The 56,883-nt window shown below is 31.4% G+C and carries 60 protein-coding genes, 1 tRNA gene and 1 pseudogene (2 of these 62 running past the window's edge); 37 read left to right on the forward strand and 25 right to left on the reverse strand.

Features of this window, described 5'->3' with window-relative positions; genetic code table 11:
• A protein-coding gene (locus ACKGJI_RS00310) for a YdcF family protein (protein ID WP_458701670.1) crosses the window boundary here: on the reverse strand, positions 1 to 584 show its 5' portion. The gene continues 169 nt to the left of window position 1, outside the view; only the first 584 of its 753 coding nucleotides appear in the window; the start codon lies at positions 582 to 584; its stop codon lies off the left edge, out of view.
• Positions 584 to 1,579 carry a phosphoribosylformylglycinamidine cyclo-ligase gene (gene purM / locus ACKGJI_RS00315; protein WP_458700580.1) on the reverse strand — a complete coding sequence of 332 codons (996 nt, stop codon included), beginning with the start codon at positions 1,577 to 1,579 and terminating at the stop codon, positions 584 to 586. The genes ACKGJI_RS00310 and purM overlap by 1 nt, the downstream gene beginning before the upstream one ends.
• Before the next feature lie 81 nt (positions 1,580 to 1,660).
• Here purM and coaE point away from each other — a divergent pair, with 81 nt between their 5' ends.
• From coaE to ACKGJI_RS00330, 3 genes are read left to right on the forward strand one after another with little or no spacing between them, the layout of a single operon-like run.
• Positions 1,661 to 2,263 (forward strand): dephospho-CoA kinase, encoded by a 603-nt coding sequence (gene coaE, locus ACKGJI_RS00320; RefSeq protein WP_458700581.1) that lies wholly within the window; start codon positions 1,661 to 1,663, stop codon positions 2,261 to 2,263.
• Positions 2,244 to 2,981 (forward strand): diaminopimelate epimerase, encoded by a 738-nt coding sequence (gene dapF, locus ACKGJI_RS00325; protein ID WP_458700582.1) that lies wholly within the window; start codon positions 2,244 to 2,246, stop codon positions 2,979 to 2,981. Before coaE ends, dapF begins: the two co-directional genes overlap by 20 nt.
• Complete coding sequence (locus ACKGJI_RS00330; protein WP_458700583.1) at positions 2,965 to 3,687, forward strand: glucosaminidase domain-containing protein; 723 nt, start codon at positions 2,965 to 2,967, stop codon at positions 3,685 to 3,687. The genes dapF and ACKGJI_RS00330 overlap by 17 nt, the downstream gene beginning before the upstream one ends.
• Before the next feature lie 2 nt (positions 3,688 to 3,689).
• Here the strand turns inward: ACKGJI_RS00330 and prfA are convergent, their stop codons facing one another.
• The gene (gene prfA, locus ACKGJI_RS00335; protein ID WP_458700584.1) at positions 3,690 to 4,757 is read right to left on the reverse strand and encodes a peptide chain release factor 1; all 1,068 of its coding nucleotides are present in this window, start codon (positions 4,755 to 4,757) and stop codon (positions 3,690 to 3,692) included.
• A 37-nt stretch (positions 4,758 to 4,794) separates the two neighbouring features.
• A complete protein-coding gene (rpsT, locus tag ACKGJI_RS00340; protein ID WP_458700585.1) occupies positions 4,795 to 5,061 on the reverse strand; it encodes a 30S ribosomal protein S20 in 267 nt (88 codons plus the stop codon).
• 152 nt (positions 5,062 to 5,213) lie between these two features.
• Between rpsT and glmM the strand changes: the two genes are divergently transcribed.
• Both glmM and lspA read left to right on the forward strand, forming a co-directional pair.
• A complete protein-coding gene (glmM, locus tag ACKGJI_RS00345) occupies positions 5,214 to 6,557 on the forward strand; it encodes a phosphoglucosamine mutase (protein ID WP_458700586.1) in 1,344 nt (447 codons plus the stop codon).
• On the forward strand, positions 6,550 to 6,999 hold the full coding sequence (gene lspA, locus ACKGJI_RS00350) for a signal peptidase II (RefSeq protein ID WP_458700587.1): 450 nt from the start codon (positions 6,550 to 6,552) through the stop codon (positions 6,997 to 6,999). The genes glmM and lspA overlap by 8 nt, the downstream gene beginning before the upstream one ends.
• A 10-nt stretch (positions 7,000 to 7,009) precedes the next feature.
• On the opposite strand, the gene ACKGJI_RS00355 is transcribed toward lspA, so the two are convergent.
• The 3 genes and pseudogenes from ACKGJI_RS00355 to ACKGJI_RS00365 all read right to left on the reverse strand — a co-directional run.
• Positions 7,010 to 8,962 (reverse strand): methyl-accepting chemotaxis protein, encoded by a 1,953-nt coding sequence (locus ACKGJI_RS00355; RefSeq protein ID WP_458700588.1) that lies wholly within the window; start codon positions 8,960 to 8,962, stop codon positions 7,010 to 7,012.
• Positions 8,963 to 9,048: 86 nt separating this feature from the next.
• Entirely contained in the window at positions 9,049 to 9,477 is a 429-nt protein-coding gene (locus ACKGJI_RS00360; protein WP_458701671.1) for a CZB domain-containing protein, read from the reverse strand.
• A pseudogene (locus ACKGJI_RS00365) lies at positions 9,460 to 9,723 on the reverse strand (methyl-accepting chemotaxis protein); the annotation flags it as partial. The gene ACKGJI_RS00360 and the pseudogene ACKGJI_RS00365, both read right to left, overlap by 18 nt.
• Before the next feature lie 602 nt (positions 9,724 to 10,325).
• Here ACKGJI_RS00365 and ACKGJI_RS00370 point away from each other — a divergent pair.
• The 5 genes from ACKGJI_RS00370 to rplT all read left to right on the forward strand — a co-directional run bounded on the left by ACKGJI_RS00370 (position 10,326) and on the right by rplT (position 13,585).
• A tRNA-Val gene (locus ACKGJI_RS00370) sits at positions 10,326 to 10,401 on the forward strand.
• A gap of 49 nt (positions 10,402 to 10,450) precedes the next feature.
• A complete protein-coding gene (thrS, locus tag ACKGJI_RS00375) occupies positions 10,451 to 12,268 on the forward strand; it encodes a threonine--tRNA ligase (RefSeq protein WP_458700589.1) in 1,818 nt (605 codons plus the stop codon).
• The gene (gene infC, locus ACKGJI_RS00380; RefSeq protein WP_458700590.1) at positions 12,265 to 12,783 is read left to right on the forward strand and encodes a translation initiation factor IF-3; all 519 of its coding nucleotides are present in this window, start codon (positions 12,265 to 12,267) and stop codon (positions 12,781 to 12,783) included. The genes thrS and infC overlap by 4 nt, the downstream gene beginning before the upstream one ends.
• 157 nt (positions 12,784 to 12,940) lie before the next feature.
• Complete coding sequence (gene rpmI / locus ACKGJI_RS00385; RefSeq protein WP_458700591.1) at positions 12,941 to 13,135, forward strand: 50S ribosomal protein L35; 195 nt, start codon at positions 12,941 to 12,943, stop codon at positions 13,133 to 13,135.
• A gap of 99 nt (positions 13,136 to 13,234) precedes the next feature.
• The gene (gene rplT / locus ACKGJI_RS00390) at positions 13,235 to 13,585 is read left to right on the forward strand and encodes a 50S ribosomal protein L20 (RefSeq protein ID WP_458700592.1); all 351 of its coding nucleotides are present in this window, start codon (positions 13,235 to 13,237) and stop codon (positions 13,583 to 13,585) included.
• A 42-nt stretch (positions 13,586 to 13,627) separates the two neighbouring features.
• Here the strand turns inward: rplT and lpdA are convergent, their stop codons facing one another.
• On the reverse strand, positions 13,628 to 14,968 hold the full coding sequence (gene lpdA, locus ACKGJI_RS00395) for a dihydrolipoyl dehydrogenase (RefSeq protein WP_458700593.1): 1,341 nt from the start codon (positions 14,966 to 14,968) through the stop codon (positions 13,628 to 13,630).
• Complete coding sequence (lipA, locus tag ACKGJI_RS00400) at positions 14,961 to 15,830, reverse strand: lipoyl synthase (RefSeq protein ID WP_458700594.1); 870 nt, start codon at positions 15,828 to 15,830, stop codon at positions 14,961 to 14,963. The genes lpdA and lipA overlap by 8 nt, the downstream gene beginning before the upstream one ends.
• A 124-nt stretch (positions 15,831 to 15,954) precedes the next feature.
• Between lipA and ACKGJI_RS00405 the strand changes: the two genes are divergently transcribed.
• Positions 15,955 to 16,215, forward strand: a complete 261-nt coding sequence (locus ACKGJI_RS00405) for a hypothetical protein (protein WP_458700595.1) — start codon at positions 15,955 to 15,957, stop codon at positions 16,213 to 16,215.
• On the opposite strand, the gene ACKGJI_RS00410 is transcribed toward ACKGJI_RS00405, so the two are convergent.
• From ACKGJI_RS00410 to ACKGJI_RS00440, 7 genes are all read right to left on the reverse strand, one after another.
• Complete coding sequence (locus ACKGJI_RS00410; RefSeq protein WP_458700596.1) at positions 16,190 to 16,825, reverse strand: lipoate--protein ligase family protein; 636 nt, start codon at positions 16,823 to 16,825, stop codon at positions 16,190 to 16,192. The two genes, ACKGJI_RS00405 and ACKGJI_RS00410, sit on opposite strands and share 26 nt — an antisense overlap.
• 5 nt (positions 16,826 to 16,830) lie before the next feature.
• Positions 16,831 to 18,279 (reverse strand): aminomethyl-transferring glycine dehydrogenase subunit GcvPB, encoded by a 1,449-nt coding sequence (gene gcvPB / locus ACKGJI_RS00415; protein WP_458700597.1) that lies wholly within the window; start codon positions 18,277 to 18,279, stop codon positions 16,831 to 16,833.
• Positions 18,276 to 19,607: an aminomethyl-transferring glycine dehydrogenase subunit GcvPA gene (gene gcvPA, locus ACKGJI_RS00420; RefSeq protein ID WP_458700598.1), complete on the reverse strand. Its 1,332-nt coding sequence runs from the start codon at positions 19,605 to 19,607 to the stop codon at positions 18,276 to 18,278. Before gcvPA ends, gcvPB begins: the two co-directional genes overlap by 4 nt.
• Entirely contained in the window at positions 19,607 to 19,975 is a 369-nt protein-coding gene (gene gcvH / locus ACKGJI_RS00425) for a glycine cleavage system protein GcvH (protein WP_458700599.1), read from the reverse strand. Before gcvH ends, gcvPA begins: the two co-directional genes overlap by 1 nt.
• Positions 19,975 to 21,051 (reverse strand): glycine cleavage system aminomethyltransferase GcvT, encoded by a 1,077-nt coding sequence (gene gcvT, locus ACKGJI_RS00430; RefSeq protein ID WP_458700600.1) that lies wholly within the window; start codon positions 21,049 to 21,051, stop codon positions 19,975 to 19,977. The genes gcvH and gcvT overlap by 1 nt, the downstream gene beginning before the upstream one ends.
• Before the next feature lie 139 nt (positions 21,052 to 21,190).
• Positions 21,191 to 22,573 carry a cytochrome c oxidase accessory protein CcoG gene (ccoG, locus tag ACKGJI_RS00435; protein WP_458700601.1) on the reverse strand — a complete coding sequence of 461 codons (1,383 nt, stop codon included), beginning with the start codon at positions 22,571 to 22,573 and terminating at the stop codon, positions 21,191 to 21,193.
• A gap of 3 nt (positions 22,574 to 22,576) precedes the next feature.
• A complete protein-coding gene (locus tag ACKGJI_RS00440; protein ID WP_458700602.1) occupies positions 22,577 to 23,245 on the reverse strand; it encodes a recombinase family protein in 669 nt (222 codons plus the stop codon).
• Positions 23,246 to 23,456: 211 nt separating this feature from the next.
• Here ACKGJI_RS00440 and rpsU point away from each other — a divergent pair, with 211 nt between their 5' ends.
• The 5 genes from rpsU to ACKGJI_RS00465 all read left to right on the forward strand — a co-directional run bounded on the left by rpsU (position 23,457) and on the right by ACKGJI_RS00465 (position 26,844).
• The gene (gene rpsU / locus ACKGJI_RS00445; protein ID WP_458700603.1) at positions 23,457 to 23,669 is read left to right on the forward strand and encodes a 30S ribosomal protein S21; all 213 of its coding nucleotides are present in this window, start codon (positions 23,457 to 23,459) and stop codon (positions 23,667 to 23,669) included.
• A 112-nt stretch (positions 23,670 to 23,781) separates the two neighbouring features.
• Positions 23,782 to 24,441: an integrase gene (locus tag ACKGJI_RS00450; protein WP_458700604.1), complete on the forward strand. Its 660-nt coding sequence runs from the start codon at positions 23,782 to 23,784 to the stop codon at positions 24,439 to 24,441.
• Positions 24,442 to 24,443: 2 nt separating this feature from the next.
• On the forward strand, positions 24,444 to 25,052 hold the full coding sequence (locus ACKGJI_RS00455) for a UPF0323 family lipoprotein (RefSeq protein ID WP_458700605.1): 609 nt from the start codon (positions 24,444 to 24,446) through the stop codon (positions 25,050 to 25,052).
• Positions 25,053 to 26,231 carry a glutathionylspermidine synthase family protein gene (locus ACKGJI_RS00460; protein ID WP_458700606.1) on the forward strand — a complete coding sequence of 393 codons (1,179 nt, stop codon included), beginning with the start codon at positions 25,053 to 25,055 and terminating at the stop codon, positions 26,229 to 26,231.
• Positions 26,232 to 26,379: 148 nt separating this feature from the next.
• Positions 26,380 to 26,844 (forward strand): DUF302 domain-containing protein, encoded by a 465-nt coding sequence (locus ACKGJI_RS00465; protein WP_458700607.1) that lies wholly within the window; start codon positions 26,380 to 26,382, stop codon positions 26,842 to 26,844.
• A gap of 88 nt (positions 26,845 to 26,932) precedes the next feature.
• Here the strand turns inward: ACKGJI_RS00465 and ACKGJI_RS00470 are convergent, their stop codons facing one another.
• Together ACKGJI_RS00470 and ACKGJI_RS00475 are read right to left on the reverse strand one after the other, a co-directional pair.
• Positions 26,933 to 27,373 carry a hypothetical protein gene (locus ACKGJI_RS00470; RefSeq protein ID WP_458700608.1) on the reverse strand — a complete coding sequence of 147 codons (441 nt, stop codon included), beginning with the start codon at positions 27,371 to 27,373 and terminating at the stop codon, positions 26,933 to 26,935.
• A gap of 57 nt (positions 27,374 to 27,430) precedes the next feature.
• The gene (locus tag ACKGJI_RS00475) at positions 27,431 to 28,078 is read right to left on the reverse strand and encodes a DUF2959 domain-containing protein (protein WP_458700609.1); all 648 of its coding nucleotides are present in this window, start codon (positions 28,076 to 28,078) and stop codon (positions 27,431 to 27,433) included.
• 82 nt (positions 28,079 to 28,160) lie between these two features.
• Here ACKGJI_RS00475 and ACKGJI_RS00480 point away from each other — a divergent pair, with 82 nt between their 5' ends.
• The gene (locus ACKGJI_RS00480; RefSeq protein ID WP_458700610.1) at positions 28,161 to 29,090 is read left to right on the forward strand and encodes a D-2-hydroxyacid dehydrogenase; all 930 of its coding nucleotides are present in this window, start codon (positions 28,161 to 28,163) and stop codon (positions 29,088 to 29,090) included.
• A gap of 113 nt (positions 29,091 to 29,203) precedes the next feature.
• Complete coding sequence (locus tag ACKGJI_RS00485; RefSeq protein WP_458700611.1) at positions 29,204 to 32,005, forward strand: bifunctional diguanylate cyclase/phosphodiesterase; 2,802 nt, start codon at positions 29,204 to 29,206, stop codon at positions 32,003 to 32,005.
• Positions 32,006 to 32,123: 118 nt separating this feature from the next.
• Here the strand turns inward: ACKGJI_RS00485 and ACKGJI_RS00490 are convergent, their stop codons facing one another.
• The gene (locus ACKGJI_RS00490) at positions 32,124 to 33,257 is read right to left on the reverse strand and encodes an OmpA family protein (RefSeq protein WP_458700612.1); all 1,134 of its coding nucleotides are present in this window, start codon (positions 33,255 to 33,257) and stop codon (positions 32,124 to 32,126) included.
• Position 33,258: 1 nt separating this feature from the next.
• Positions 33,259 to 34,509: a MotA/TolQ/ExbB proton channel family protein gene (locus ACKGJI_RS00495; protein WP_458700614.1), complete on the reverse strand. Its 1,251-nt coding sequence runs from the start codon at positions 34,507 to 34,509 to the stop codon at positions 33,259 to 33,261.
• Positions 34,510 to 34,643: 134 nt separating this feature from the next.
• Between ACKGJI_RS00495 and ACKGJI_RS00500 the strand changes: the two genes are divergently transcribed.
• The 13 genes from ACKGJI_RS00500 (at position 34,644) to ACKGJI_RS00560 (ending at position 45,226) form a co-directional block, all read left to right on the forward strand.
• Positions 34,644 to 35,141: a YajQ family cyclic di-GMP-binding protein gene (locus ACKGJI_RS00500; RefSeq protein WP_458700615.1), complete on the forward strand. Its 498-nt coding sequence runs from the start codon at positions 34,644 to 34,646 to the stop codon at positions 35,139 to 35,141.
• Positions 35,142 to 35,467: 326 nt separating this feature from the next.
• Complete coding sequence (locus tag ACKGJI_RS00505) at positions 35,468 to 36,070, forward strand: MarC family protein (protein WP_458700616.1); 603 nt, start codon at positions 35,468 to 35,470, stop codon at positions 36,068 to 36,070.
• A gap of 275 nt (positions 36,071 to 36,345) precedes the next feature.
• Complete coding sequence (gene soxC / locus ACKGJI_RS00510) at positions 36,346 to 37,701, forward strand: sulfite dehydrogenase (protein ID WP_458701672.1); 1,356 nt, start codon at positions 36,346 to 36,348, stop codon at positions 37,699 to 37,701.
• Complete coding sequence (locus ACKGJI_RS00515) at positions 37,694 to 38,785, forward strand: c-type cytochrome (RefSeq protein ID WP_458700617.1); 1,092 nt, start codon at positions 37,694 to 37,696, stop codon at positions 38,783 to 38,785. The genes soxC and ACKGJI_RS00515 overlap by 8 nt, the downstream gene beginning before the upstream one ends.
• Positions 38,786 to 38,796: 11 nt before the next feature.
• Positions 38,797 to 39,171 (forward strand): sulfur oxidation c-type cytochrome SoxX, encoded by a 375-nt coding sequence (gene soxX, locus ACKGJI_RS00520; RefSeq protein WP_458700618.1) that lies wholly within the window; start codon positions 38,797 to 38,799, stop codon positions 39,169 to 39,171.
• Positions 39,172 to 39,181: 10 nt separating this feature from the next.
• Positions 39,182 to 39,628: a thiosulfate oxidation carrier protein SoxY gene (soxY, locus tag ACKGJI_RS00525; RefSeq protein WP_458700619.1), complete on the forward strand. Its 447-nt coding sequence runs from the start codon at positions 39,182 to 39,184 to the stop codon at positions 39,626 to 39,628.
• 48 nt (positions 39,629 to 39,676) lie between these two features.
• Positions 39,677 to 39,973 (forward strand): thiosulfate oxidation carrier complex protein SoxZ, encoded by a 297-nt coding sequence (soxZ, locus tag ACKGJI_RS00530; RefSeq protein WP_458700620.1) that lies wholly within the window; start codon positions 39,677 to 39,679, stop codon positions 39,971 to 39,973.
• A 26-nt stretch (positions 39,974 to 39,999) separates the two neighbouring features.
• On the forward strand, positions 40,000 to 40,908 hold the full coding sequence (gene soxA / locus ACKGJI_RS00535; RefSeq protein ID WP_458700621.1) for a sulfur oxidation c-type cytochrome SoxA: 909 nt from the start codon (positions 40,000 to 40,002) through the stop codon (positions 40,906 to 40,908).
• A 9-nt stretch (positions 40,909 to 40,917) separates the two neighbouring features.
• On the forward strand, positions 40,918 to 41,247 hold the full coding sequence (locus ACKGJI_RS00540; RefSeq protein WP_458700622.1) for a hypothetical protein: 330 nt from the start codon (positions 40,918 to 40,920) through the stop codon (positions 41,245 to 41,247).
• A gap of 16 nt (positions 41,248 to 41,263) precedes the next feature.
• The gene (soxB, locus tag ACKGJI_RS00545) at positions 41,264 to 43,042 is read left to right on the forward strand and encodes a thiosulfohydrolase SoxB (protein WP_458700623.1); all 1,779 of its coding nucleotides are present in this window, start codon (positions 41,264 to 41,266) and stop codon (positions 43,040 to 43,042) included.
• 47 nt (positions 43,043 to 43,089) lie between these two features.
• Positions 43,090 to 44,001, forward strand: coding sequence for an MBL fold metallo-hydrolase (locus tag ACKGJI_RS00550; protein ID WP_458700624.1), 912 nt, complete (start codon positions 43,090 to 43,092; stop codon positions 43,999 to 44,001).
• 12 nt (positions 44,002 to 44,013) lie between these two features.
• Positions 44,014 to 44,454 (forward strand): DsrE family protein, encoded by a 441-nt coding sequence (locus ACKGJI_RS00555; protein WP_458700625.1) that lies wholly within the window; start codon positions 44,014 to 44,016, stop codon positions 44,452 to 44,454.
• A complete protein-coding gene (locus ACKGJI_RS00560) occupies positions 44,438 to 45,226 on the forward strand; it encodes a thioredoxin fold domain-containing protein (protein ID WP_458700626.1) in 789 nt (262 codons plus the stop codon). The genes ACKGJI_RS00555 and ACKGJI_RS00560 overlap by 17 nt, the downstream gene beginning before the upstream one ends.
• Here the strand turns inward: ACKGJI_RS00560 and ACKGJI_RS00565 are convergent, their stop codons facing one another.
• The 5 genes from ACKGJI_RS00565 to folE form a co-directional block, all read right to left on the reverse strand.
• Positions 45,227 to 47,119 (reverse strand): AMP-dependent synthetase/ligase, encoded by a 1,893-nt coding sequence (locus ACKGJI_RS00565; protein ID WP_458700627.1) that lies wholly within the window; start codon positions 47,117 to 47,119, stop codon positions 45,227 to 45,229.
• A gap of 92 nt (positions 47,120 to 47,211) precedes the next feature.
• Positions 47,212 to 48,204, reverse strand: a complete 993-nt coding sequence (locus ACKGJI_RS00570; protein ID WP_458700628.1) for an iron-sulfur cluster assembly scaffold protein — start codon at positions 48,202 to 48,204, stop codon at positions 47,212 to 47,214.
• A 9-nt stretch (positions 48,205 to 48,213) separates the two neighbouring features.
• A complete protein-coding gene (locus tag ACKGJI_RS00575; protein ID WP_458700629.1) occupies positions 48,214 to 49,404 on the reverse strand; it encodes a NifS family cysteine desulfurase in 1,191 nt (396 codons plus the stop codon).
• 95 nt (positions 49,405 to 49,499) lie between these two features.
• A complete protein-coding gene (gene fliI / locus ACKGJI_RS00580) occupies positions 49,500 to 50,807 on the reverse strand; it encodes a flagellar protein export ATPase FliI (protein ID WP_458700630.1) in 1,308 nt (435 codons plus the stop codon).
• Complete coding sequence (gene folE, locus ACKGJI_RS00585) at positions 50,807 to 51,382, reverse strand: GTP cyclohydrolase I FolE (RefSeq protein ID WP_458700631.1); 576 nt, start codon at positions 51,380 to 51,382, stop codon at positions 50,807 to 50,809. The genes fliI and folE overlap by 1 nt, the downstream gene beginning before the upstream one ends.
• Positions 51,383 to 51,515: 133 nt before the next feature.
• Between folE and tig the strand changes: the two genes are divergently transcribed.
• The 6 genes in view from tig to ACKGJI_RS00615 are tightly spaced (at most 21 nt apart) and all read left to right on the forward strand, a layout consistent with a single transcriptional unit that may run on beyond the window.
• Entirely contained in the window at positions 51,516 to 52,811 is a 1,296-nt protein-coding gene (tig, locus tag ACKGJI_RS00590; protein WP_458700632.1) for a trigger factor, read from the forward strand.
• 3 nt (positions 52,812 to 52,814) lie between these two features.
• Entirely contained in the window at positions 52,815 to 53,402 is a 588-nt protein-coding gene (clpP, locus tag ACKGJI_RS00595; protein WP_458700634.1) for an ATP-dependent Clp endopeptidase proteolytic subunit ClpP, read from the forward strand.
• A gap of 21 nt (positions 53,403 to 53,423) precedes the next feature.
• Entirely contained in the window at positions 53,424 to 54,503 is a 1,080-nt protein-coding gene (locus tag ACKGJI_RS00600) for a GGDEF domain-containing protein (protein WP_458701673.1), read from the forward strand.
• A 1-nt stretch (position 54,504) separates the two neighbouring features.
• A complete protein-coding gene (gene def, locus ACKGJI_RS00605) occupies positions 54,505 to 55,020 on the forward strand; it encodes a peptide deformylase (protein WP_458700635.1) in 516 nt (171 codons plus the stop codon).
• A gap of 1 nt (position 55,021) precedes the next feature.
• Positions 55,022 to 56,521, forward strand: a complete 1,500-nt coding sequence (locus ACKGJI_RS00610; protein WP_458700636.1) for a YifB family Mg chelatase-like AAA ATPase — start codon at positions 55,022 to 55,024, stop codon at positions 56,519 to 56,521.
• On the forward strand, positions 56,521 to 56,883 hold the 5' end (the start) of the coding sequence (locus tag ACKGJI_RS00615; protein ID WP_458700637.1) for an NAD(P)H-hydrate dehydratase. It continues 1,032 nt past the right edge of the window; 363 of the gene's 1,395 nt are visible here — the first part of the coding sequence; it begins with the start codon at positions 56,521 to 56,523; its stop codon lies off the right edge, out of view. The genes ACKGJI_RS00610 and ACKGJI_RS00615 overlap by 1 nt, the downstream gene beginning before the upstream one ends.

Here is a 56,883-nt window from a genome sequence, read left to right on the forward strand (position 1 = left end):
TATAATTTTATTGAACGACTCATATGATAAGCTGAGGTAACAAGAAAAATTTTTGGCTTTTTGATACCTAGTTTGTTAAAAATTTCTTTTGAATATTTTGCATTTTGGTATGTATCTAAACTTTTTGCTTCTTTGTTTAAAAGAGTGGTTTTTACTCCAAATCCCTCTTCTGTCTCTTTTAAAACATCATAAAAAGCATCAGCTTCGCTATAAGATTTATCAAGACCTCCTCCACTAAAAAGTATGGGAAGTTTATATTTATTTGCCAACGAAATACCCCAAATAGCTCTTTTAAAAGCATCTTCTCTTAAAGGAGTATTTGGAACACTTTTTAAGTGCCCTCCTCCTAGGATGACTACTGCATCAGCCTTTTGTTTTATATTTTTTATTTTATAAAAAGGCTTCTCAAGAGGCAAAAGCAAAAAATCGGCAACATATGAATTAGAGAGCGCATAAAACAAAATAGCGCTCAAAAATAGTGTTTTTTTGAATTTCTTAGCATATACTGAGGCTAAGAAAAGAAGAATTATAAAAATACCAGGAGGTAAAATAAGAAAGGTAAATAGCTTTGAGATTATATACATCAAAGCATAATAGCCTTTTTATCGCCCTCTTTTAACTCTCCAATAACATATCCATCAGAGTTTTTCAGTACATAATCTACATTTTCTTGACTTGCTACTAAAACCATACCTACACCCATATTGAATGTTCTATACATTTCATCTTCAGCTACTCGTGTACTCATGATATCAAAAATAGGAAGAGTTTTAATCTTTTCTTTATATACTATTGCTTGCAGGTTTTCAGGAAGTACTCTTGGTAGGTTTTCAACTATCCCACCTCCTGTTATGTGAGCTAATGCGTTTATCTTGTTTTTTAGCTTTTTAAAAGTTTTAACATAGATTTTTGTTGGCTCAAGTAACATATCAATCAGTGGTACTCCATCAATCAAATCATCAAATTTATAGCCAAGTTTTTCAAAAAATAGTTTTCTAACCAATGAAAAACCATTTGAATGAATTCCAGAACTTGGAAGCGCTACTAAAACATCTCCTGCTTTTACATGTACAAGTCTATTCATTTCTTCGTACTCTGCAATTCCTACTGCAAAGCCAGCTAAATCAAAATCATCTTTTGCATACATCCCAGGCATTTCAGCAGTCTCACCTCCGATGAGTGAGCATTCAGACTGTATACAACCCTCAGCAATTCCTTTTACAACATCAGTTGAAGCGTCTATATCAAGTTTCGCTGTAGCATAATAATCTAAGAAGAAGAGTGGTTCTCCAAAGTTACAAATTAGGTCATTTACACACATTGCAACTAAATCGATTCCAACTGTATCAAACTTTTTAGAATCAATTGCAAGCTTTAGTTTTGTACCAACTCCATCAGTAGCACCTAACATTACAGGTCGTTTGTATCCGCTAGGAAGTTCATATGCTCCTGCAAAAGAGCCAATCCCCCCTACTACATTTTGACTAAAAGTAGATTTTACTATTGGTTTAATATTTTCTACAAACTGATTCCCTGCATCTATATCAACGCCTGCATCTTTGTAACTAACTGTACTCATTTGAATAGCCCTTAAGTGTTTTTAATTCATTTTAACAAATATATGTTAAAATCACTATAAAATGTGAGGTACAATCAAATCATGTTACAGTACGGATATGCTCTTACAGGCTCGATTGCTACGGGTAAAAGCACAGTTTGTAAGATTTTAAAAGAAAATGATTTTTATGTTATTGATGCTGATTTAATAGCAAGAGATGAACTTGAATCTTCTAAAGATGAGCTAAGAAAAATTTATGGAGATGAGATATTTGTTGAAGGCGCAATAGATAGAAAAAAGTTAGCTAGTATTATTTTTAAAAGTGAAGAAGAGAGAGAAAAATTAAATTCACTAATTCACCCTAAAATAAGAGCTAGTATTAACGAATTAGCCCAAAAGCAAGAAAAGTTAAAAAAGCCATATATTATTGATATTCCTCTATTTTTTGAAAGTGGGGAGTATGAATGTAAAATGGTTGTAGTTGTTTATACTCCAAAAGAGATACAGCTAAAGAGGTTGATGAAAAGAGAAAATATAAATGAAGAAGAAGCTAAAAGAAGAATAACTTCTCAACTAGATATTGAATATAAAAAAGAAAAAGCCGATTATGTGATAGATAATTCTAAAGGTCCAAGTGAGCTTAAAGAAGAGACTCAAAAGTTTATAAATTTTTTAAAGGTACAAGATGCAAGTAACAAAGTATAATGCAAGTGGAAATGATTTTGTAATTTTTCATACATTCAAACGAGATGATTATAGTTTATTGGCAAAAGAGTTGTGTCATAGGCAAAATGGAGTAGGTGCTGATGGATTAGTCGTTTTAATTCCTCATAATGAGTACGATTTTGAATGGTTATTTTACAACTCTGATGGAAGTGATGCCGCAATGTGTGGAAATGCAAGTAGAGCTGTTGCTCACTACGCTTATACTAACAAACTTGCTAATAAAGATGTGAGATTTTTAACAAAAGCTGGTGTAATCTCAGCAAGTGTTGAAGAAGATATTGTTGAGAGTGAACTAACAAAAGTAAAAAAGTTATCTAATAAGTTTGAAGAAGAGGGCAGAGTATGGTACTTTTATGATACCGGCGTTCCTCATTTAGTAACTATAGTAGATAGTCTAGATGAATACTCAAAAGAGTTAGCCTCAAAAATGAGATATAAGCATAATGCAAATGTTAATTTTGTATTATATAAGGACAATGCTTTACTTGTAAGAACTTATGAGCGTGGTGTAGAAGATGAAACAGGGGCCTGTGGAACTGGTATGGCAGCATGCTTTTATGCTTTACATGTAGAGAAAATCATTGGGGATAAAATTAGAGTTTATCCAACAAGTAAAGAAGAATTATACTTAAAAATAGTAGGGGGAAGGCTATTTTTTAAAGGTAAGGTGAAAAAAGTTTTTGAAACAGTTATCTAAATTAATCGCTGGAGTTAGTTTTTTTGCTACGGTTACTTTTGGCATGGGCTTTCCTGATAGCTATTATGCTATAAAAGATTCGAAAGAGCAAAAAAAAGAATTTATAAATATCATGAAGCCTATGATAGATAAGGCAAATCAAGATATTCTAAAAGAAAGAGCATTTGTGAAAAGCTTTTTTGGGAAGGCTCTAAATTCATCTTTTAGGCATATGGATTCTAAAGACTTAAAAAAATTATTAAAACTTTCAAAAAAATACAGAATAACAAGTTTGTTTGATGAGGAGAGTTATTTAAAACGTATTGATATCGTTCCAGATTCGCTAGCTATCACTCAAGCAGCTATTGAGAGTGGCTGGGGAAAGAGTAGATTTGTTAGAATTGCAAATAATATTTTTGGTCATTGGACATGGGGAGAAGTTGGAATAATCCCTGAAAATAGAGAAGAGGGCAAAACTCATAAGATAAGAATTTTTAGAACCCTGCAAGATTCAGTAAATGCATATGTTTTAAATCTAAACAGACATTTTGCTTATCAAGCATTTAGAGATTTAAGATATAAAAAAAGATTAGAAGGAAAAATTTTAACCGGTTTAGAAGCTGCAACAACTATGATAAACTATTCTGAGTTAAGAGAAAAATATGTAAAAATGCTTCAAAAAATGATGACTGATTATAGACTGTTGTATTATGATAATGCGAAGTAGGACTAAAGTCCTGCTTCACTCATTGCAACTGATTGGTAGTGTGTGATTAGAGGGTCTATGATTTCATCAAGTAAACCGCCCTCCATGATTGCATCTAGTCTATAAAGTGTTAAGTTGATTCTGTGATCGCTAATGCGATTTTGTGGGTAGTTATAAGTTCTGATTCTTCCACTTCTATCACCTGAGCCCACTTGTTCTTTTCTCTCAAGTGATAGTTTTTCATTTTGCTCTTTTTGTTGGATTTCAAAAAGACGAGCTTTTAGTATCTTCATCGCAGCATCTTTGTTTTTGTGCTGACTTTTTCCATCTTGATTTGTTACAACTAGCCCTGTTGGTAAGTGAGTAATCCTTACAGCACTATCTGTGGTGTTAACGGATTGCCCACCATTACCACTTGAGCGCATAACATCTATTTTTAAATCATTTGGATTTATATTTACTTCTACATCATCAACTTCAGGCATAACTGCAACTGTTACAGCTGAAGTGTGTACTCTTCCTTGAGATTCTGTTTTTGGAACTCTTTGCACTCTGTGAGTTCCACCTTCATACTTGAGTCTTGAATATGCTCCACTACCCTTGATGATGGCTATCATCTCTTTGTAACCGTCTAAAACACCTTCGCTTGAACTTACAATTTCTACTTTCCAACCTCTATTTTCTGCATATCTAACATACGCTTTAAAAAGGTCAGCCACAAACAGTGCAGCTTCATCTCCACCAGTTCCAGCTCTTATTTCTAAGAAGATATTTTTATCATCATTTGGATCTTTTGGGAGTAAAAGTATTTTTATCTCTTCTTCTAGCTGCTCTTTTAGAGGCTCTAGCTCTTTTAACTCTTCTTTTGCAAGTTCACCTAGTTCATCATCTTCTAAAAGAATTTTATTTTCTTCAATGCTGTCAATAGTTGAGATATATTCTAGTGCTTTTTCTTTGATTGGATCTAAGTTTGACTGCTCTTTTGATAACTCAGTCATCTTAGCAATATCATTTGCAATATCAGGTGCACTTAAGAGTTTTGATAGCTCTTCGTATCTGTCTAAAAATGGTTGTAGTTTTTGTTTTAACATGAATGTATTTTAGGATAAGTAAGGGGAGACTGCGTAATTACGCAGCCACAGAGTTAACTAGCTTAGCTAGTCTACTAATACGACGAGCAGCAGTATTTTTCTTCAAAATACCTTTTGTCGCGTATGAATGAAAACTCTTATTTGCATCCTTTAAAGCAGCAACTGCAGCTTCCTTATCACCTGCTTCTACTGCAACTCTAACAGCTTTAGTCAGATTTTTAATTCTTGTTCTATAAAATCTGTTTCTTTCTGTTCTTACTTTTGTTTGTCTAGCTCTTTTTTCTGCTGATTTATGGTTAGCCATTGCTAAGCCTTTCGTTTTAAAATTTAGGCATTGATTATACAGAAGAAAATATTAAAAAAACCTTATTTTAAGGATAATTTTATAAATATTTTCTACATGTAGAAGCAAATTTGTGTTATAATCACAAAAAATAAGATATTTGAGGAATTTTTATGGGAAAATTATTTGGAACTGATGGAGTAAGAGGGAAGGCTGGAAAAAAACTTACAGCGATGGTTGCTATGCGTTTAGCAATGGCAGCTGGTATTTATTTTCGCAAAAATTCAATAAACAACAAGATAATAGTAGGAAAAGATACAAGAAGAAGTGGATATATGATAGAAAATGCAATAGTATCAGGTTTAACTGCAATTGGATATGATGTAAGACAAATCGGTCCTATGCCAACACCTGCTATTGCTTTTTTAACTGAAGATATGAGATGTGATGCTGGAATCATGATAAGTGCGTCACATAATCCTTATTTTGACAATGGTATCAAGTTTTTTGACGCAAAAGGAAATAAACTAGATGAAGAGGCTGAGGCTAAAATAGAAGAAATTTATCATAATGATGAACTTATTATGAAAAACCAAAAAGAGGAGTTTGGCATCGGAAGGTCAAAAAGGATTGATGATGTTATTGGAAGATATATAGTTCATATCAAAAATTCTTTTCCTAAAAACTTGACTCTTCATGGGGTAAGAGTTGTTTTAGATGTTGCAAATGGTGCAGCTTATAAGGTAGCTCCAGCTGTTTTTAGTGAACTTGGTGCTGATGTAATTTTGATGAATGATGATCCAAATGGAAGCAATATAAACCTTAATTGTGGTGCTTTGCATCCCCAAGCTTTAGGAGAAGAGGTTAGAAAGCTAAGAGCAGATATAGGTTTTGCTTTTGATGGGGATGCTGATAGATTAGTTGTAGTAGATGAAAATGGTGATGTTGTTCATGGAGATAAACTTTTAGGAGCATTGGCAACCTATTTAAAAGAAGCAGGAGCTTTGAAGAAAAACTCATGCGTTGCTACTGTGATGAGTAATCAAGCTTTAGAGGATTATTTGAATCTGCATGAGATAGAACTCCATAGATGTAATGTTGGAGATAAATATGTTTTAGAAACTTTCAATCAAAAAGATTTGAATTTTGGTGGAGAGCAAAGTGGACATATTATATTAAATGATTTTGCAAAAACTGGTGATGCACTAGTTGCAGCACTTGCAGTCATGGCAAATGTACTAACAAAAAATGAAAAAGTTAGCAAACTTTTAAATCCGTTTGAGCTTTACCCACAACTTCAAAAAAACTTGGTAGTTGGTAAGAAAATAGAACTTAGCAAGATTGAAGGTTATGAAGAGTTAGTAAACGAAATCAAATCACATGGTATCAGAGTTCTTATTAGATATTCAGGAACTGAAAATCTTTTGAGACTTCTTCTTGAGGGAAAAGATGAAGATAAACTGGCTGAATTCATGGAAAAAACATCATCTTTTTTGCAAAGCAAGTTAAATGGCTAAAACCTTTATAGTTTTCTTTTTAGCTTTTATTGGTGTTTTTATTATAGACCAAAATATAAAAGCTATTTTTTTAGATGGGTTTAGATGGTATGGAGATTATTTTTCATTAATTTTGACTTTTAACAAAGGAGTGGCATTTTCAATGCTCTCTTTTTTAGAGGGCAATTTAAAATATATTCAAATTGTTCTTTTAGCAGGTGTGTTTTTGTACCTGCTTTACGAAAAGGATCTCTTTAGAAAATTCTCATTACCAATTGGCATAATCTTAGGTGCTGGAAGTAGCAATGTATATGATAGATTTATTCATGGTGGAGTAGTTGATTATTTTTATTGGCATAAGTGGTTTGACTTCGCTGTGTTTAATTTTGCTGATGTAATGATAGATATTGGAGTTGGGATTATTTTACTATTGAGTTTTATGAATAAAAAAGAGGGTAGTTAATACCCTCTTTTTAAGTTCTAAATTTTCCTAATACTCCGTTTAACTCTTCTGTTAATTTATTTAGGTGTTCAGCAGCACTACTTATCTCTTCAATACTTCTTGTATTTGATGTTGTATTTTTATTGATAATATCTATTTTTTCAACTATGGCATCAACTCTTTTACCTGTATCAATATAATCTTGAACAGTTTTTTCACTAGAGTGGGTGGCTTGTTGCATTATTTTAGATGTTTCTGTGATATTGTTTTGGGCATTTGAAGCACCCTCAATTAATTTTTCCATATCTTTTGAGTTTGAATTCATTTGTTCACTAGTATCAGAGATAGCTTGAACTACTACATTAATAGTTGCATTAATCTCAGTTAAGCTTTTTTGAGTTCTCTCAGCTAGCTTTCTTACTTCATCAGCAACAACTGCGAATCCTCGTCCGTGCTCTCCAGCCCTTGCTGCTTCAATTGCGGCATTGAGTGCTAATAAATTGGTTTGATCGGCAATATCAGAGATAACAGTTAAAACATCTTTTACTTGCTCTGTATCACTGCTAAGTTGAGTTATCCTTTGAGCTAGTTCTATCTCAGTATGAGCACTTTGATTTACTTGTTCAGTCATAGCTACTATTTGCTTTATTGCATCATCTAGCTTTTTGTTTGCACCTTCAATCTCTTTTTTAGATTTTTTTGCTTCCTCTACTGAAATTTCTAACTCATTTTTTATCTCTTGTGACATTAGATTTGTCTCATCAATGATATTTGCTGTATCTTCAACCGTTTTCCCAACCTCAAGTGCGGTAGATGAAAGCTCATTTGCAACTGAGGCATTTTCATTGCTTGATGATTTTGCAATAGTGATTATTTCTCTTACTTTATTGATAAAGTTATTAACTTCTTGTGAGGCTTGTCCTATCTCATCTTTACTTTTAACTTCTAATTGTTGAGTTAAATCTCCCTCTCCCTTAGATAATTCTCCAGCTCTATCTTTTAGTTCATTTAGTGGTTTACTTATCATTTTACTCATTATAAATATAAGCACGATAACTATAAATAAATCTGTTGCAATCATTATGATGATTTGTTGAATCATACCACTTCTTGCTTCTTCAATAGCGTGATTAATATGTTCTAGTTTATCAGCTATAAGTATGAGTCCAACACGATTGCCTTGAAAATCTTTGAGCTCTTTTTTGATGACAAAATAATTTTTTGTTTTAAAACTTTGCTTTTGTTGTGATAAATCAAGATTTTTTATTTCATTGAATAAATTCATATTTGTAACATCTTTTCTCTGAGCTAAAACAGTATCTTTTGCCATCGGTGCCTTAGCTAGGAGAGTTGCAGTTTTAAGTTGAGCTTTATCCATGAGAACTAGAACATCTGCATCAATATCTTTTTTCGCAGCTTTAACGATAGAGTTAAATCCTTGCATAAACTCAACAGAACCCAAATACTCTTTATCTTTTATAATTGGAGCAATTCCTCTTATGACCATACCAGCCCTTCCAAGTTCAATTGCAACTAGAGGTTTTTTAGTCTCTTTTACCTTTACAATGGTGTGGCGAAAACTAGATAAATCATCACCATTTTTATTTGGTTTCCATTGTCTTAAAAAACTTTTTATATCTTTAGTGTGTATGTGAATTTTTACATTTTTATATGGAGTATTTTCTTTATAAGTTTTAATGAGTTTATTTAAACCTTCTATTGCGAATTCTATATTATCATACTCCAAAGCTTCAATTACATCAAAATTAGATGAAATATTTATGGCATTTGTTAATCCCACATCATACTTTGCAGCCAGTTGATTTTTTAAGTATACTTGAAGTGATGTTGACTCTGATTTATATACATCTTTTTCAATCTCTTTTATACTATTAAAAGAAGAAAACAAAACTAGCACCATGCCAATAACAATAGAGGCAATCAACGGAATGTGTATCTTATTTGAAATCGATAAATCTTTCATGATAGAATTCTTTGTGGTTTATCGCAATTACATATTTTGAAATAAAATAGATTTAACTATTTTAGTAACAAAAATACAGCCTTTTTTTACCCTTTTTCTTTTAACATATTATTTAAACTTTCAAATACTTTTTTACTTGCTTCTTCTGCATTTTTAAATAATGAAAGTACATAGTTTATATCATTTAAACACTCTCCACTTTGTATGCAAGCAAGAGCATTATTTATCTCTTCATGAATTTCTTTGTGTGGTGCTTCTAAATTTTTATAAGAAGATGTCTTAGCAAAGTTTTCTCTTCCTTCTTTTTGATACCACTTTCCTAGTCTACATGTAGTATGATCGCTCAGCTCAACCGTTTTATCACTAAATACACCTTGATATCCATGTACTTTAAATAATATATGATCAATTTTAGCTAAAGTAGTAAAAATTTCTAGTGATATTTGGCTTGCTTCTTTTTGTATATGATTTGAGCTGGAAATAAGATATTCAAATTTCTCTTTGAAGTTACTAATATATTCATTTGAGTCATTTGCTATCTCTTCTAGTGTGCTACTTTGTTCTAACATTGTATTTGCACTTTGCTTTAAAGTACCTATATTTAACTCAACCTCTTGAGTTGCTTTTTGGGTTCTCTCAGCAAGTTTTCTTACTTCATCAGCAACAACTGCAAAACCTCTTCCATGCTCTCCTGCACGCGCAGCTTCAATAGCAGCGTTCAATGCTAGCAGATTAGTTTGGTCTGATATATCTTTAATGAGACCAATAACTTCACTTATTTGACTTACACTATTTTGTAAATCTCCAGCATTCATTCTAGAGTTGTTTGAGGATTCTAGTATAGTTTGAAGTGATTGTAGTAAAAGATCAGATGTTTTATTAAGTGATGCTATATTACTGTTTGAATCTTTTGTACTAGTAATTATATCATCTGCCTTATTTAGGTTGTTTTCAACAGAAGATTGAACTTCTCTTATATTATCTTCACAACCTGATATAAGAAGATTTGACAAAGAAGTTTTTAGTTTATTTTCTTTTAAAATAGTATCATTGCTTGTGATACTTTCTTCATATTTTTGTACTTTTTCTATGAGTTCATTATTTTCTTTTTCTAACTCTTTTATTCTTTGTTCTAATTCGACAATCTTATTTTCACAAGCTTTATTCTTTCCAAACATATAGCATCTCCCTTTATAGTTTCTTTTAAAATTATGTAAATAGTATACCTAAAAAATTTTTAATAAAAATAAATTAACTTAAAAAAATTATTATTTTAAAGAAGTGTGTGAGTTCTTTACATGTAGTTATTTTAAAATTTAAGTAAAAATTATGTTTTTTTTAAGTAATATTATCTCTCTTGTGTGGTCGCGTAGCTCAGTTGGTAGAGCACTACCTTGACATGGTAGTGGTCGTTGGTTCAAGTCCAATCGTGGCCACCATATTTTGTTCTTCCGAATGTATGGAAGTTCTATTTAGTAAAGGATAAAAATGCAAAACGAAGTTATTGCCTACACAGATGGCGTAACTCTTCTTGACACTCAAAGTGTCTCTTCGTCTGATTCATCAAATCTCAAAGAAGTTTTATTTGACAACTCTAAAGAAGCTCTTGAAGTGATCCGTCACTCAACTGCACATTTGATGGCTCAAGCAATAAAAGAGTTATACCCAGAAGCAAAGTTTTTCGTAGGGCCTGTTATAGAAGACGGGTTTTATTACGATTTTAGAGTAGATGCTAAGATTAGCGATAGTGATTTGAAAACTATCGAAAAAAAGATGCAAGAGTTAGCAAAAGCTAAATTGCCAATACAAAAAGCAACCTACACAAAAGATGAAATAATCAAAAAATTTGCTGATGATGATTTGAAGCAAGAAGTTTTATTAAGAATACCTGATGGTGAAGTTTCAACCTATAAGCAAGGTAATTTTGAAGACTTATGTCGAGGACCACATGTTCCAAATACTAGATATCTTAGATTTTTTAGTTTAACAAGAGTTGCTGGAGCATATCTAGGTGGTGATGAAAATCGTGAAATGCTTACAAGAATCTATGGTACTGCTTTTGCAGATAAGCAAAGCTTGGCTGATTATAAAAAAATGATAGAAGAAGCAAAAAAGCGAGACCATAGAAAATTAGGAAATGAGCTTAAGCTTTTTACATTTGATGAAGATGTAGGAGCTGGACTTCCAATTTGGCTAAACAATGGAAGCAGATTAAGAAGTAAGTTAGAACAAAGACTTTTTAAAGCTCACAGACTAAGAGGATATCAGCCAGTTCGAGGCCCAGAAATCCTAAAAGCAGATGCTTGGAAGATAAGTGGACACTATGATAACTATGGCGAAAATATGTACTTTACAGAGATTGATGGTTTTGAATATGGAATGAAGCCTATGAACTGTGTTGGACATATCAAAGTTTATCAAAATGATGTAAGAAGCTATAGAGATTTACCACTAAAATATTTTGAATACGGTGTTGTACATCGTCATGAGATGAGTGGTGTTATGCATGGGCTTTTTAGAGTAAGAGAGTTTACTCAAGATGATGCACATGTTTTTTGTACACCAGAACAGATAAAAGATAGCGTTATGGAAATGCTAGGTTTTGTTGATGACATCATGAAAACTTTTGGTTTTGAGTATGAGATTGAAATTTCTACTAAACCTGAAAAGGCTATTGGAGATGATGCTTTTTGGGAAGCAGCAACCCAGGGGCTTAAAGATGCACTTGATGAAAATAATATAGCTTATGGTATTGATGAGGGTGGCGGAGCATTTTATGGTCCTAAAATCGATATTAAGATTTTAGATGCACTAAAGAGAAAATGGCAGTGTAGTACAATACAGGTTGATTATAATCTTCCTGAAAGATTTGATTTAAGTTATATTGATGCAAATAATGAGCATGCAAGACCAGTTATGCTTCACCGTGCAATACTTGGCTCTTTTGAAAGATTTATAGGTATTCTAATCGAACATACTGCTGGAGAATTTCCATTTTTTATAGCACCAACTCAAGTTGTGATTGTACCAATAGGAGAAGCACATCAAGCTTATGCTAAAGAATTAGCTCAAGAATTACTCATTTATGATGTAGATGCAGAGATTAGTATGAAAAATGAATCTCTAAACAAACGCATTAGAAATGCTGAAAAAATGCGTGTTCCGATGATTTTGGTAATAGGTGATGAAGAAGTTGAGAAAAAAACTGTTGCTTTAAGAGATAGAAGAGAAAGAAAACAGTATAATTTAACAAAAGACGAATTTATGTCGATAGTAAAGGAAAAACTTAGTGAGGTACACTTTTGAGTAAAAAGAAAGAGGTTCAGCTCAACCACGAAATTAGAGCAAGCGAGGTGAGGTGCTTAGGCGATGATGGGACTCAATATGGGATTATTTCTCGTAATGAGGCGTTAGCACAAGCTGATGAGCTGGGGTTAGATTTAGTTCTGATTGCACCTGATGCGAAACCACCAGTTTGTAAGATTATGGACTATGGAAAGTTCAAATATCAAGAAGAAAAGAAAAAGAAAGAAGCAAAGAAAAAGCAAAAAGTAATCGAAGTAAAAGAGATTAAGCTTTCTGTTAAAATTGCTGAAAATGATATAAACTATAAAATTAAACATGCTAGAGAGTTTTTAGAAGCTGGTAAACATGTAAAATTTAGAGTTTTCCTGCGTGGTAGAGAGATGGCTAACCCTGAGGCCGGAGTTGAAGTACTTGAGCGTGTTTGGCCTATGGTTGAAGATATTGGCATTAGAGATAAAGCTCCAAAACTTGAAGGCCGATACGTAAATATGCTAGTTGTTCCAAAACAAAAATAGATACTAAAGTACTAGCCTTTACTTGGCTAGTACTTCTTGTTCGATTTACTCCATTTTAAGAAACTTTAAGATATAATCTCAGGCTTATTATACTTGCTGTGATAAAATTTATCACAAAAAGTTGGTAGTATAAGAACAAAATTATAAAGGAGTTGTTATGCCTAAGATGAAAACAGTTCGTGGTGCAGCTAAGAGATTTAAAGCAGCAAAGAACAGAATCAAAAGAGGCTCAGCTTTTAGAAGCCACATCCTTACAAAGAAACCTACAAAAAGAATGAGAGGTCTTAAAGAAGCTCAATCTGTAGATTCAAGAGATGTAAAATCTGTAAAGTTGATGTTAGGACAAGCGTAAGCTTATAAGTTTTTAGTGTAATCACTAATCAATGTTCCCCTATAAATGCAGTAGGGCAAGTTCGCCAAAAGCGACACCAATAAGGTCAAGGAGACAAAAATGAGAGTAAAAACTGGTATAGTTAGAAGAAGACGCCATAAGAAGATATTAAAATTAGCAAAAGGTTTCTATAGTGGTAGAAGAAAACACTTTAGAAAAGCGAAAGAGCAGATTGAAAGAAGTCTTGTTTATGCTTATAGAGACAGAAGAAACAAAAAAAGAGATTTTAGAAGACTTTGGATTACTAGAATCAATGCTGCTTGTAGATTAAATGACATTAGTTATTCAAGATTTATAAACGCTTTAAACAAAGCAAATATTGAATTAGATAGAAAAATTTTAGCTGATATGGCTATGAATGATCCAGAAGCTTTTGCTGCTGTTGTAAAACAAGCTAAAGCTGCACTTTAAACAACTCCATATAGCACCACTAAGTGGTGCTAGATTATTCTTTTAAAACATTTCCCAAAAACTTTCACTTAATGTTGGATGAGCAAATACCATTTTTGAAATATCTTGTTTTGTTAGTTTAGTTTCAATGGCTAGTAAAATTTGATGTATATTTTCAGTCGCATCATTACCAATGATAGCTCCACCAATGACAACTCCGTTTTTATCACATATAACTTTTATAAATCCACTATCATCACCTTTTATTTTAGCTTTTGCACTAGATTTATAAAAGTTTTTTATAACTTCGTACTGCACTCCAGCATCTTTTAAACTTTTTTCATTTTTTCCAACACTTGCAACTTGAGGAGATGAAAAAGTTACAAAAGGAATAACTTGTGATGGACTCGTTTTTGTATCGTTTGTTATATTGTTAGCCACAATATCAGCTTCATTATAAGCGCTATGAGCTAGAGCTGGAGTTGGTATGGTATCACCTAGTGCGTAAATGTTAGGGTTAGTTGTTTGGAGGTTTTCATTTATTGTTATAAATCCCCTCTCGCTTTTTACATTTGCAAGCTCTAGGTTTAAATTTGAAGTGTTAGGTTGTCTTCCGATGCTTACAAGAACTATATCGTATTCTTCTGTTAGCTCACCCTTTTTTGTTTGCATATTTATTTGTATACTATCTTGCTTGTATTCATAAGAAGTTACATTTGCTTCAACAGTTATTTTAATCCCTTTTTTCTTTAACTCTCTCTCCAGAGTTTTTGCAACATCACTATCTTCAGCTGGAACTATTTGAGGTGTAAACTCAGCGATATGAACTTTGCTTCCAAGTGAGTTAAAAAAAGTAGCAAATTCACACCCAATAGCTCCTCCTCCTACAATTAAAATTGATTTTGGGATAAAGTCTAATTCAAAAATTTCTCTGCTTGAGAGTATTTTTTTATTATCTAGCTTTAAAATCGGATGAGGTCTATGCTCTGAGCCTGTTGCTATAACAAAGTTTTTTGCACTATATGTTTGTCCATCAACTTCAATAGAGTTTTCATTTACAAACTTTGCTTCACCCTTTATTAGTTTAACTCCACTTTTTTCTATACTTGTGGTTGCCCCACTTCTTAACATATTAAGCATTTCTTCTTTTTTGTTTTTTAATTCACCCATATCAAAAGTCATATTTTCTACATGTACACCGTATGAACTAAAATGCTTTTGTTTATACATGTAAGAAGCACTCTCAAGGTATAATTTTGCAGGGATACAACCTTCATTTAGACAAGTTCCGCCAACTCTGTCTTTTTCTATAATTGCTACATGTAAACCTTTATTTGCTAATTTTATAGCGGTTTTTTTCCCAGCTGGGCCAGCTCCTATGACAATTACATCAAATTTATCCATTTACTCTTCCTTCATTTTCGAAATATTCATGAGCCATATAAGAGCTTCTTGTATATGGTGAGCTTTTAACAAACTCAAATCCCATATCAATGGCCATTTTGCCATACTCTTCAAATTTCTTAGGCTCGATATACTCACTTACTTCAACATGAGCCATACTAGGCCTTAAATATTGTCCCATAGTAAGTAAAGTACAATCCACATCTAGTAAATCTTGTAAACTCTCTATTAGTTCTTCTTTAGTCTCACCAAGTCCAAGCATAAAAGCACTTTTTGTTTTTACCTTTGAATTAAACTCTTTTAGCATTTTTAAAACTTCAAGTGACTTTTTATAGTTGGCTCCCTTTCTTACATGATAAAGTCTAGGAACAGTTTCCATATTGTGTCCTATTACTTCAGCGCCACAGTTGGCAACTTCATTTAAAGCTTTTTTGTTATATTTCAAATCAGGAATCAAAAGTTCAACAGTAATATTTTTATCTATCTCTTTTATGGTACTAACGCATTTTATAAATTGCTTTGCTCCTCCATCATCCAAATCATCTCTTGTTACACTTGTAATTACAACATGCCTTAGATTCATAGCTTTTACAGCTTTCGCTACTTTTTGAGGCTCTTTTTCATCAATAACACCATTTGGCATCCCAGTTTTGACACTACAATAACTACATGCTCTTGTACATGTATTTCCCAAAATCATAAAAGTGGCTAGTTTTTTAGAAAAACACTCACTCATATTAGGACACATTGCTTCTTGACAAACAGTATGAATGCCAATACTTTTTAATTCAATCTCCACCTCTTCTTTTTGTTTAAAAAACACTTTTTTTAATAGCCAATCCGGCTTTCTTTTTACTGACATATAAAGATTCCTTTAAAATAATAGATTTTATTATATCTAAATATTTAGAGAATTTAAAAATGATTAATAATGTTTATGTATAATAATGAATATAATAGATTAAAATTATAAAAAGGTGTATGCTATGAAATATTTTATGTTTTTTTTATCACTGTTTTATGTGACTTTATTTGCATCAGATGATTTGACAAAAGAGAGAGAATTAATAATTCAAAAAAATATCCAAAAAGCAATGGAGTTTGAAGAAAAATATGCAAAAGAACAAATGTTTTATGATGAAAAAACATATGATTTTAATGCTTCAAAAGTAGATGATAGTTCACTAAAGTATATAAAAGCACCTGAGCCAGAAGATGATTTTAATATGGATGATGTTTATGATTAAAAAATTTCTGAAAGGATTTTTTTAGAAGTTTTTTGGCTTCATCTTCGTCTAGTATGATTCCACACTCATCAAGGCTATAGCCACTAAATTTTCTTGAATCCTTTTTTAATGGAATTGAGCCATGTTGAAATATAAGCTCTTTTGTTCTTCTTTGAGCATTTCCACCAATTTTTCTACCATTTACTATGATATCATAAGGTTCAAATCCAACTTGACAAAAAGGACTCTTACTAAGGTTTACATCAGTATCTTTTGCAAACTCTACATGTAGATTTAAATTTTTGTAAAAATCAAGAATAAAAGAGCAAATAAATTCATAACTCTCTTTTACGCTTTTATTCCCAAAATAACTTACAGGGAGTACTAGTGAGTAAGAAATATCACATCCGTGAAGCAAAACTCCACCACCAGTGATTCTTTTAGCCCAGTTAGAGCCAAGTTCGTGATGGTTTTTGATATCTTCAATTTTTTGAAATCGCCCTATACTAAAGGTGTCCTTCTTCCAGCTATAAAGTCTGAAAGTTGGACTACCTTCAAAGTTATTTACCAGCAATTCATCAATTTGCATATTTTCTTTTGCGCTAAGGTTTGATGAATCGATAAATCTCATTTGTTTTAGCTTTCCCACCTTATGTTTAGTTGTCTAGCAGCTTTTGTTTCATCAGGCCTACTAATTGGAAGTGTTTTAGGAAGTGTTTTAAAAGCTTCAGGATTAGTTTTAGCAAGACTAATTGCATCTATTACTTTTTGACAAAAGTAATCAATAGTATCGATATTTTCAGTCTCAGTAGGCTCAATCATAATGGCTTCTTTAACGATTAATGGAAAATAAACAGTTGGGGCATGCAAATCAAAATCTATCAAATATTTTGCTATATCCATTGCTCTTACACCATGTTCTTTTGCTAAACTCTCTGCACTTAGTACACACTCATGCATACAATATTTTTTAAATGGGGCATCTAAATGATCTTTTAGTTTTGCTAAGATGTAGTTTGCATTTAGTACAGCCTTTCTGCTTACATCAATTAGTCCATCTTTACCTAATGTTTGCATATATACTAATGCTCTTAGTGAGACCATAAAATTTCCAAAAAATGGAGATACTTTTCCCATACTATTTTCACTAGGTTTTGCAAAAATAAAACCTTCTTTTTTATCTTCTTCAACTCTTAAATCAGGCAAAAACTCTATAAGACGATCAGCTACTCCAACAGGACCAGAACCTGGACCTCCACCTCCATGAGGTGTAGCAAATGTTTTGTGAAGATTTAAGTGTATTACATCAAATCCAATATCGCCAGGGCGAACTACTCCTAAAATAGCATTTAAATTTGCTCCATCATAATACATAAGAGCATCATGAGAGTGTGCTATATCACAAATCTCTTTAATAGCAGGGTTAAAAAGTCCCAAAGTATTAGGAACAGTCATCATAACAGCAGCTACTTCATCACTCATAGCCTCTTTAAAAGATTCTAGATCCATAGAGCCATCTTTATGTGATTTAACAGTAATTACTTCATAATCAACCATAGCCGCTGTTGCTGGATTTGTTCCGTGAGATGAATCTGGAACTATAACATATCGTTTTTTGTTACCTTTTTTCTTATGATAAGCACCAATCATCATAACTCCGGTCATTTCACCATGAGCACCTGCTTGAGGAGTTAGAGTAAAGGCTTTCATACCTGTAATTTCACATAAGTTTTTTTCCAATACACTAAGTGCTTCAAGAGCGCCTTGAGTATATTTTGGTTTGTTATTTGTTATATGATGAGGGTGAAGATTGGCAAATCCTTCTAGCATCGCTACTCTTTCTTGTATCTTTGGATTATATTTCATTGTACAAGAGCCAAGTGGGTAAAAGTTTGCATCTATTGAGAAATTTTTCTTTGAAAGAACAGTAAAATGTCTTACGACATCAAATTCACTTAGTTCAGGAAGATTTGCTTTTTTCTCTCTTAAAAGAGATTTGTCTAAAGGCTTTGCATCATTAACCTCTTGTTTTGGAAGCATAACTCCACATCTTCCCTCATGGGATTTTTCAAAAAGAGTTATCATAATACCTCCTTAACAGACTGTACAAAACAATCAATTTGTTCTTTTGTCCTTTTTTCTGTTGTGCTAATTAAAACTCTATTGTCAAAACCTGTAAAAAGTTTATCTAGTTTTAATCCTGCAAAAAAGCCTTTTTCTTCCATCTTATCTATAAATTCATCAGCACTTATTGGTAATTCAACAACAAATTCATTAAATGTTGGTCTTTTGTTGCATATTTTTATATTTTGTACTTTTTTAAGCTCTTCTTTTAGATATTCAGATTTATTGTAGTTCAAAAGTGCAAGTTTTTCAAAACCTTCTTTACCTAGTAATGACATGAAAATAGTCGCACGAAGTGCCATAAGGTTTTGGTTTGAACAGATATTTGAAGTTGCTTTATCCCTTCTTATGTGCTGTTCTCTTGCCTGAAGAGTTAGGACATAAGCACGTTTACCTTCTCTATCTTCAGTGATTCCTACAATTCTTCCAGGTAAATTTCTAATAAGTTTTTGCTTTGTTGCTAAGATACCAAAAGATGGCCCTCCAAACCCAAGATAGTTTCCAAGAGATTGCCCATCCCCGCAGTAAATATCAGCTCCAATTTCTCCAGGACTTTTTAAAATCCCAAGAGCAATTGGGTAAGCACTCATAATGGCCAGTGCTTTTACCTCGTGTAGTTTAGTGATAATATTACTAAAGTCATTTATTGAGCCAAAAAAGTTAGGGTTTTGAAAAATATACCCAGCTACACTCTCATCAATAAGACTTAAAACAGTATCACTATCTACTTCATCATCCTTTGTATCAACAACAATTACTTCTAAATCATGATAAGCAAGATATGTTTTAACAATTTTTATATATATTGGGTTAACTCCAGAATCTATGATGATTTTTTTGCGTTTAGTTGCTCTAATCGCCATCAAAGCAGCCTCAGCCATAGCAGTTCCACCATCATACATAGAAGCATTTGTAACTTCAAGGCCAGTTAGTTCACATATCATTGTCTGATACTCATACAAGGCTTGCAGGGTTCCCTGACTAGCTTCAGCTTGGTAAGGCGTATAAGCAGTATAGAACTCTGAACGCATAGAAAGTGCATCAACTGCACTTGGTATTATGTGATCATAATACCCTCCACCTAAAAAGCATACTTTTGAAGTTTCATTTTTATTGCTTAAGTTTTTAAAATTTTCAAATACCTCAAACTCACTCAATCCATTTTCTAAATCAAAGCTTTTTGCTCTGAGTTCATTTGGAATTTGTTCAAAAAGATCATCAATCTTTTCAATCCCAATGACATCTAGCATACGCTTTATATCATCTTGTGTATGGGGAGTATATGGCATTATAAGCTCTTTATGTATTGATTGTATGCTTCTTCATCCATTAAAGTATCAAACTCGCTTGGATCACTGATTTTCAATTTAAATACCCAAGTTTGATTAGCATCTTCATTAAGAAGTTCTGGTCTATCTTCAAGTTCTTCATTTGTCTCTATAACTTCACCACTCATTGGAGAATATATATCTGAAGCTGCTTTTACTGATTCAATAAAAGCAATACTTTCATCCTTGCTCGCACTTGCTCCAATTTCTGGAAGTTCAACAAAAGTTATGTCTCCTAGTTGCTCTACTGCATAAGGTGAAAGCCCAACTGTTGCAGTATCTTCATCTATGATTGCCCACTCATGTTCATTGCTGTATCTTTTTGCCATTATTTATCCTTTTTTAGAAATGGTAATTTTGTTAAATATATAGGAATACTTCCTCTTCCTGATTTAAGTTCAAGTGGTTCCTCTTTATTAAATAAATCACTTTGAACTCTTCCTAAACCAATTCCCGAATTCACACTAGGAGAAAAGGTTCCACTTGTTACAAAACCAATTTTTTGATCATTTTGCCAAATTTCCATACCATGTCTAGGCGCTCTTTTTGAGTTAGTAGTAAAAGCTATAGTTTTTTGCTTAGCCCCCTCTTTTTGTTGCTTTAAAAGAGCATCTTTTCCTACAAAATGTTTGTCATATTTTACAAAAAATCCAACTCCTGCTTCTATTGGAGTAGTATCCTCGTCTAATTCTTGTCCATAAAGGCTATATCCCATCTCAAGTCTAAGAACATCTCTTGCTCCAAGTCCTGCTGGAGTAGCACCTAGTTTAACTAATTTATCCCAAACTTTTGGTGCTATTGTATTATCAAGATATAATTCATATCCAAGCTCACCAGTGTATCCAGTTCTACTAACAAGTGCGAAAGTATCAAAAATAGTAGTTTCTGTAAAACTAAAGTAGCTAAGATCATCTAAATCAAAAGGAACTATTTTTTGTAAAATCTCTTTTGATTTTGGACCTTGTATATCTATTTTAGATGTTTGATCGCTTGCATTAGTAAAAACGCCATTATCTAAGCATTTGTTTATTGCTTCAAAGTCAACATCAATTCTAGAAGCATTAACAACAAACATTAACCTGTCTTCAGAAGCTTTGTAGATGATAAGATCATCAATAACCCCACCTTTTTCATTTAGTAAAAAGCCATATTTACACTTTCCAATAGGAAGTTTAATAACATCTATTGTTGTAGCTTCATTTATGCCACTAAAAAGAAGATTTCCTTCAAAGAAAAATTCACCCATGTGAGAAGTGTCAAAAAGTGCAGCATGATTTCTACAGGCATCATGCTCTTTTATAATACTTTCATATTGCACAGGCATTTCCCAACCGCAAAAGCCAATATTCTTAGAGCCTAGTTCTTTATGATTATCAAAAAGAGCTGTTCTTTTTAAGTTTTCCATGTTTTCTCTTTGTATTAGGTTTGATAAACAAAAATAACAAAAAATAGTTTTACATTTCATAAAAGGAAGAAATATTTGCTAGATAATTGTTTTGTATTTACATAAAGTTACAAGAGCCTTTTAAAGCTCTTGTAATTAATTATTTTGATAGGTATTCTTTGACAGATTTTGGGCTTGGATAAACAAAAGTCGTTTCTCTTAAAACATGTATTTTTTCTTTATCATCTACAGCATATGCTTTAACTGTTATATGTAAAAGAGTATCCTCTTCATTATGTGTAGATAAGTTTTCATTAGTTTCTAAAATAACAACTTTTTTCATTTTCTTTCCAGCTCTAAGACTAAATGGTTTTGATGGTTTTTTTACTAAGATATCTTTATTATTTGTTTCAAAATAGTATTCATGATCTTTTCTATCTGTATTTTGAAATAAAAAGATATAAGCATTTTCGATTGTTTTACCTTCATCTTTGATTTTGTATAACTCTGATGTTCTGTTTATATTTAAAAGCATATGCTCTTTTTTAGCTCCCATCATAAAAAGTGCAACCAATGCTATACTTAGAGCTACTCCATAAGCAATCGTTCTAAAACGGAAGAAGTTAATTTTATTTTTGCTTTTAAGTGATTCAGGGCTAGTCCACTGAACAAGAGATTCTTTTCCAAGTTTGCCCATAACAGTAGTACATGCATCTACACATTCTAAACAGTTTATACACTCAAGTTGCATACCTTTTCTAATGTCTATATGAGTTGGACAAATCCTAACACAAGCTTCACATCCTGTACAATCAGCATTTGGATCGGCTGGTTTTGTGCTAATTAGCTTACCATGTTCGTCATATATTTTCCCACCACGGTCTTCATCATAAATAGCTTGGATTGTATCATTGTCAAACATAACAGATTGAACCCTTGCATAAGGACACACATAGATACAAAAATCCTCTTTTAAAAGTATTATGTCATATATTAAAAATCCAGCAATTCCTACTAAAAAACCTAGAAGAACTTTGTGCTCCATTGGGTCTTGGATATAATTGAAAAAATCTTCTGGAGGAACAAAGTACCATAAAAAGTTAGAAGCAGCTAAAAAAGCTAGAACTGACCAAATAAGAAGGGCAATAAATTTTTTAAATGGTTCTTTTTTAGATTCTTTTTGCTTGTTTTTAGGACTATTTCTAAGGCCTAACAGTTTAGTTTCAATAAAATCTCTATAAACAACCCTAAAAATAGTTTGAGGACATGACCATCCACACCAAACTCTACCACCAAGAGTTGTCATAAAGAAAATTCCCAAAAATAGAAGTATAAGCAAGAATGGCATCAAATAAAGCTCTTGCATGTCAAATGTTGTAAAAAGTAGATGCAATTGCTTCTTGTCAAAGCTTAATAAAAATAGATGATTACCACCGACTTTTATAAATGGCAATACCAAAGATATAATCGTTAAAATCCCATATACGATATATCTCTTTTTTGAGTATTTTGTTTCGCAGTTTTGAGTGCTACATGTAGACATTTTTTATCCTTTGATTTCGTTTATTAGTGAACACTCTCTTGGTTGAGTGCTTTTTTTTGCTATGATTTTTTTTGATGGTTCATTTAGCAAAGTTTTTTTTGCTTTAACCAAATCCTTTAGTCCCCTTGAATTAATGTAATCTTTAAGAGAAGTTCTACTTACTCCTAGTTCACGAGATATTTTACTAACAGAAAATCCTTCTTCAAGAAACTCAATAATCTTTGCTCTATAAACATCAAATTTTGATTTTGACATTCTTCCTTTTGGCCTGCCTTGTGAAGTCTCTTTCTTTATTAGACGAGATTTTTCTCTAAACTTAGATAAAGCAGAAGCAAGTTCAAATGCAGTTGAATTTGGTCCAATTACTGTGTTAGAACTGCAAATAATTGTTGTAATATTTCTTGTTAGCAAACAATCAAAAATTTTGATTAATTCTCCCGTATATTTACTATAAACCCATAAATCGTATATCAAAACAGTATCATGTTCATTTAATGAACGCAAAAACCCTTTGAATTCTTTTCTTCCTTCCAGGTTTTCACAAGTACGAGAGTTTTCCAACTCTGTTAAATCTAAACTTAGACCATTAAGTTTAGTATACTTAATGATAGTGTCTTGTTGAACTGTTATGTTTATATCTTCACTTTTTGTTTTAAGAAGCACAATGTTCATTTTGTCACCTTTTTGTCACTCTCTTGCGAAATTATATCAATATGGACGTAATAAGTCAAGAACTTTTTTAATTTTTTCGTTCATAACATAAATTTTTCTTAAAACTGACCTTACGCACTATATATAATGCGTAAGGTCAGTTTTAAGCTTAAAAATAGCTTTGTTTGGATAGAATGCGTTTTTAAATTTAACTGAAAGGCGGTGATGAAGGATGCCAGGAATTAAGGTACATCCTAACGAGTCTTTTGATGAAGCGTATAGAAAGTTCAAAAAGCAAATTGATAGAAACTTAATCGTTACAGAAACTCGCGCAAGAAGATTCTTTGAAACAGGAACTGAAAAGCGTAAGAAACAAAAGATTAATGCTAGAAAGAAAATGCTTAAAAGACTTTATATGCTTAGACGCTACGAATCTAGACTCTAATCACACTTATATGAGGAGATTTTCTCCTCATAATTTTTTCTTCTCTTTGTAATCCAAATATTTTTTTGTATAATACTTCCATCTGTTAGCATATGTATATAAAGGAAAACTTATGGAAAAAAAACTAACTGTTAGTCAAATGGCAGAGTATCTTGGCGTTAGTAAAGAAGCTATTTACAATCGTTTAAGACGAGGAAGTTTACAAAGTGTTATTGAAGATGGCAAGAAGTATGTTTTACTAACAGATAGTGTAAAAAGAGAAGGAAATCTTCCTAAAAGAGTTCAATCTAAACATCATGAAAGTGAGTATGTTGAACTATTAAAATCTCAGATTATTGAGCTTAAAGAAAAGAATCAAAGATTAGAATTTGATAAAGAAAAACTTCAGCAACAAATTCAAAATATGCTAATAGAATCAAAAGAACAAATAGAAAAGATTTACAAAGAAAGAGATGAACAGTTAAAAACAATACTAACATTGGCAAATATCCCAACACTAGGGCATAAGCTTCAAGAAACGACTAAAGATGAGACTATTAATGTTGTTGAAGAGCTTGAAATCGAAGAAGACATTGTAGATAAAATATGCGAAGATTACGAAGAGTGGCAATTGCTTAGTGAGTATTTGGATAAAAAAGATTTTGAAGAAAATAAAAGAAAAAAGATAGAAAAAAAAGTTTTTAAAAAACTTGGAAAAAGTTTACATGTAAAGCAAATTGATGATGAACTTTTTATAAAAAAAGGTATGAAATTAAAGAAGATTATAGGATAGATATGAAAAAAAAGTATATTAGAAAAATTTCTGATTATATGATAGCAGGTGGAATTGGCGCGCTTGTAATAGCAGGTATGCAAGGTTGTGAAAAAAGAAGTGATGAGAATGCTTTAAAAGAAGCTTCGCAGATAAAAGGTGCATTTGTTGTTATAGAAAAAGAGCTAAATGGTGGCTATAAAATAGTAGAAGAGTATCCAAGTGATGTTACTAGAGTCATTGTAAGAGAAGCTGATGGAAGCGAGAGGATTTTATCTAAAGAAGAAATGGATAAACTCATTAAAGAAGAAGCAGCTAAGATTGATGAGGGAAAATCTGCTCTTACAAATCCTGAAGTATCAAACGGCATGCCAGGGCTTGGACAAGTACTGCTTTCTAGTATAGCTGGAGCAATGATTGGAAGTTGGATAGGAAATAGATTGTTTAACAATCAAAATTATCAACAGCAAAGAAGAACAAACTATAAAACTCCACAAGCATATACAAGAAGTACTGAAAGTTTCAAAAAAGCTAGAAGTAGTGGCATAAAATCAACTGCAAAAAAAAGAAGTGGTTTTTTTGGAAGCAAAAGTACAACAAAATCAAGATCGCTTTTTGGATTCGGGGGTTAAATGGTTAGTTTAGAAAAGATAACTCCACTAACAAGTGAGTTTTTAGAATCCATTGGTTTTTATTGGCATACAGATGAGGATAAAAGCCCATATATAGCAGATGAATTAGTAAAAGTAACTTCGAGTGAAGCTGATGCTTATTATGAAGCAACTAATGAACTTTATGACATGTTTGTTGAGGCAGGTGAGTATGTTATACAAAATGATTTACTTCACGAAATTGGAATTCCTTTTAATTTAGCCAAGATGGTTAAACTCTCGTGGGAAAATGATGTTCATTGGCATCTTTATGGAAGGTTTGATTTAGCTGGTGGGATTGATGGAAAACCAATTAAGCTTATTGAATTTAATGCAGATACTCCAACTGCTCTTTTTGAAACAGCTATTGTTCAATGGGCGATGCTAAAAGCAAATAAAATGGATGAGAAATTACAATTTAACAATGTATATGAAGCTATCAAAGAAAATTTCAAAAGATTGGTTGTTCTTGATGGAGATATAGATTCTTTTAGTAAATTTTATAATGGATGGAAGATACTATTTTCCAGCATAAAAGGTAGCATTGAGGATGAAAATACAACAAAGCTTTTACAAAACGCTGCTAATGAAGCAGGATTTCATACAGATTTTTGTTTTGCTGATGAGGTAGAATTTTCTTCTAAAGAGGGAATTTTTAAAAATGAAGAAAATTTTGAGTTTTGGTTTAAGCTAATTCCTTGGGAAAATATAGGAATTGATGAGGGTGATTTAGCTCTTATATTAAGAGATATTTTAGAAAATCAAAAAGCAATCATACTAAATCCAGCCTATACTTTGATGTTTCAAAGTAAAGCATTTATGAAAATTTTATGGGATTTATACCCAAATCATCCTTTGCTTTTAGAAACTTCTTATGAGCCATTAAAAGGTAAAAAACAAGTTCAAAAGAGAGTTTTTGGAAGAGAAGGAGCAAATACAGTAATTCTTGATGAAAATGATAACATCATAGAAAAAGAAGATGGCGAATATGAAAATTTTGCTCCAATTTACCAAGAGTATGTGAAACTTCCAACTGATGCCAAAGGCGAGAGTTATCAAGCCGGTGTATTTTTTGCATATGAGGCTTGCGGACTTGGTTTTAGAAGAGGCGGGAAAATACTAAATAATTTTTCAAAATTTGTAGGACATGTTATAGATTAAAAAAGATAGCAAAGTTTAGTATATTTTTGAGAAATCTATTTTATTGAAACTGAAATAAAAATAAAAAATCAACTATCTTATTAGTTTTTGATATATTATTTATAAGCTAAAGTGTACTATATTCAAAAATTTGTACTAAGGGGTAAGAATGCAGTTTTTGTTTGGGTTTTTAGTTGGAATGATTGTTTTAGCCATAATTGTTTGGAAAAGTATGCCAAAATTAATGATTATAAATAGAGAAAGTTCACTTAGTTTTGAAGATACCGTAGAGCAAATGCAAAAGGGTGCAAAAGAGATAGGATGGAATGTTCCTCATGTTTATAATATGAAACAATCTTTTGAAAAAGCTGGAAATAAAGACGTTGAAAAAATGCAAGTAATTTCACTTGGACATGCTAAACATGCTTATGAAATTGTAAAACATGATAAAGATAAAAACATACTTTCAATGATGCCATACAGATTAGGTGTTTATGAAGATAAAAATGGAAAAGTTTATTTTTGTGGTGCAAACATGGGAATAATGAGTAAAATGTTTGGCGGTAATATTGATAGAGTTATGGGCGCTTCTGCAAAAGAGCTAGATGGCTTATTTGATAAAATAGCTAAATAAACTATATACTTGAGATAGTTTTTATTTCATTTATTAGATTTAAAATGTAAAAAGGAGCGTAAAATTTTACGCTCCTTTTTTATTGTAATTAGAAAGTTAGATTGTTAAAATCATCATTTAACAATTTTGCTGCTACCATAGGTGGTTTTGCAACAGTGATACCATCTAATAATACAGATTTATCTTTTCCTGCATTTGGTAAGTATAAAGGACAAACTTGAACTTTTGCTCCTGCTTTAATTAAGCCTTTTAATGCCATTTTTGGAGTTGGAGATTTACCATCAGGTCTTTTAATAGGTGTACTTTTCATGCCTTTGACAGCTAAATCACCAGCAGGACCACATAATGTAATGTTTACCATTTTTTTATGCTTTTTAATTGCCATAGTTGAAAGAACCATCGCCATCATTTGAGTTTGAGGCTCTGCAGAAGTTACGATTACATTTAACCCTTTAAGTTGACTAGCACTTAACATAGTTGGTATAGTTAAAGTAATAACCAACAAACTCTTAGTAAATAAGTTTTTCATTTACATCCTCCTTAAAAAAATATTTAGTTATTATAATTAAATATGTATTAATTTAAACTAATGGATTTCTTTTATAAACTCATTTGATGCTTTTATCGACTGATTCATTTGAGAAATTAGTATTGAAATTTCTTTTTTAAGAGTGTTAAATTCTCCTTGAAGAGCACCAATTGCTTGCGCATTTAAAGAGTGTTTTAACATAAGAACATTGTCTTGAAAAGTATCAAGTATCGGGGCCATTCTTTTTTCTGAAATTCTCATAGCTTTCATCATTTTGTTGTATTTTTTAATTGTATTATTTAATTGTTTTTGGCTTTGAGCTTTAAGTTTTTTGTTTTTATAAAGTTTTAACTCATCTTTCCATTCATCAAAAAGAGCCAGTGATACATCTTCTAAATCATCTATACGATTACTCAAGTCTTGTGCTGCTTCTTTTGCACTTTCATATTCGCTATTAAACTTTTCATATGCCTTTTTTAAATCAGTATCTTTTATGTTAACTAAAGAGCCAAAATGCTCTAGTGCGGATTTGAACTCCTCTTGGGCTTCTTTTTGAGAATCTTTTACTTTCTCAACTCTACTTACCATAATATCTCGTTTATGAAAACCAACTTTTTCCATCCCTGCATAGTATAAATTGTTAGCACAACCACTAAAAACAATAGTTGCAAACACTAAGCTAAGCATTAATAATATCTTTTTCATATTGCTCCTTCATTTTTTTGAGTATTATACAAAATTATGCGCAAATTTGCTAAAATTGTTAAAATTATAAGAGGGGTTAGGTATGAAAATAGTATTTTTGGATGCAAAAACAGTAGGTAGTGATATAAGCTTGGATGCTTTTAAAAACTTTGGTGAGTTTATAACTTATGATTTAACAAAAAAAGAAGAAACTATCCAAAGGGCAAAAGAGGCTGAGATCATACTAACTAATAAAGTTGTAATTGACAAAGAGGTTATGGATGCTTGTGAAAATCTAAAGCTGATTTGTATTACAGCAACTGGTATGAATAATGTTGATTTAGAATACGCAAAAGAAAAAGGTATAAAAGTTAAAAATGCAGCTGGTTATTCAACTGCTTCTGTTACACAAACTACATTTTCTTTAGCTCTATCTTTAATTTCTCAAATGAGATATTATGATGATTTTGTTAAAAGTAAAGAGTGGAGTAAAAGTGGAGTTTTTACAAATGTAGATAGACCATATTGGCAGATTAAAGATAAAAAATGGGGAATTATTGGACTTGGAACTATTGGTAAAAGTGTTGCAAGTGTTGCAAGTGCATTTGGTGCAAATGTTTGTTACTACTCAACAAGTGGTGTTCAAAGAGAAGAAGCTTATGATAGAGTTGAACTTGATGAAATGTTTAAAACATGTGATATAGTATCGATTCACGCACCACTAAATGATAAAACATATAAGCTTATTAAAGATGAACAGCTAAGTTTGATGAAAAATGGAGCAATTTTATTAAATCTTGGAAGAGGCGGAATTGTAGATGAAGAAGATTTAGCAAAAGCAATTGACTCTTATGATATTTACGCAGGACTTGATGTAACTGAAGTTGAACCGATTAATGAATCAAATCCTCTTTTACATGTAAAAAATAGCGATAGACTTATTATAACACCTCACATAGCATGGGCTAGTTATGAAGCTAGGGTTGAACTTATGAGAATTGTTGCTAAAAATATAGAAGAATTTTTAAAGTAACTTTAGGGTATATTTAAAAAAACAGAGGGGTTATTTGTTCACCTAAACATTATGTTTTGTTTAAATTGTCATAATTATGATATAATGCTATCATAAAGAATGAAGGCAAAATTATGAAAAAGTTTTTCTCTTCAACTAAAAATAAGTTTATCTTATTTTTATTAATCCCTCTATTGATTTGTGCTTACTTCATATCTACATATGCTCAAAAAGAAGGTGTAGAGTTAATCATCAAACAAAAAGAAAATCTTTTATCTCTCATTGTTAGAAATATGTCAGATAGTTTTGATGACTTGATGAGCAATAGAGCTAAAGAAATACAAATGATAGCATCTTCTTACATTGTTATAAATAAACAAATATCCCTAAAAGAAAAACAAGCCTTGTTTGAAAAAATGAAAAAATCTTACAAACACTATGCTTGGATAGGCATGACTGATACCAAAGGCAACATAATAGCAGGTACAAATAATCTTTTAGTAGGTAAAAATGTAGCAAAAAGATCATGGTTTATACATGGCTCAAAAGGTCTTCATATGGGTGATGTTCATGATGCTTTTTTACTTGCCAAGATTATGCCTAAGCCAAAGTGGGATGATTTACCTCTTAGATTAGTTGATATATCTGCTCCTATTTATAGTAGCGATGGAGAATTTTTAGGTGTGATTTGCGGACACTTGGGTTGGGATTGGGCATTTGAAATTAGAAACAAAATAAAGCAAAAATTAGATGATAAAAATATAGATATATTGGTGTTAAAGAGTGATTCATCTTTGCTTTTAGGAAATAGTAAAATACCATCTCATTCAATTGATTTAAGTACTCAAAAAAGTTATATACTCTCAAAAAATAAGCAGTTTGGTGTTGTTAAAGAAATTTGGCCAGATACAAATGAAATGTATCTTAGTGCATTTGCACATAATAATCCTAAAAATACAGACAATATAAAATGGATAATAATAGCAAGAGAAAATTTGAAGTTTATCCAAGAACAAATTGATACACTAAAAAATAAAATCTTATTCACATTTATAATATTTAGTTTTGCTTTGATTTTATTTGTTAGTTACATCATAAATCATCTTTTAAATCCTATAGTAAATATCGCTAAAAAAGCATATGAAATTGGTGAGGGAAATGATGAAATTATACTTCCTGCATTTAATAACAATAAAGAGGCAGATATACTATCCAAAACTCTAAATAGTTTGATTGCAAAGCTAAGATATGATTTAGAAAAGGAAAGAGAGTACACACATAAACTTGAAGTTTTTGAAAGAATTATCAATGATGCACCTTTTGGGATATTGATTACTGATAAAGATAATATAATTTTGAGTATTAACCATGCATATGAGAAAATCACAGGATACAGCAAAGAAGAAGTTATCGGTTACAATCCAAAAATATTGCGTTCTGGAAAACACGATAAAAAGTTTTATGAAAAAATGTGGCATAAACTTTTAGAAAGTGGTCAATGGCAGGGTGAAATTTATAATAAAAGAAAAAATGGCGAGATTTTTTCAGAATTATTAACTATCGGTGTTATTAAGAATGAAAATGAGATAAAAAATTTTGTAGCAATTTTTTCAGATATTACTGAAATGAAAAGGGATAAAGAAAAATTAAAATATTTTGCAGACTATGATAGTCTTACAAATGTATACAATAGAGGAAAGATTAAAAGCATACTTAAAAATTATATTGAAAAAGATGCGATCAAAAGTTGTTCTCTTATATACATAGACTTAGATTATTTTAAAAAGATAAATGATACTTTGGGGCATGGTATCGGAGATAAAGTTTTGCGTGAAATTTGTACAAATATCTCAAATAATTTTAAAGATGCAGATTTAGGAAGATTTGGCGGGGATGAATTTTTGCTAATTTTTCCTTATCAGTTAGATAAAAAAGCTATCTTAAAAAATGCAAGAGAAGTTTTAAAAATCATAAGAACACCTCTTGTGATAGATAATTGCAATATCAATATATCTGCAACATTGGGTATTTCTATATATCCAAACGATGCAAAAGAGTGTGAGGATTTAATTGGAGCAGCTGATATTGCGATGTATTCGATAAAGAAAAAAAGAGAGCTAAAAAATAAAATAGCATTTTTTACCCAAGCTCTAAAAAAAGAAAATAGCAATAAAAACTATATCATAGAAGAGATGAAAAAAGCATTGAGGCAGAATGATTTTTCTTTAGTTTATCAGCCTCAAATTAATTCTTTAAATAACCAATTAGTTGGTATTGAAACTCTAATTAGATGGAAACATGAGACATTAGGATATGTATCTCCAGAATTATTTATAAAAATTGCTGAAGAAGTCGGTTTGATAAGTGAGATTGATGAATGGGTCATGGATAATGCATTGGCTCAGTGGAAAAAATGGCAAAGTGTTTATGATATGAAAGATTTACATATATCGATAAATGTTTCAGTAATTGATTTGAAAAGTAAAACATATGCTATGAGATTAAAAAATAAGATTAAAAAATTAAACATAGAGCCAAGAAATATAGCTTTAGAAATAACAGAATCTACTATCAATGAAGAATCTTTACATGTAAAAGAAAATTTAGAAAAATTGTCTATGTTTGGATGTAAAATAGCTGTTGACGATTTTGGTATGGGATATTCAAATTTGAAAGAGTTAAAAAGTATAAAATTCGATATATTAAAAATTGATAAAGAGTTTGTTTCTGCTATATTTGATGATGATATCAGCAAAGAAATAATTAAATTTGCTGTTGATATTTCAAAAAGTTTAGATTTAAATCTGATTGCTGAAGGAGCTGAGAGGGAAGAAGAAGTAAAAGAGCTTGAAAAGTTAGGATGTACTTGTATACAGGGTTATTTCTACTCTAAACCTTTAGAGCAAAAAAGTATAGAAAAATATTTTAAAATTTAACTAAAATATTTGCCAAAATAATTTTTTTATTTTGGCAAATAAAGATGCATTTTTTTCTGCATGCTTTTTTATTAAAGATTCAAGTTTTTTTCTTTGGATAGAAGTTTTTAAGACATAATCATTTTCCCAAAAAGTTTTTGAGTTCGTTGATTGCTTTTTCATTTTTTATCCTAAATTTTATCTCTATTCTTCTTGAGGCATCTTTGTCTTCTTCACCATTTTTCATGATGGGATTTGCGTACGAACGACCACTTGCGCTTATGTATTCTCTAAGTATTTTACTATCTTTTGGGTATTTTTGATATAAAAACTTCATAACCTCCAATGCTCTTTTTTGAGACAATTCAAGGTTATATAAGTATGAGCCATCAGAGTTTGTATGGCCTTCTATGATTACTTGGTCTATGTATTGTTTTATGTCATCATCAAATAAAAGTGCATTAATGTAGCTTTGAAGGGTACTGCTTAACTCTTTTTTTGATTCTTCTTTTAGTTTGAAGCTTCCTTGTGCAAATAAAATGTTAGAATTAAATACAATAGCTCCACTTTTAGGGTCAATGTTTATACTTTTGCCTAGTTTCTCTTTTAATTTTTTAACGACCTTTATCCTGATTCCTGTTAAGTTTTTGATTTTTACTTTTGTGATATTTAGCTCTTCAACTAGTTTTTGATGTTCTTTACTTTGAATTAAAAGGGTATTTTCAAGTTGAGCTAATTCTTCATTTTTCAAAATCAAAATATTATCTTTTTCGTTTAGCTTTTGACTTAATAAATCATTTTTATTTTTTAGCTCTTTTTCTTTTAATTCATAATCAAATATCAAATCCTTTAATTTTTGGATTTCTTCTTTGTTTAGAGCTATCTCTTCAATTTTTGTGGCGATAAAGTCATTTAACCTTTGGTTTTTATCTTTAGTATTTTCTAAATCCTTGCTTAGCATTTTTAATTTTGTTTGAGCAGAACTTAATTGAAATGATAAGTGCATATTTTCTTGTTGTGCATTTTTGAGTTTATTTTTTATGTCTTCTAATCTTTTTTTCTTATCAGCCAATGCACTCTCACTAAGTCCAAGTGCAGCTTTTTGTTGTTCTAAATCAGTTCTTATGGCTTGTAAGTCAGTTTGAATAAAAACATATTTTATCACAATTGCTCCAACAAGCAAGATAAATACAAAAAGCAAACCAGCCATCAAATCAGCATAAGAAATCCAAAAGTTTTGAGCTTCTTCTTTGTTTTTATTGTCTTGATACATTTTAAACTTTCTTTGTGATCTCTATTAGGGAGTTGACTATTTTTGCGACTTCACTATCAATTGTTAACAAAGTATTTTTTAGCCTATCGGAAAACTTTTCATCAAATTCATTCAGATATGAGTTAAATGCCCAACCAATTTGGTCTGTATCTTTTTTCATAACTTCAAAATTTTTAATTATTGCATCATTTAGCTTATCTATATTCTCAGCATTTATATTTTTTAGAGCATTTGCAATATGTGCTAAGTTTTCCTCTTTTGATTTTAAAGAATCAGCTATACTCTCAAGAGAAAGATTGCTTTTTTCTAATTTTGAAGAAGTTTCTTTAGCTTCATTTATCATCATTTTGAACTCATCAAATATTTCTTGTTGAGTTTTTTGTGCTTCATTTGCGATTTGAATATTTTCTTTCATGAGTTTAGAAGTCTTTGAGATGCTTTCTTGCTCTAGCGATATGATTTTGTCAAACATTTCTATTCTTTGGTTTAAAGTCTCATTCATCTTTTCTACAAGTTCATCTTTTGCCAAGTTATCAAATACACTATTTAATCTCTCAAAATTTTCCATACTTTTTTGAAAATAAGTTTGTTCTATCTCTTCTTTGCTCCAAAAAAGTGATTTAGTTGTATTTTTTATGTGATTTACACTTTTTTCAAACGCACTAATTCCAGCTTTATCAAACAAAATCCACCAAATTGATAAAAATATACCATAAATTGAAACATAAAAAGCAGTTCCGACACCACCTAAAAGAAGTGAAATTTCTCTTTCTAAAACAGCAGAAGTTTTCGATGAAAAATCAGGCATCGAAATAGCAATAGAGATAAAAGTACCTAAAATCCCCAAGGTTGGGAAAATTCCAGCTGCTACACTGGCAAAGTTTTCGTTTCTCAAAGAAGAAGTATATTCTTTTGCAAATGAGTCATATGGAGCATTTGCTTTTTCTTTACCACCTATGTTTAGTTTATTTTTTTGTATATAGTTTTTTAGCTCTTCTTTAAAAAGTCTTAGTTCATTTTGAAACTTACAAGAGGCATAAAAAGCATTATGTCTTAAAAAAAATAGGTATAAAATAAAAATAATTCCTATAAGAAAGACACTGTGAACTTCTACTTTAAAAGGTATTATGTTAAAGTACCCAGCAATAATAGCTAAAAATATAACCAAGGGGATAAAAAGAAGGTATAAGATTTTTATAAAGCAACTTGATTGTTGGTTGTCAGATAAATCGAAAAAATTTATATCACTCATAGTTAGTCTTCCTTTAAATGATGTATGAGGTAAAGTATATCACAAAAAAGATACAAAGTAGTTTCATATATCAATAAGACTTGTTACAATATAATTAGCTTGCAACAAGTTTACACAAATCACAAGGAGATTACATGGCAAAAGAGCATAGTTTTGATATAACAGCTGAAATTGACAAGCAAACACTAAAAGATGCTTATGAACAAGCAAAAAAAGTTATAACAAATCGTTGGGATTTTAAAGGCTTAAATCCTGAATTTGACTATAACGAAAAAGCTAAAAGCATTACTTTTATTAGCACGACTGATTCTAAAACTGAAGCTATGTTTGATGCTTTAGTTAGCGAAGCAATAAAAAGAGGAATTTCTCCTAAAGCTATAAAAGAGCATAGCAGAGATATTGTTGGAGGAGGAAGAGTTAAAATTGTTGCTAGTATTAATGATACAATTAGTAAAGATGATGCAAAAAAGATTGTAAAAAAAATAAAAGATTTAAAACTCAAAGTTCAAGCTTCAATTAGAGGAGATGAAGTAAGAGTTGTAGGAAAAAGCATAGATGATTTACAAGCGTCTATAAAAGCGCTTAGGGAAGCGGATTTAGATATACCTCTAAATTTTATAAATATGAAATAAATAAGAAATAATGTTAGATAACGAAAACAATTTTGCTATTGAGGTTATGCCAAAAATTAAGGGTTTTTGGTGTAACTTTTTAGTATATTTTATATACTCTGCCATTTTATTAGCTCCTTTTTTAGTTGGAGGATTTTTTTGGTGGTATCTTTATAGCTTTTGGATTGGATTTTTGTTTTTATTGTTTACTGTTTTAATTAGTATAATTATTATTTCAAAAATGAGGATTAATTCCATTCCTTTTGATCAAAGAGAGATGGATTACACAACTTTATCGATTATAAAGTGGTATGTTGGCAAAAATAAATGTATATAGGAGCTTATAAATGCATGCAGAATTTTCGATAATAGGAACGGCTGTTCTTTTAATGTTTATTCTTGATCCCTTTGGAAATGTTCCTATACTTTTAGCTATACTAAAAAATGTTGATAAAAGTAAAAAGAAAGCTATAATTTTAAGAGAATCTATATTTGGTTTGATAATTTTACTTGTGTTTTTCTTTTTTGGAGATATATTTTTAAGTGTTTTTCATCTAGAAACACCTTCTGTTACTATTGCTGGAGGAGTTATATTTTTTGTTATAGCCTTAAAAATGATTTTTCCTGGAGAAAAAGGAAATCACTCTTTGTTCGGCTCAGAAGATCCTTTCATAGTCCCAATAGCAATACCTCTCATAGCTGGACCTTCAGCACTTGCTACACTTTTAGTCATGACAAGGTCATATAGTGAGCATTTTTGGTCACTTTTTGTTTCATTGATACTTGCATGGCTGTTTTCTACTTTGATTTTATACTCTTCTTCATTTTTATATAAAGTACTTAGAGAAAAAGGGCTAAGTGCTTTGGAAAAACTTATGGGTATGTTACTTTTGATGCTCTCAGTTCAAATGTTTGTCAATGGCATACGAGGAATTGTTTCCACATTTTAATTTTTCAAAATTATTGCTATATTACAAATACTAATGTTACAAGTTGTAGCATTTAGAAAAAAATAAATATCTTTTTATCAAATAAAAAATATATTAAAAGACTAATTTACTCCCATTATAAAGGCTTTTGAACTTCAATAATATTATATTAACTTATTTGTTTATAATTTTATATAATTTTATATTAAGTTTTTAAATGACAAAATTGTGTCAAATTAAATATTGATTTAATCTATATAGAGTTTATAGATGAGAAAAAGGAGGTCATGTTGAGTGTGATAGATGTAGAAAACGAAGACAGTTCTTCTACTTTTGAGTTAAAGAAAAAAGTAGCAAAAGAGCTTGAAAACATCCCTAAAAAAAGTAGAAGGGATTTTTTAAAAAAGGGCTTTCTTTTTTCAGTAAGTGCAGCAGCTGCGATTGGAAGTGTCTCAAAGCTTGAAGCAAAGTATGAGATAAATCCAAATAACTTACCACCAAATAACCCAGAGTGGGGTTTGAAGTGGGGAAGAGACATAAATGCAAATCCATATGGAGTACCATCTAAGTATGAAGCTCATGTTGTAAGAAGAATGGTACCATGGTTGACTGCAGATAAAAAAGCTTCTATTAGTTTTACTCCATGGCAAGATTTAAAAGGAATCATTGTTCCAAATGGTCTTCATTTTACAAGATGTCATGGTGGAGTTATTGATATCAATCCAAAAGAGTATAGATTGATGATTCATGGGCTTGTTGAAAAAGAAGTTATTTTAACTCTTGAAGATATTATGAGGTATCCAAGTATCAGTGTTATTCATGCCTTTGAGTGTGCTGCAAACAATGGTATGGAGTGGAGAGGCCCTGGTATGGATTCGCTTCAAGTAACTCACGGAATGCTCAGTTGTTCAGAATGGACAGGTGTTCCTTTAAAAGTTATTTTAGAAGATATCGGACTAAAGCCAAATGCAAAATGGATGTTTCCAGAAGGCTCAGACCCAGCTGGAGTTGGAAGAAGTGTTCCAATTGAAAAAGTTTTGGATGATGCAATGCTTGTTTATGCTATGAATGGAGAAGCCCTAAGACCTGAACAAGGATATCCGGTAAGATTGTTTCTTCCAGGTTGGGAAGGAGCAATCCAAATCAAGTGGCTAAAGCGTTTAAAATTTGATGATAAATCTTGGATGGTTAGAGAAGAAAGTACGAAGTATACTATGCTTCAAGCTGATGGCCATGCAAAGATGTATAACTGGTCATTTGAAGCAAATTCAGTTATCACTTCTCCATGTCCTGAGAGAGATTGGACGGAACAAAAGCATGGAAAAATTAAAGTAGAAGGTATTGCTTGGTCAGGTAAAGGCGCCATAAGTCATGTTGATGTATCAACTGATGGTGGAAAAACATGGAAAGAGGCTAGATTTACAAGTGTTGTTCTTCCAAAAGCTGTTACTAGATTTGCACTTGAAGTAGAGTGGGATGGCAAACCAATGCTTTTACAAAGTAGAGCAACTGATGAAACAGGATATACTCAGCCAACTGCTAAACAGTTAGTAGCAGCTCGTGGAAAAGAATCAGTTTACCATAGAAATGCAATTCAAACTTGGGAAGTTAAACCAAATGGGGAGGTGCATAATGTACATATCTATGCGTAAAATTATTCTTCTTGCTAGCTCTATTGTTTTTGTAAGTAGTTTGAATGCAAAAGATTATACTCCAATCGATCCAGATAAATATCCTTATCCAAGTGTAACTGTTGATAAGGATGGAAGAAAAATCAATAATGATGGAGCTATTATACTCGACCAAGAGATAAAAGTTAAACATGTATATCATTCACCATATAGTGGTAAAGGCTATAACCTTGGTGAAAAAGCAACAAAAGAACAAGTTAAAGCTTGGGATACTGATGTAAGACCAGATGGTAAAGGACTTCCTGAAGGAAGTATGAGTGTTTTAGAAGGCTCAGAAGTTTTCATAGCAAAGTGTGCAACTTGTCATGGTGATTTTGGCGAAGGTGTTGATAGATTTCCTGTTTTAGCAGGTGGACAGGGTACTTTAACTTTGCATCCTAAAACCGGAGGAGATCCAGGACCTTTAAAAACATTAGGAAGTTATGCACCATATATAGCGCCATTCTTTTGGTATATCCAAACTGCTATGCCACTTTCTTCTCCAAAATCGTTAAGTAATGATGAGGTATATGGAATCTTAGGTTATCTACTCCAACTAAACGAAATACAAGTAAATGGAAAAGATATAGAAGATGACACTATTATAGATGCCAATTTTATAAAATCTGTTCATTTACCAAATGAAAAAGGCTTTGAATATAACAATCTTAGAGTAAGTGATACTAAAAATACTAGATGTATGGAAAATTGTATTGATACTTCTAAAATGAAAATTATGAGAATTCAAACTGATGGAACAGTTGTTGAACCTGAGTTTGGTGAAGAAAGATGGTACTTTGGAAAAGCAAAAGCACAAGAAGAAAATAGCGCTATAAAGAGTGCATATGAAAATACATGTGCCGGCTGTCATGATTCTGGACTTGCCGGATCTCCTAAAGTTGGGGATAAAGAAGCTTGGGCTAAGGTAAGAAAACAAAAAATTGAAACTATATTTGATCATGCAATACACGGATACAATGCAATGCCACCAAAAGGTGGAGATGAATCACTTAGTGATGAGCTTGTTAAAGATATTGTCAAATATATGATTGATAAAAGCAAATAAAAGGAGAAAATATGGGCTTAGTTAAAAAAATTGCATTTTTTAGTATATCTGCTGCTATGCTTGTCTCAACTGCAAATGCGGGGACAATGAGCAAGGAAGATATGATAAAAGAAGGTAGAAAAGTATTTGTAACAAAAAAACTAGGTAACTGTTTGGCTTGTCATGCAGTTCAAGGTGATAGTAGCATTCCTCAAACTGGAAGCTTGGGACCAAAACTAGCAAATCTAGACACTTATCCAAGGGATTATTTGGTAGAGAAAGTTTGGGATCCAAATAAAACAAACCCAAATACTATAATGCCACCAATGGGAAGAAATCACAAAATTACAAAAGAGCAAGTTGAAGCAGTAGTAACATACCTTCAAGAAGTAACAAAAGCAAAATAAGGAGATAAAAATGGAAAGAAGAAAATTTTTAGGATTAAGTTTTAGTGCTGTGGCATTTAGTGTAGCTGCAAATGCAAATATACTAAAAGAGCATCCAGCGGCATTTGAAGACAAAACTGTTGATGGAGCTATTAAAAATCTATATGGAAAAACAGATAGTGTTAATGATGGAAAAGCAAATTTAAAAGTACCAGATATTGCAGAAAATGGAGCAGCTGTTCCTGTTACAGTTTCAAGTGATTTGGATAATGTAAAAACTATGGCAATAGTAGTGGCTGGAAATCCTCATCCATTAGTTGCTGCTTGGGAAGTACAAGAAGGAACAATTCCAAAGTTTTCAACAAGAATCAAAATGAGAAAAACTGGTGATGTTATGTTGATAGTAGAAGATGCAAATGGAGTATTACACAAAACAACTAAACAGGTTAAAGTAACTGTTGGCGGTTGTGGTGGTTGATAAGAAAATAAACAAATAAAAATATATAAATAATTTAGGAGAATTAAAATGGGAATAAAAGCAATAGCAAAAGTAAAAAAAGATGTAGCAACTGTAAAATTATTGATTAAGCATCCAATGGAACCAGGAAAAATTGCTGGTGGTAAAAAACCTTCAAAATATATCAATCATTTAACTGTAAAACATGGTGATAAATTGGTATATGATATGTATCCAACATCTGCAATATCAAAAAATCCATATATAAAGTTTGCGTTTAAAGGTGCAAAAAAGGGTGATATGATTACAGTTGAGTGGAGTGACAATACAGGTGCAACAGAGAAAAAAGATATTAAATTAAAATAATATCTAAAATACTTAAGGGAGATTATATGTTAGGTAAAATTATAAAAACTTCAGCTCTGATCATAGCACTAGGAAGTGTTGTGTATGCTAGTGAGTTTAATGCTCAAGCTGAAAAAGACAGAATTGCTATGCAAAAGTATTTTTTGAAGAAATTTGAAGATCCAATTAAAAATCAAGCACAGTATTTTCCATATGTAGAGGAAGCAGAGATAAAGAAAGATTATATATATCCTCTAAAATTAGAAGACTTTGTCAATGGTACAGCTGCTTGGTACAAGCCAACAAGAGATCAAATGGCAGAAATCAATGAATTTCCACCATATGAAATACCTCTTGATGAAGGAAAAGAGTTATGGGAAAAACCATTTGCAAATGGTAAAACTTATTCTAGCTGTTTTCCTGATCCTGCGATAAAACAAAACTATCCATACTATGATACTAAAAGAGAAGAAGTTATCACAATTGGACAAGCTGTTAATGAGTGTAGAGTTAAAAATGGTGAGAAACCTCTGAAGTATGGAAAAGGGGATATGGCTAAGGTTATTGCTTATATAGCTTATGAGTCTCGTGGCAAAAAAATAGATATAAAAATACCAAGTGCCAATGCTGCAAAAGCATATCAAGCTGGAAAAGAACTTTTTTATAAACAAAGAGGGTATTTTTATCTAAATTGTGCAGAGTGCCATGTACAAGGCTCAGGCCAAAGAATTAGAAGAGAAGGACTCAGCCCAATACTTGGTGCAGTTAGTCATTTCCCAGTTTATAGATTAAAATGGGGCGGGCTTGGAACTTTACAAAGAAGATTGGCTGGATGTGTTAAAGATACTGGTTCAGAAAAACCAGCACTACAATCTAAAGCTCTTAAGCAACTTGAGTACTTTGTTACTTATATGTCAAATGGTCTTGAATTAAATGGACCAGATACAAGAAAATAGGGGATAAAAATGAAAAAAGTACTTTTATTATCAATTATAGCAGGAGCATTTATTTTTACTGGATGTGCAAACATGGGTTATTCTAACTCCGGTTCATCTCAGATAACAGATGTATCAAAAGCAATAAGTGTTGCCGAGATGAAATATAAAAAAGTTCATGAAGAAGGTATTGCTTGGCAAAAAACAAAAGCAAAAATAAAAAAAGCTAAAGAGTTTGCAAAAAAAGGTGATAGTAAGAATGCACTAGCTTATGCAAACGAGGCTATTTATGAAGCAGATCAAGCTGAAATTCAAGCACAAGAAGCTGAAAAAACTTGGCGTAACGCTGTACCACAGTAAAAGGTAAAGGGATAAGATGAGTTCATTAAATAGGAGAGAATTCCTTTATATGATGTCAGTTTTAGGAACTTCATCATTGTTTGCAAAATCACATGATAAAGTTTATGAGATAGCTGATGTTGAGGATTATTATAAAATTAAAAACTTTGGAAATGCAAGGTTTTTACATATAACAGATACACATGCACAACTTTTACCAGTGCATTTTAGAGAGCCAAGTGTAAATCTTGGCCTTTATTCTAACTTTGGTAAGCCACCTCATATTGTTGGACATCATTTCAACAAAAGATATGGAATAAAATCAAATTCAAGAGCAGAATTTGCTTTGAGTAGCGTAAATTATGTGGAAAATGCAAAGAGATTTCACAAAATAGGTGGTTTTGCTCATATGAAAACTATGATAGATTATCTTCGTGGTAATTATGGGCATGAAAAAACACTATTTTTAGATGGTGGAGATACTTGGCAAGGAAGTGCTACATCACTATATACTCGTGGTAAAGATATGGTAGAAGCCTTAAATCTTATGGGTGTTGATGTTTGTACAGGACATTGGGAATTTACATATAAAGATAAAGAGATATTAGAAAACATAAAAATGCTTAAAGCAGATTTTGTTGCTCAAAATGTTTATGTTAAAGATGAGTCTTTAATGGATGGTGTAGAAGCATACGATGAAGATACAGGACATGCTTTTAAACCATATGTAATGAAAAAAATGGGCGATAATAATGTTGCGGTTATTGGACAAGCATTCCCATATACTACGATAGCAAATCCTCAAAGATTTATTCCAGATTGGACTTTTGGAATACGACCTGATGAAATGCAAGAGTTGGTAAATGAAGTAAGAGAAAAAGAAAAACCTGATGCTATCATTGTTATATCTCATAATGGATATGATGTTGATAAAAAAATGGCTTCAGTTGTAAGTGGAATTGATTTTATCTTAGGTGGTCATACTCATGATGCTGTTCCTGAAGCTTGGCCGGTTAATAATGCTGGTGGAGTTACTCATGTAATAAACTCAGGTTCAAATGGAAAGTTTATTGGGGTTTTAGATATAGATATCAAAGATAAAAGAGTAAGAGATTTTAGATTTACACTTCTTCCTGTTTTTTCTGATTTAGTTCCTGCTGATAAGAAGATGCAAAAATATATAGATGATGTAAGAGCACCTTATGTTGATAAATTAAATCAAGTATTAGCAACAACTGATGAACTGCTATATAGAAGGGGTAACTTCAATGGAACATTTGATCAAATTATATGTAATGCTCTAAGGGAAGTTAAAGGAGCTGATATATCTATGTCTCCTGGCTTTAGATGGGGAACATCAATCCTTCCTGGAGGTCAAATCACATTTGATGACTTGATGAATCAAACATCTATGACATATCCTGAGACTTATGTTAGAGAAGTTAAAGGAAGTGATATCCATAATATCTTGGAAGATGTTGCTGATAACTTATTTAATGAAGATCCATTTTTACAACAAGGTGGAGATATGGTAAGAACAGGAGGACTTTCTTATAGGATTGATCCAAGACAAAAAATTGGCAAAAGAATTACAAATGTTGAACTTAGCAACGGAGCAAAACTAGAAGCTAACAAAATGTATAAGCTAGCTGGTTGGTCAACTGTTGGAAGCAAGAGTGATGGAGAACCTGTTTGGGAAACTGTTAGTACTTATTTAAAAGATCATAAGCACATCAAAAACTTAAAGCTTGAAACACCAGATATAATTGGAGTAAAGGGTAATCCTGGTATTGATTTGAGTTTGTATAAAAGATAATGATTTGTAGGGCTTTAAAGCCCTACATGTAGATTAGGAGCGTGTGAATGAAAAAGATGTTTTATTTGTTGGTTTTTCCTATTGTGTTGTTTGCTAAGTTTTTTACTTTTGAGCCAGTCAATATAACAAAAGATATAAGCTGTGTTATCGGAGATTATAACCCTGTTTTAAAATCAAACAAAGGTTTTGTATCTAATGTTTGTTATGTTGATATGGGTGATTTTTTGGTACTTTTAGATAGTGGAGCTACTTATAACTTTGCTAAAGAGTTAGATGAGTTTATCCACAAAAATACATCTAAACCTATAAAATATGTTGTAGTTACTAATTATCATGATGATAGACTTCTTGGAAGCTCTTACTTTAAAGAAAAAGGTGTAAAAGTAACTGGAGCAGAAAATTTAAATGAAACAATTGATGAGCATAAAGAAAAGTACAAAAGAGTACTAGATAACCTACCATCTGATTTGATAAAAAATACAAAAATAGTATATGCAGATATTGGTGTGAAAGATGAGTATGTTATAAATGGAAAAAATAAAGATTTAAAAATTATAAAGCCAAGTGAAGGTTCACAAAGTGCAACTGACCTTATAGTTTATTCTCCTAAAGATAGTTTCGTTTTTGCAGGAAATATAATCTTTAATGGAAGATTTGTAAATTATGCAAGTGATAGTAATATGGATGGCTGGATAAAAGCATTAGAAAGTATAGAAAATTTAAAAGCAAAGTTTGTTTTAGGTGGACATGGAGATGATTTCTCAAAAGATTCATATAAGCCTACTTTAGAGTATTTAAAAATGTTAAAAAAACAAGTAAGTATTGCTTATGAAAAAGATATAGATCCAGCAGATTTATCAAAAAATATTAAAACAGATAAGTTTAAAAGCATACCTCATTATGATGAATTATATATGAGAAATGCAAGAAACTATTTTGACCAATTAGAATGGCAATAAAAAGGCGCAAAAATGAAAAAAATATTTTTAATTCTTCTACTTAGCATAATGAGTTTTGCTCAGGTTAATTTTGCAGATCCAAAGCCTGATTTTGAGAATCCAAGAAAGTGGCTTATAAAAGTCAATAGTAGTGAAAAAGAAAAAATGAATCATATATTAAATGCCATCAACAATGTTCTAAAAGGATATCCAGAAGAAGCTTTACATGTAGAAATTGTATTTTATGCAAATGGTATAAGAGCATTAAGAAAAGATTATAATCCTGATGTTATTTCAAGAATAAAATCTTTAATGATATATGATACTATCTCATTTATAGTTTGTAAAAATACAATGGATACAATGGGATGGAAAAAAACTGAGTTTATAAGTGGTGTTGATTATGTGCAAATTGGTATAGCTGAAGTGATTGAAAGGGTTGCTGAAGGATGGATTGATGTTTCGCCTTATTAGTATAATTTTGTTTTTGTGTATTTCTTTGTTGGCTGATTATGGAACTGGTAAAAAAATTTTTCAAGAAAAATGCAGTAGTTGCCATGGGAAACATATAGACCCCAAAATTTTAAAAATTAATTTTTATGAAAAGAACAATGAACTATTAAAACTGAGAGTACCTACTGTAAATATGCTTGCTTATGCTCTTAAAGATAGTCCTTTACATGTAGGAGATAAAAGTGATCCTGAGATGCAAAAGTACGAGATTACGGAGTTTATGAAAGATTATTTATATAATCCAAATAAAGAAGATAGTATTTGTGATCCTTTGATATCAAAGTATTATGATAAAAAAGAGAGCATGAAAGGAAAGATTAGCGAAGAAGAGATTGAAAATATTGCTGATTTTCTCTTTGAATATAGAAAATATCATAAAAAAAATAAAAAGCCAAAAAATTTGAAAGTTAAAGATATCAATAAAGCATTTGATTTAGCAAAAAAAGAGAATAAACTAGTTATGGTTGAAGCTATGAGTGAAACATGTCACTTTTGTAAAAAAATGTACAAAGAAGTTTTATCAAAAGAAAATATACAAGAGATGATATCAAAAAACTACATATTTTTAGAAATCGATGTTGATAAAGAAAAATTACCACCAATTTTAGAAAAAAACTATAAAAAAATTACACCAAGTTTTTTTGTATTGGACAAAAATAAAAATCTTCTAAATTCTTATCCTGGTAGTTGGAATGAAGAAGATTTTAAAGAGATATTGAAAGAGAATAAGTAATCATTTTAAAAATTTATCAATTATCTCTTTGTATTTTTTTTCTATGATATGTCGTTTCTTTTTAAAGGTATTGGTAAGTTCTTCTCCAGGTTTAAATTCATCACTTAGAAAGTGAATGTTTTGAAGCTTTTCAAATGGTTTAAAGCCTTTTTTGTTATTAAGTAGGTCGTTCATGTCTTTTTTGATTTTATTTAATACCTCTGCATCATCTAGCATGTTTTCCATTGAGGTAACTGCTTTGTTGAAATTATCCTCAATATACTCTTTTAGCTTTTCAAAATCGGGAACTACTAGCATCCCCAAACCTTTTTTATCTTGTCCTACTAGTACGGCATCGTTTATAAAAGGAAGATGAGAAATTGCTGATTCTATTCTACTTGGATCTACATTTTCTCCATTTGCTAAAACAATAATCTCTTTAGAGCGACCTGTGATAATTAATTCACCATTTATAGTTAGTTTGCCTAAATCTCCAGTTCTAAAAAATCCATCAGGTGTAAATACTTTTTTGTTTTCTTCTTCATTTTTATAATATCCAGGAGTTACTTGATCACCTTTTACATAAATTTCTCCAACTTCACCAGCTGGTAGTTCTTCTTCAAATTCATTTACTATTTTTAAAGTAGTTCCAAGAGGAGGTAAACCTAGTGTTCCAAAAGTATTACAGTTTAGTGCTCTTCCAGCAATTCCAGGAGCACACTCTGTCATACCATACGCATTTACAATGCGTATTCCTATAGCATCTATCCATTCATCTAAATAATCAGGTAAAGAGCCACCTCCACTAATAGCAAGTCTTAGTCTACCTCCAAACTTTTGCTGTACTAATTGTAGTTTTTTCTTTGCAAATTTATTAGGTAAATAAAGAGCAATTAGTTTAAAATAAGCTATTATTTTTTTATATATCAAGATAAAACAATTCTCTCTTTTAAATTTTGGAAGTTCATCTTTTATAACTCTTTCATTGTAGTTGTAAAGAGTAGAGATACTAACTAATTTTTTAAAAATTTTTGCTTTTTTAGGGTCTTGTTTTTCTAGGGTATTATTAATCTTAGTATACATTGACTCCCAAAGTCTAGGAACAGTTGCCACAAGTGTAGGTTTAAACTCTTCTAAATCACTTGCGAAAGTTTTTATAGTTGAGTAAACTATACAGCATCCATAAGCGATACTTAGATACTCAACTGCTCTTTCAAAGATATGCCAAGCAGGAAGAATTGAAACCCAAACATCATCACTATTAAGAGCAATTAGTTTGGGTAATTCTCTTATATTATACATTATATTTTTATGTGTCAGGATAACACCTTTTGGAGTTCCTGTTGTGCCTGATGTGTAAATTAGTGTAAAAATATCATCACTGTTAAGATTTTCCTTAAGAGAGAAAAAATCATCTATATCATTATCAAAAATTTCTCTATTTTTTAATAAATCATTATATGAGAAAGTGTTGTCAAAAAAGGAGTGGATATTATCTGCTTGGATGATAAAAATAGCTTTTAAATTTAACTCTTTTAACATATCTTTGTGTTTTTCATAAATGGCTTGGGTTTCGCAGATTAAATACTTAGACTCACTATGTGACATGATGTATTTTAGCTCTTCAGTTGGAGTGTCATTTCCTCTAGGAACACTTATGGCTCCTAGTGAGATTAAAGCTAAGTCTGTAACCATCCACTCATATCTATTATCACTTAAGAACATGACTTTTGAGCCTTTATCAATGCCTTTTGAAACAAAGGCTCTTGAGAGCAATAAAACATCTTCAAATAATTTTTCATAAGTTACATTAAAAAGTTGTTCATCTACTCTATAAATAAAAGAGGTTTTGTCTTTGTAGTTTTCATATGAATTTAAAAACATATGAAACAGAGTTGTCATATTATTGTCCACATATAATCCTTTAGCTAAAAGGATATTTTACAATAGATTTGAAAAAATTGGAAGAGATGTAGGATATAGAAATATCCTACATGTAAAGTTTTTTAGATTGGTAAAACTCTAATATTTTTAGAGCATTTCTCTTGTAGCATAGATTCTATTGCAAATAGAGTTCCTGTACTACTACTTGCACATCCACTACATGCACCAAGATATCTTATATATACATCAGTGTTTCCATCATCAGTATCTTTTATATCGATAATTTCTAAGTTACCACCATCCATAACTAGCATAGGACGAATATTTTCATCTATAACGGCTTCTATTCTTTTAAGTTTTTGAACTACACTTAGCTCTTCAAAAGGAATTTCTTCACTTGTACCATTTATCTTAGCATCTGCAAGATTTCCAAGTTTTTCTGCTTCCATCTCTTCTCTAGTTTGCTTTAAGATATCTACTAAGTACCATTCTCTTTCTTCATGGCCACCTGGTTTGATACATGATTTACAAAATGCACCAGCTTTTGTGTAGTTTGTAATCTCTTCTACTGTTTTTAAATCATTTAGTTTAATAACTTCTTTTATAGTTCCAAGACTTACTCTAGCACACTCACATACTATGATTTCATCTTCAAAACTATCAGCATCAACACCTTTATAACTAGCCGCAGCTGCTTTTATAACATCATATGCCATAACTGAACAATGCATTTTTTGGGGTGGAACAGCTGGAGTATCAGGTTCATCTCTCATTGCTTTTTCAACATCTATATTTGTAATTTTAACTGCCTCATCAACAGTTTTCCCTTTACAAAGTTCAGCCATAGTATCACTACTAGCGATTGCAGTTCCACAACCAAAGCTTTTAAATTTTGCATCTTTTATGATGTCAGTATCAGGATCTACTGCCCAGTATAATCTTACAGCATCCCCACAACTTTCAGCTCCAAAATCAGCCACAACTAGTTTGCAGCCCATTTCATTTGCTTGTTCTTCGGTTATTTCACCCATATTTTGTGGGTTATTCATCAAATCTTGAACTTTTTGACTGTACTCTTCCCAGATTGAACCGCCTATTAAATTATTTTTTGCCATTTCTTTCTCCTATAATCCACTCTTATGCCATTCAGGGGCATATGAATATGTACTTGAGATCGCTCTTAATCTCTTTACTGCTTTATTTAATACCTCAATTGTATAATCAATTTCTTCTTCTGTTGTAAATCTTGAAAGTGAAAGTCTAAGTGCAGTGTGAGCCAAATCAGCTTCAGCTCCAATTGCTTCCATTACTGGATTGCTTTCCAAATCCTCGCTAGCACAAGCACTTCCTGTACTAGCAGCAATTCCAGCTTTGTTTAAATCCCAAAGCATAGCTTCACCTTCAATTCCTTTTACGCTTACTAGAATTGTATTTGGAGTTCTTTCTTCTTTTGTACCAACTACAAAAGTATCTTCAATTTTTAAAATTTCATCTTCAAGTTTATTTCTTAGTTTTTTAACATTGCTTTTTTCAAAATCAAGATATTTTACAGCCAAACGCATAGCTTCACCCATTCCAACAATTCCAGCAACATTAAGTGTTCCACTTCTTCTTCCACCCATATGCTCACCTCCATGAAGTAAGCTTGTTAATGGTTGAGAATTTTTGATATAAAGTCCTCCAACACCTTTTGGACCATGAAATTTATGCGCTGAAAAGCTCAAGAAATCAACATGGTTTTTTTGCAAATCAACAGGAACTTTACCAATTGCTTGAACTGCATCAGTATGAAATAAGACACCTTTTTCTTTACAAATTTCCCCTATCTCTTCTATAGGAAAAAGCATACCAGTTTCATTATTTGCCCACATTACACTAACTAAAGCAGTTGTATCTGTTAAGGCTTCTTTTAGGCTTTCAACTTCTATGATACCTTTTTCATTTACAGGAAGATAAGTTACTTTTACGCCTAAAGTCTCTAGAAATTTACATGTAGAAATAACAGCTGGATGTTCTACTTCAGTTGTTATGATATGGTCTTTATCCCCATTTAGGATATGGTCGTGGTATACACCTTTTAGTACCCAGTTATTACTTTCTGTTGCACATGAAGTTACTATGATATCATCATCATCACTAGCATTTAAGCCAGCATAAAGATGATCCATTGCCTCTCTTAATGCAGGATGAGTTTCACTTCCAAATTGATGTAATGAGTTTGGATTTCCATACATTTGTACAAAAAATGGCTCCATTTTCTCAAAAACCTTTGGATCAACTATTGTAGTTGCATTATTGTCTAAATAAACTCTCATTCTTTATTGTCTCCGTTTAATTAGGATAAAAAATATCCTATTACTTTTTTTGAATACTATTATTTTATTCATTAAATAATGATAAAATTTTGCAATTACTCCAAAATTTGTTTTAATTTCTTTATTGTTTCATCAAATTTACTTATCTCTTCAGGGGATTGTTGTAAAAATTTTTCCATTATATCTTTTTTCGATATTGCTTGGTCTAATTCTCTGTCATTTCCTTTTTGATAAGCACCAATTCTAATAAGTACTTCATTTTCTTTTAACAAAGAATGAAGCCTTTTAAATTTCATTGCTAACATTTTATGCTGTTCTTCTATAACATCACTCATTACTCTTGAAGCACTATTTTGTATGCTAATTGGAGGATAAATTCCAAAATCTGTCATTTCTCTACTTAAAACAATATGACCATCTAGTATACTTCTTGATTGATCTGCTATGGGGTCGCTTAAGTCATCACCTTCAACTAAAACAGTAAAAAATGCTGTAATTGAGCCTTTCCCTTCTTCCTTTCCAGCTCTTTCCATCAGCTGAGGAAGTAATGCCAGAACAGAAGGTGGATATCCTTTTGAAGTTGGAGGCTCTCCAAGAGCAAGTCCTATTTCTCTTTGAGCCATAGCAAATCTAGTAACTGAATCCATCATGAAAAGAACATCTCTACCTTGGTTTTTGAAGTACTCTGCTATACTCATAGCACTAAATGCACCATATTTTCTCATCAATGGAGAATCATCACTTGTAGCAACTACGATAACAGTGTTACTTAAATCCCCTCCTAGATTTTTTTGAATAAACTCAGGAACTTCTCTTCCCCTCTCACCAATTAGTGCAATTACTTTGATAGGAGCTTCACTCCCTCTTACAATCATTCCCATAAGAGTAGATTTACCAACTCCACTTCCTGCAAAAATTCCTATTTTCTGCCCTTTACCACATGTCAAAAGTGCATCTATTGTTTTAACACCAACACTAAAAGGCTCATCAATCAAACCTCTTTTCATAGGATCAAGCGGAGCTTTCATGATAGGAGAACATACACTAGGCTCAATCGGAGGTTTTCCATCTCTTGGCCTAACAAATGGATCAACCACTCTTCCCAAAAGAGAATCTCCTACAGGTATACTCATGCCTTGTTCGTTTATAAATACTTTATCGCCACTTTTAAAGCCTTCAATGAATCCAAAAGGAGATATAAAAAATGAGTATTGATCAATCTCAGTAACCATACCAAGTTCACTTTTATTTGGATCATCTAAAGAGATAATTTTTACTATATCTCCAATACTTGGTCTTAAGCCCTCGGCTTCTATCGTAGTTGAGCTTATTTTTTTTATAGTTCCAAATTTAGGTGATAAATTTCCTTTTTTTAATCTCTCTTTGAAACTATGTAGTGCCATTAATATCTAGCTTCCACAGGAGAATTGATTATGTCAAAAAACTCTTTTCTTGTATCGCTTCTTAAGAATGAACCACGAAGAGCTGAAGTTGTAGTAGCTGAGTGAGTTTTTCCAACTCCTCTCATTTCCATACACATATGCCTTGCTTGAACAACTACAGCGACTCCTTTTGGCGAAATTACTTCATTAATAGCATCTGCAATTTGTTCTGTTAATTGCTCTTGTATCTGTAATCTTCTAGCAAAAATATCAACCATGCGAGGAATCTTTGAAAGTCCAACTACTTTCCCATTTGGTATATAAGCAACATGTGCTCTACCGATGATAGGAAGCAAGTGGTGTTCACACATAGAATAAAATTCTATATTTTTAACAAGTACCATTTGGTCGTTATCTGTTTCAAAAAGCGCATCATTTAATACTGATAATGGATCTTGCTGATATCCCTTTGTCATTTCTAAGAATGATCTAAATACTCTATTAGGAGTTTTTATAAGACCTTCACGGTTTACATCTTCTCCAATAATTTCAAGCATTGTTTTTACTGCTTCTTCAAATTTTTCTTGTTTGCTCATTATTTATACTCATCTTTTTTGTTTGGATTATAGCTTGATTTTCCTTTTTGAGTGATAAAAAATATAAATATAATAGGATATAAAGTAAAATTTTGCTATATTAAAAAAAATTTTTTATTTATAAAGGGAATATATGCAAATCAAAGTAGAAAAAATTGATAGTGCAAATGCCAAAGCAGAAGCAAAAATTGGCAAAGAGCTTTTAGAAGAAAAGCAAAATAAGATAGCTAAAGAAGTAGCTAAAAACATGAAGGTTGATGGGTTTAGAAAAGGTAAGGTTCCTCCACATGTTGTTATGAAAATGCATGGTGATAAAATCAAGCAAGATGCAGAACAAGAGGTTTTAAGAGAGTTTTTAAATAAATCATTAGAAGAGCTTGGTGAAAAACCAGAAAGAATTGTAGGTGAGCCAACTATCTCTAAATTTGAAAAAGTTGATGATGGACTAGAAGTTGAGATAAAAATTTCTTTTCGTCCAGAAATTAACATAGATGGATATAAAGATTTAGTACCTGAGTATAAAACTCCAAGAGTTATGAAAAAAGATATTGATGAGAGAATCAATACTATGCTAAAACTTTCAGCTCCGCTAAAAGAGATTGAAGAAGACAGACCTGTTCAAAATGGAGATTTTGTACTAATTGATTTTGAAGGATTTATTGATGGTGTTGCTTTTGAAGGTGGAAAAGCTGAGAAGTATTCACTAGAAATTGGAAGTGGTTCTTTCATACCTGGTTTTGAAGATGCTATCATTGGCATGAAAGCTGGTGAGGAAAAAGATATTGAAGTTACTTTCCCAAAAGAGTATGGTTCAAAAGATTTAGCTGGAAAGCCTGCAGTTTTTAAAGTAAAACTTCATGAAATAAAAGTAAAAGATATACCTGAAAAACCAGATGAAGAAACTCTTAAAAAACTTCTTCCAGGAGTTGAAGAGCCAACTATGGAAAAATTAGAAGCAGAAGTAAAAGAGCAAATCAAAAATGAAAAACTTTCAAAAGTATTTGCTGATGAGGTAAAACCAAAATATGTTGAAGCATTGGTTGAAAATATCAAGTTTGACCTTCCTGAAAATATTGTAGAACAAGAGATAGATGTACAAGTTAGAAATATTTTCCAAGGATTAAGTGAAGATGAGATCAAAGAATACTCAGAAAATCCAGAAAAAATAAAAGAAAAAAGAGAAGAGTTTAGAAAAGCAGCAACAGAATCAGTAAAACTTACTTTCTTAGTAGATGAATTGGCTAAAAAAGAAGAGATAAAAGTAGATGATAATGAAATCATGCAAATGATTTATTTTGAAGCAATGCAACAAGGTCAAGATCCAAAAGCTTATTATGAGTATTATGAAAAGCAAGGTGTTCTTCCAGCTATCAAAATGAGTCTGATTGAAGAGAGATTATTCTCAAAACTTTTTAGTGAAAAGAAGTAAAATATGAGTTATGTTCCTATTGTAGTTGAAAAGAGTGGAAGAGGGGAGAGAAGTTATGATATTTATTCTAGGCTTTTAAAAGATAGAATTATCATGCTTAGCGGAGAGATTAATGATGCTGTTGCTTCTTCTATTGTAGCTCAATTACTTTTTTTAGAAGCAGAAGATCCTGAAAAAGACATATATCTTTATATAAACTCTCCTGGTGGAGTAATTACTAGTGGTTTTAGTATTTATGATACTATGAACTATATCAGACCTGATATTAGTACTATTTGTATTGGTCAAGCTGCATCAATGGGAGCATTTTTATTAAGTTGTGGAACTAAGGGCAAGAGGTATGCACTTCCAAATTCTAGGATTATGATACATCAACCACTAGGTGGTGCTCAAGGTCAAGCAACTGATATAGAGATACAAGCAAAAGAAATTTTAAGACTTAAAAAGATACTAAATGAAATCTTAGCGTCAAATACAAAGCAAACTCTTAGAAAGATTGAAAAAGATACAGAAAGAGACTTTTTTATGAGTTCAAAAGAGGCTTGTGAATATGGTTTGATTGATAAAGTATTGGAAAAAAGTTTTAAATAATATAGTATATGGAGAATTTTGATGGTTCGCTTGGATAAAAATAAAATACAAAGTGGTTTAGGAAAACGTCCTAGTGTAGAGGAAAACAAAGCACAAGAAACCAATACTAAGCCACAAAATGTAAGTGGCGAACTTGAAAAATTCTCTATGTATGTTTTAAAGGTGTTGATGGATGAAAATATTCCTCCAACACCAAATAATTTTCAAATATATTTTGAAAAACTTTTAGAAAACAAACCACTTTCCTTTAGAAAACGTATAAATGAACTTTTAGAAGCTGAAAATATAAATGATGATGAATATCGCGCTAAGATGGAAAGAGACATTAAAGAGGGATTTATTCAGATAAAAGGTATTATGCAAATAGTTTCAAAAGTTTATAAAAATATAAATGTAATGAAGGAAATTATTAAAAAGAGAATTGCTGAACTTGAAATAAATTCAAATCAGTTAGCTGTTTCAAATGTTATATCTGCTTTAAATAAAGATTTGCAAAAATTGTCTGAACTTATGACAAAACAGACTGATACATTAAAAACTCATTATGAAAAAACAGGTGAGATACTAAAAGAGATAGAAGATAAAGCTATATTTGATTCTAGGTTTGGAGTATATAATCGTAAATATTTTTTAAGAGCGATTGCTAGTGAATGTAAATCGATAGAGCAATTTAATCATAAAAGTACTATTGTTTTAGTAAAGATTAAAGATACAATACTAAATAAGATAGTAAATGCAAAAGACAGAATGATTCTTACAAGAAATATTGCAAAATTACTTTTAAAAACATCAAGAAGAAGTGATGTTGTAGCTCACTATGGTGATGGTGTTTTTGGAATGCTTATGAAGCATACAGATATATCAAATGCAGGTAGAGCTTGTGAGCGTATTAGTGATCTTATCTATGCTACAAGTTTTTTTATAGGCGATAATGAAATTGAAACTGATATTGAGCTAGCAATAGTTCCTATTCTTAATGGTTATACCACTGAAGAGTTGATATCTTATGCTCTGGATGCTTTGCCTAAAAGTGGTAAACATTTAGAATCTTATGTGGTTTGTGAAATTCCTGAAGAAATAGAAGCAGTGGAGAATAAATAAAATGGTCCGTGAAGTTTTAGTATATCCAAATAAAAAATTAAAAGAAGTATCTAAGGATGTGGAAAATTTTGATGAAGAATTGCATGCTCTTTTGGAAGACATGAAAGATACAATGTATGCAAAAGATGGCATAGGATTAGCAGCAATTCAAATAGGGGTTGCTAAAAGAGTGCTTATCATTAATCTAACAGATGAGGATGGTAATCAAAATCCTGAAGATTTAGTTGAAGTTATAAATCCTGTTATATTAGAGGGCGATGGAGTTACAACTTATCAAGAAGGATGTCTTAGTGTTCCTAGCTACTATGATGAGGTAGAGAGATATAAAGAAATTAAAGTTAGATACTATGATAGATATGGTAATAAGATTGAAAAAGAGCTAGATGGTCTTATGGCTATTGCTTTTCAGCATGAGAGTGATCATTTAAATGGAAGATTATTTATAGAAAAACTTTCATATTTAAAGAGAAAAAAATTTGAAAAAGAGTGGAAAAAGAAGTTAAAAGCAAGAAGGTAATGTGAATAAATTTAAGTGTGCTACTCTTTTACATAATAAAGCTTATGAAGTAGAAGTAGAATCAGCCACTATAAGAGCTCTTCCTGCTTTTAGTATAGTAGGAATGGCTTCTCAATCTATTCAAGAGTCAAAAGATAGAATTAAAGCAGCCTTGTCTCACATAAAATACAAATTTCCTCCCCAAAAAATAACTGTAAGTTTATCTCCTAGTGATTTAAAAAAAGAAGGAAGTCATTTTGATTTGGGGATTGCATTACTTCTTTATTTTCAAAAAGAAGAGACTATATGTAGAGATTTTTATATTTTTGGAGAATTAGGACTAGATGGAGATGTAAAATCAACTACTAGTATATTTCCTATTATTTTAAGCCTAGCTTCATCTATGCAAGATTTGGAGGTAATTGTTCCTAAAAGTATGACAAAAAAAATATCTCAAATTCCAAATGTAAAAGCTTATGGAGTTGGAAGTTTAAGCGAAGCTATTGGATTTTTAAAAGGAGAGATAGAGATAAAAAATGATGAAAGTTTTTTGCATGAAAATATTTTAGAAATCAATAATAACAAATATTTTTATACAAAAAATTTTGAATTGGATTTTAAAGATTTAAAAGGACAAGAGAGGCTAAAAAGAGCTTTTGTTATAAGTGCGGTTGGTATGCATAATATATTCTTGGAAGGAAGTCCTGGGTGTGGAAAGAGTATGGGTATAAAAAGGCTCAGATATATACTTCCTCCAATGAGTATGCAAGAGATGTTAGAATCTAATGCTTATGAGTGTTTAGAGGGAGAAGAAAAAGATTTAAGTCCAACAAGAGCTTTTAGAAGTCCACATCACAGCTCTTCTAAACCGAGTATTTTTGGTGGTGGAAGTTCAAAATCTAATGCTGGTGAATGTGCCTTAGCACACAATGGCATACTTTTTTTTGATGAATTTCCCCATTTTTCAAAAAGTGTATTAGAAGCTCTTAGAGAGCCTTTAGAAGATAATCAAATACTAATTTCAAGGGTTAATACAAAAGTCAAATATAAAACGAAATTTCTATTCGCAGCTGCAGCTAATCCATGTCCTTGTGGAAATTTACTATCCTCAACCAAGGAATGCAGGTGCAATGAACTTGAAATTAAAAGATATAAAAATCGTATTTCTGAGCCACTTTTGGATAGAATTGATTTATATGTACAAATGAGTGATGAGTACGAAGATATAGAAACTAAAAGCTCGGAAGATATGTTTAAAGAGGTTTTAAAAGCATTTGTTTTTCAAAAAAATAGAAATCAAGTAGAGTTTAATGCTAAGCTTAGTGAAAAAGAGCTTGAAGAAATAGTAAATCTAGATAGCGAAGCAAAAAAAGTTTTAGATAAAGCAGTTCAAAACTTTGGCTTATCACATAGAAGTGTAGCCAAGATAAAATCAGTTTCAAGAAGTATAGCAGACTTAGAAGAATGCAAAATGGTAAAAAAAGAGCATATACTTGAAGCCCTAAGTTTTAGGAGGCGATGATGGAAAAAGTGTTTTTTGAAGTTGGCAGTTTAGATAAGAGATGTTATGATGATTTTTATTTAAGTGAAGACTTACTGATGGAGCAAGCTGCAAGTGCTTTAGCAAGAGAGATTAAAAAAAGAGTTAGCAAAAATAGCAAAGTTTTATTTTTATGTGGCGTTGGAAACAATGGGGCTGATGGAATTACATGTGCTAGGATGTTGGATAAAGATTATGAAGTACATATCTATATTCCTCTTGGAGTAAAATCACCCATGGCCAAGCTTCAGTTAAAAAGAGCTAGAGTTCTAGGGGTTAAAGAAGTTGATAGGTTAATTAAGGCAGATGCCTTTATAGATTGTTTATTTGGCTCTGGCCTTAAA

The sequence above is a fragment of the Sulfurospirillum sp. 1307 genome (assembly GCF_054408545.1).

What these genes read in the sequence shown, in the direction of transcription:
- dapF (WP_458700582.1), top strand. Translation starts at nt 2,244, where the DNA reads ATGCAAGTAACAAAGTATAATGCAAGTGGAAATGATTTTGTAATTTTT.
- ACKGJI_RS00540 (WP_458700622.1), top strand. Translation starts at nt 40,918, where the DNA reads ATGAAAAAAGTACTTTTATTATCAATTATAGCAGGAGCATTTATTTTT.
- ACKGJI_RS00500 (WP_458700615.1), top strand. Translation starts at nt 34,644, where the DNA reads ATGGCAAAAGAGCATAGTTTTGATATAACAGCTGAAATTGACAAGCAA.
- rpsT (WP_458700585.1), bottom strand. Translation starts at nt 5,061, where the DNA reads ATGGCTAACCATAAATCAGCAGAAAAAAGAGCTAGACAAACAAAAGTA.
- ACKGJI_RS00450 (WP_458700604.1), top strand. Translation starts at nt 23,782, where the DNA reads ATGGAAAAAAAACTAACTGTTAGTCAAATGGCAGAGTATCTTGGCGTT.
- ACKGJI_RS00550 (WP_458700624.1), top strand. Translation starts at nt 43,090, where the DNA reads ATGAAAAAGATGTTTTATTTGTTGGTTTTTCCTATTGTGTTGTTTGCT.
- gcvPB (WP_458700597.1), bottom strand. Translation starts at nt 18,279, where the DNA reads ATGATAACTCTTTTTGAAAAATCCCATGAGGGAAGATGTGGAGTTATG.
- tig (WP_458700632.1), top strand. Translation starts at nt 51,516, where the DNA reads ATGCAAATCAAAGTAGAAAAAATTGATAGTGCAAATGCCAAAGCAGAA.
- ACKGJI_RS00460 (WP_458700606.1), top strand. Translation starts at nt 25,053, where the DNA reads ATGGTTAGTTTAGAAAAGATAACTCCACTAACAAGTGAGTTTTTAGAA.
- ACKGJI_RS00485 (WP_458700611.1), top strand. Translation starts at nt 29,204, where the DNA reads ATGAAAAAGTTTTTCTCTTCAACTAAAAATAAGTTTATCTTATTTTTA.
- ACKGJI_RS00410 (WP_458700596.1), bottom strand. Translation starts at nt 16,825, where the DNA reads ATGAGATTTATCGATTCATCAAACCTTAGCGCAAAAGAAAATATGCAA.
- ACKGJI_RS00455 (WP_458700605.1), top strand. Translation starts at nt 24,444, where the DNA reads ATGAAAAAAAAGTATATTAGAAAAATTTCTGATTATATGATAGCAGGT.
- soxX (WP_458700618.1), top strand. Translation starts at nt 38,797, where the DNA reads ATGGGCTTAGTTAAAAAAATTGCATTTTTTAGTATATCTGCTGCTATG.
- prfA (WP_458700584.1), bottom strand. Translation starts at nt 4,757, where the DNA reads ATGTTAAAACAAAAACTACAACCATTTTTAGACAGATACGAAGAGCTA.
- ACKGJI_RS00560 (WP_458700626.1), top strand. Translation starts at nt 44,438, where the DNA reads ATGTTTCGCCTTATTAGTATAATTTTGTTTTTGTGTATTTCTTTGTTG.
- ACKGJI_RS00480 (WP_458700610.1), top strand. Translation starts at nt 28,161, where the DNA reads ATGAAAATAGTATTTTTGGATGCAAAAACAGTAGGTAGTGATATAAGC.
- rpmI (WP_458700591.1), top strand. Translation starts at nt 12,941, where the DNA reads ATGCCTAAGATGAAAACAGTTCGTGGTGCAGCTAAGAGATTTAAAGCA.
- soxZ (WP_458700620.1), top strand. Translation starts at nt 39,677, where the DNA reads ATGGGAATAAAAGCAATAGCAAAAGTAAAAAAAGATGTAGCAACTGTA.
- purM (WP_458700580.1), bottom strand. Translation starts at nt 1,579, where the DNA reads ATGAGTACAGTTAGTTACAAAGATGCAGGCGTTGATATAGATGCAGGG.
- coaE (WP_458700581.1), top strand. Translation starts at nt 1,661, where the DNA reads ATGTTACAGTACGGATATGCTCTTACAGGCTCGATTGCTACGGGTAAA.
- soxY (WP_458700619.1), top strand. Translation starts at nt 39,182, where the DNA reads ATGGAAAGAAGAAAATTTTTAGGATTAAGTTTTAGTGCTGTGGCATTT.
- ACKGJI_RS00470 (WP_458700608.1), bottom strand. Translation starts at nt 27,373, where the DNA reads ATGAAAAACTTATTTACTAAGAGTTTGTTGGTTATTACTTTAACTATA.
- ACKGJI_RS00575 (WP_458700629.1), bottom strand. Translation starts at nt 49,404, where the DNA reads ATGAGAGTTTATTTAGACAATAATGCAACTACAATAGTTGATCCAAAG.
- lipA (WP_458700594.1), bottom strand. Translation starts at nt 15,830, where the DNA reads ATGTCAGTAAAAAGAAAGCCGGATTGGCTATTAAAAAAAGTGTTTTTT.
- ACKGJI_RS00465 (WP_458700607.1), top strand. Translation starts at nt 26,380, where the DNA reads ATGCAGTTTTTGTTTGGGTTTTTAGTTGGAATGATTGTTTTAGCCATA.
- thrS (WP_458700589.1), top strand. Translation starts at nt 10,451, where the DNA reads ATGCAAAACGAAGTTATTGCCTACACAGATGGCGTAACTCTTCTTGAC.
- def (WP_458700635.1), top strand. Translation starts at nt 54,505, where the DNA reads ATGGTCCGTGAAGTTTTAGTATATCCAAATAAAAAATTAAAAGAAGTA.
- soxB (WP_458700623.1), top strand. Translation starts at nt 41,264, where the DNA reads ATGAGTTCATTAAATAGGAGAGAATTCCTTTATATGATGTCAGTTTTA.
- folE (WP_458700631.1), bottom strand. Translation starts at nt 51,382, where the DNA reads ATGAGCAAACAAGAAAAATTTGAAGAAGCAGTAAAAACAATGCTTGAA.
- ACKGJI_RS00475 (WP_458700609.1), bottom strand. Translation starts at nt 28,078, where the DNA reads ATGAAAAAGATATTATTAATGCTTAGCTTAGTGTTTGCAACTATTGTT.
- rpsU (WP_458700603.1), top strand. Translation starts at nt 23,457, where the DNA reads ATGCCAGGAATTAAGGTACATCCTAACGAGTCTTTTGATGAAGCGTAT.
- fliI (WP_458700630.1), bottom strand. Translation starts at nt 50,807, where the DNA reads ATGGCACTACATAGTTTCAAAGAGAGATTAAAAAAAGGAAATTTATCA.
- ACKGJI_RS00600 (WP_458701673.1), top strand. Translation starts at nt 53,424, where the DNA reads ATGGTTCGCTTGGATAAAAATAAAATACAAAGTGGTTTAGGAAAACGT.
- gcvH (WP_458700599.1), bottom strand. Translation starts at nt 19,975, where the DNA reads ATGGCAAAAAGATACAGCAATGAACATGAGTGGGCAATCATAGATGAA.
- ACKGJI_RS00515 (WP_458700617.1), top strand. Translation starts at nt 37,694, where the DNA reads ATGCGTAAAATTATTCTTCTTGCTAGCTCTATTGTTTTTGTAAGTAGT.
- ACKGJI_RS00355 (WP_458700588.1), bottom strand. Translation starts at nt 8,962, where the DNA reads ATGAAAGATTTATCGATTTCAAATAAGATACACATTCCGTTGATTGCC.
- ACKGJI_RS00495 (WP_458700614.1), bottom strand. Translation starts at nt 34,509, where the DNA reads ATGAGTGATATAAATTTTTTCGATTTATCTGACAACCAACAATCAAGT.
- ACKGJI_RS00405 (WP_458700595.1), top strand. Translation starts at nt 15,955, where the DNA reads ATGAAATATTTTATGTTTTTTTTATCACTGTTTTATGTGACTTTATTT.
- lspA (WP_458700587.1), top strand. Translation starts at nt 6,550, where the DNA reads ATGGCTAAAACCTTTATAGTTTTCTTTTTAGCTTTTATTGGTGTTTTT.
- gcvT (WP_458700600.1), bottom strand. Translation starts at nt 21,051, where the DNA reads ATGGAAAACTTAAAAAGAACAGCTCTTTTTGATAATCATAAAGAACTA.
- ccoG (WP_458700601.1), bottom strand. Translation starts at nt 22,573, where the DNA reads ATGTCTACATGTAGCACTCAAAACTGCGAAACAAAATACTCAAAAAAG.
- clpP (WP_458700634.1), top strand. Translation starts at nt 52,815, where the DNA reads ATGAGTTATGTTCCTATTGTAGTTGAAAAGAGTGGAAGAGGGGAGAGA.
- glmM (WP_458700586.1), top strand. Translation starts at nt 5,214, where the DNA reads ATGGGAAAATTATTTGGAACTGATGGAGTAAGAGGGAAGGCTGGAAAA.
- rplT (WP_458700592.1), top strand. Translation starts at nt 13,235, where the DNA reads ATGAGAGTAAAAACTGGTATAGTTAGAAGAAGACGCCATAAGAAGATA.
- ACKGJI_RS00440 (WP_458700602.1), bottom strand. Translation starts at nt 23,245, where the DNA reads ATGAACATTGTGCTTCTTAAAACAAAAAGTGAAGATATAAACATAACA.
- gcvPA (WP_458700598.1), bottom strand. Translation starts at nt 19,607, where the DNA reads ATGCCATATACTCCCCATACACAAGATGATATAAAGCGTATGCTAGAT.
- ACKGJI_RS00505 (WP_458700616.1), top strand. Translation starts at nt 35,468, where the DNA reads ATGCATGCAGAATTTTCGATAATAGGAACGGCTGTTCTTTTAATGTTT.
- lpdA (WP_458700593.1), bottom strand. Translation starts at nt 14,968, where the DNA reads ATGGATAAATTTGATGTAATTGTCATAGGAGCTGGCCCAGCTGGGAAA.
- ACKGJI_RS00490 (WP_458700612.1), bottom strand. Translation starts at nt 33,257, where the DNA reads ATGTATCAAGACAATAAAAACAAAGAAGAAGCTCAAAACTTTTGGATT.
- ACKGJI_RS00555 (WP_458700625.1), top strand. Translation starts at nt 44,014, where the DNA reads ATGAAAAAAATATTTTTAATTCTTCTACTTAGCATAATGAGTTTTGCT.
- ACKGJI_RS00570 (WP_458700628.1), bottom strand. Translation starts at nt 48,204, where the DNA reads ATGGCAAAAAATAATTTAATAGGCGGTTCAATCTGGGAAGAGTACAGT.
- soxA (WP_458700621.1), top strand. Translation starts at nt 40,000, where the DNA reads ATGTTAGGTAAAATTATAAAAACTTCAGCTCTGATCATAGCACTAGGA.